The organism is Cruoricaptor ignavus, from assembly GCF_900141665.1.
In the GTDB taxonomy this organism is placed as follows: Bacteria; Bacteroidota; Bacteroidia; order Flavobacteriales; family Weeksellaceae; genus Cruoricaptor; species Cruoricaptor ignavus.
Genome location: NZ_FQYI01000004.1, coordinates 1 through 56729, shown reverse-complemented (window position 1 = coordinate 56729; position 56729 = coordinate 1). Strand labels below are relative to the sequence as shown.

The following is a 56729-nucleotide window of genomic DNA, read 5'->3' as shown; positions in this document are numbered from 1 at the left end:
AGCGGGCGCACGCGGACTTAACAATAAAAAAAACACCCCGGATGCCCTGAAGCTGGAGCTGGATGAAAAATTCATAAACCTGTACGAGGAACTCGGCATCTACACCAGAAAAGAATTCGAAGCGAGAAACGAAATCAAGCTGGAAAACTACAGTATGGAGGTGGATATAGAGGCCCGCGTCCTCAGCGATATTGCCCGCAACCACATCATCCCTGCAGCGTTGAATTACCAAACCAGACTGGTAGATAATGTGAAAGGCCTTAAGGAGATATTCCCGGAGGGTGAGTTTCAGGAAGTTGCCAAGGAGCAGCTGGATCTCATACGGAAACTTTCCGCGAATGTTCATCAGATCAAGGTGGGTGTAGATGAGCTGCTGGCAGCGCGTGCGGAGGCACTTGCCATAGCCGACCCGCAGGAAAAGGCAGATTTTTTCTGCAACAATGTCCGCACGCGTTTTGGTAAAATCCGCGATGCTGCCGATGCCGTGGAAATGATGGTGGATGATGAACTGTGGCCGATGGTGAAATACCGCGAGATGCTTTTCACGAGGTAAATTTACAGCTGTTAAAATCTCTTAATAAAATAACGCCAAAACCTGAGATGTCTCAGGTTTTGGCGTTTTAGTTTGCTAAAAATTTAAGCGAAAATGTTAAAAGATGTTAAAATTTGTTCTGTGAAAGATCATTTGCCCAACCTATCAGGGGCTTATTTATACTTTTGCCTTGCTGATGTGAATCACAAAACCTTTTTCAACTATAGAACAAAATATATGAAGAAAAGAGTTTTAATTTACCTGACCGCTTTTTTTTCCGCTTTAAGCCTGCAGTCTTGCGTTACAAATTATGTAGTGTCGGCTCCAGCTTCTCCTCAGAGTAACACTTACAAATCTGATGCCAAAGTTACTCCAATTGCGGCAGTAGATTTGACGGAGCCACAAAAACAGTACTCCCCATCCAAGCAGATTGATGCCGCCCTCGCCAATTTGGAGGCATCCAGGAAAAAGGCTGAGATAGAGAAAGCCATCCTCCACGAAAATAAAATAAACTCCCTAATTGCCGAAGCAGAATCTTACCTGGGGACGCCCTACCGATACGGGGGCACCACCCGAAGCGGGATAGATTGCTCGGCTTTTGTTTTGTCTGTTTTCGGCGCCGCCCTTGGCATAGACCTGCCGCGGGTATCCTCCTCGCAGGCTTCTCAGGGTGAGCGCATTTCCCGCTCAGAGCTGAAGGTGGGAGACCTTGTATTTTTCTCGCACGGCGGCGGCAGAATTGGCCATGTGGGCATCGTGCACGATGTAGATGAAAGCGGCGAGGTGCGGTTTATTCACGCAGCCACATCCCGCGGAGTGATGATTTCCGCTCTTTCCGACAAGTACTGGGGGCCAAGGTTTGTTCAGGCGAGACGGGTGATAAACGATATGCTCACGGAATCCAGCGGATTTGTCCGCAACTAATGCGAACGACTTATCTTCACAGCCGCTTTTTGGGCGGCATTTTTTTATTTTAAGCCCGAGGATGATTTGCTATCTTTGTAGCCCAACCGACAACTGTTTATAATGAACAACTCCCGGGCGCGAGAATCCACCGTAGCAATAGAGCGGCTATATGTGAGCATGCGGCACCTTTTTTATCGCGGCTTCTTCAAGCCGGGAGGAGTCTCCGGAGAGCAGCTAAGAAACCTGCTAATGACCATTTCTCCGGAAATCTACGGCTCTATGGGCATCGCCAACAAGGTGGAGCTGGATGGGCTCCTCTATGTGCTGGACAGGCTTCCGGAAGGCATCGAGGAAACGCCCTTTATATTCCTGACCTCTGACGAGGGTTTCGGCAAGGGCTCATTTGAAGTCATTGTCCCAAAAAAACGCCGGCGGAACTGCTTCCGAATCGATCAGCACCAGATGAACATCGAAGTTCTGCTGGGCAGGTCGGAAATTTACGACATCCTTACCCACCTCACCTTCCTCTACATTGAGGCGGATAAAATCCGCAATCTTGCCTTTTTGAAAGACGAAGACTACAGGCCGCGCCGCGCTTGGGCGATGATTGAGGAAATAGCGCTCGGTGCAAAAAAAAGCAGGCAGGAGAAAGAGGTGGCGCTCACGCAAGTCTCGGCACTGCTGGGGCGGACCTTTGAGGAAATTCTGCAATCCTACCATAGGTTTGGCTCGGATGAAAATCCAGACAGGCTGTTTAAAATCATCTATTGGCTTGGCAAAACGAGCCTGGACGATTTGCTGGAGATTAGAGAACGCGAAGTATTTTTCAGCGCGGTGCTGAGGGAGCGCGTAGGGCATCATTTTTTTGGTGAAAAATGGGCTGATGCCGTGAAGGAAACCCTGGCGAAAAACGGGCTGAACGGAAAGGCGCTGCACATAGTTTCCGCCAATATGCATTCCGTGAAGAATATGCTTTTCGCGAACGAGGCGCTCGGGAAATCGGCGAGTTCTTCCGTGGATTACAAGCTTTATGAAGACATCAGCAATGATAGGGCCTTGCAGGAAAAGGTGCTGCAAACCGCCACGCGGAACGGGATGATTTACATCAAGGATAATTCCGGCAGCAACATTGATGTGCAGATTATCGACCTGGCGAAAACCCGGCTGGAAAATACGCCGTTTGCAGACAGCGGCTACAGCGGTGATGATGTAATAGTGGTGTTCGATTATGCCTTTGGTGAGCAGGCTTTTGAGATTATGGATGAATTGCTGCGGCCTTATACAATCGGCGATGAGGTGCACACGATGCACATCAAATCCATTTCCATAATGGGAAAGGCCGGCATCCTGGAAGGGCAGAAGGGCGATATAATGATCCCTACCTCACACATTTTTGAAGGAACGGCGGACAATTACCCGTTTGAAAACGCGCTGAAAAAATCCGACTTCGAAGGAGAAGATTTGCAGGTTTTCGAAGGCAGTATGCTCACGGTTTTGGGCACATCCCTGCAGAATAGGGACATCCTATCCTACTTCCTGAACAGCTCCTGGAAAACGATAGGGCTGGAAATGGAGGGTGCCCACTACCAGAAAGCAATCCAGATAGCATCGCAAATCCGGCGGCACATCTCGAAGGATCTGTTCCTGTGCTACGCCTACTATGCATCGGATAATCCGCTGGAAACCGGCAGCACGCTTTCTTCGGGGGGCCTTGGTATTGCCGGCGTGAAGCCTACCTACCTGATCACTTACAAAATTCTCGAAAAGATTCTGGGCTGATTTTTTATTTTTCAAGTCCTGCCATCTTTTAATCCTTTAATCTTTCAAATTTTTTAATTCAGATGAAAAAAATCCCGAGCATCATTTTTCTCCTGCTGATGAGTTTCCTTTCCGCTCAGCAAAAGTCTTACTACCAGCAGTTTGCGAAATATAAAATGGAAATAGATGTAGATGCGGCGAACTTTACCTACAAGGGCAGCCAAAGCATTACCTACACCAATAATTCGCCGGACGAGCTGCACGAAGTGTACTTCCACCTTTACTGGAATGCCTTCCGCCCAAATTCCATGATGGACCAAAGGGCGCAGGCTCAGGGAAAAATGGGCGATAGCAGGCTTCAAACGAACGGCGTTTCGCGCTTGCAGAGCATCCCGAAAAATGAAGAAGGCGCTCAGAACATCCATTTTATAAAGCAGAACGGCAGGGATTTGAAATTTGAAATTCAAGAAACGGTGATGAAGGTGCAGCTTGCAGCGCCGCTGAAGCCAAACGCTACCACCACATTCACGATGGAATGGGATGCCGTGGTGCCGAAGCAAATCCGCAGGGCAGGCAGGAACAGCAGCGAGGGCATAGATATGACGATGACGCAATGGTACCCGAAGATTGCGGAATACGATTATGATGGCTGGGCGGCCTTCGATTATGTGGGCAGGGAATTTCACGCGCCATTTGCAGATTTTGAAGTGAGCATTAAAATCGATAAGGATTACATCATAGGTGCCGGCGGAACTCTGGAAAATCCAAGGGAAGTGAAGGGCTATGCAGAGAAATCTGAAATAACGCCGGATGAAAACGGAAAAGTAACCTGGAGGTGGACGGCAAAGAGCATCCTTGATTTCGCTTGGGCGGCAGACCGTGATTATTTTGTGGACTCCTTTACCATTCTTGACGGTCCGAAGGTTTATTTTGTTTACCAAAAAAATGAGCGCACGAAATTTTGGGAAGAAAGCAAGCCGTTTGTCACGAAGTTTTTCCAGCTGATGAATGCAACTTTCGGCAGGTATGTCTATCCGTCTTATGCCTTTATCCAGGGTGGTGATGGCGGTATGGAATACGGGATGTGTACGCTGATGCTGGGCGAACATTCTACGCTGGAAAGGCTTTGCGGCCTGATGTTCCACGAAGCGGCGCATTCCTGGTATCAGCATATGCTGGCAAGCAACGAGAGTATGTATCCCTGGCTGGATGAGGGCTTCACCAGCTATGCCGAAGATTATGCGATGTACAGGCTCTTCCCGCCGGAAAACCCTGTGCCGAATCCGTTTTTCGACACCGTTCAGCGCTACATTAATTTCACCAAAAGAGGAATGGAAACGCCGGCATCCTGGCTTGCCGATCATCACGATGGCGGCGCGGCGTATTCCCACGCATCGTATGTGAAAGGGCAGATGTTCCTGATAGAGCTAGGATACATCATCGGTGAGCCTGCGCTAAGCACCGTGATGAAGGAATTCTACAATGAATGGAAGATGAAGCACCCTGCGCCAAGGGATTTTATGCACATTGCGCAAAAAGTGAGCGGGATGGATCTAAAATGGTTCTACCACTACTGGATAAATACTACGAAAACGATAGACTACGCAATAAAGGATGTGAAATACGGTGCGGCGGAAACTACGGTAACGCTCATCAACAAAGGCGGCGTGCCGATGCCGATAGATTTCGGCGTGCTGACGAAGGATGGAAAAATTACAACCTATAACATCCCTACCAACCTTACCAGAAACCGGAAAAAGCAGGATGTTTACGGAGAATTTACCACGCTGAATTTCTGGCCTTGGACGCAGAAGGAATACAGCTTCACCCTGCCTTTCAGCAAAAGCGAAATTGCAGCCCTTGGCATCGATTTTTCGCAAAGGTTGGCGGATGTAAACCCGGAAGATAATTTCATAGATTTAACCAATTCAAAAAACGGAAAACGATGAAATCCATCATTGTAAACATCGGGAATTCCAACATTCGCTTCGGTCTTTTCGATGATGACAACTGCGATATTTCCTGGGTCATCAACACTAAGCCCTACCGAACAAGTGACGAGATGCAGGCGCAATTTATGATGCTGTACCAAACGCACCGCATAGAGCCGCAACTTATAGACCGCATCATCATCGGTTCCGTAGTGCCGCAGCTTACGCACGAAATTTCTCAGGCGCTGAAGAAAATTCACGGTAAAAAACCAATCGTGGTGGACAGGAATACGCCGAGCGAAGTGCCGATGAAATCTCAGCAAATGGGTACAGACATCTACGCCAACCTTGTGGCGGCGCACAAGCTTTACCCGGATAAAACGAAAATCATCATCGATTTCGGCACTGCACTTACCGTGAGCTGCATCAGGGCAGATGGCGATACGGTGGGCGTTATCATTGCGCCGGGCATCATCACCTCGCTGAAATCTTTGGTGGGCGAAACGGCGCAGCTTCCGGAAATCGAGCTCACGAAGCCGAAATCTGTGCTTGGCCTGGATACGGAAACCTGTATGCAGAGCGGTATGGTGTACGGCTATTTAGGGATGGTGGAAGGCTTCATACAGCGCATCAACGCCGAAGTTCAGGACGATTGTTTCGTGATAGCAACAGGAGGCGTTTCCCACATCTACAAGCCACTCACCGAGCAAATCCACATCGCCGACAGGCTGCACACGCTGAAGGGCTTGTATTTTTTGGGAATGAATTCTGACTAACTCACCGCCTTTCCCGAAAGAACTGCTTTACAATCTCTGAGCATTCCGCTTCCAGAATTCCGGTGCTCATTTCCGTTCTTGGGTGAAGCGAAAGATTCTTGCTGATGAAGCCTCTCTGCTCGTCCCTTGCACCGATGACAAGCCGCGAAATCTGCGCCCAGTTCAGCGCACCGCAGCACATTACGCAGGGCTCCAGCGTTACGAACATCGTGCAGTTCTTCAGGTATTTGCCACCAAGAAATTCCGCGGCAGAAGTTATCGCCTGCATTTCGGCGTGCGCCGTTACATCGTTCAGCGTTTCAGTCAGATTATGGCTTCTGGCGATGATTCGGTTTTGCGAGACCACAACGCAGCCCACAGGAATTTCGCCCTGATGATAGGCTTCCTCCGCTTCCTTCAAAGCCAGCCGCATAAAGTATTCGTCGCTAAACATACAAAGAAAAACGCCCGAAATTCTCGGGCGAAAAGTATTAAATTTTAAAAACTAATCTCGCTGCTTTCCCTGCCTTTCTGGAAACTCATCGTCTTCTGCTGCCCTTTGTACGCCACATTTACCACATTCGTTTGCTTCGGGTAGGCATCCATCAAAATCGAATTGCGGATTTTCAGCGACTTAATATCGCTCACGCTTCCAGCCTCAAAATACACCCATACCGATTCTCCGTTCACCTGGCTTCCAGTAAAGGTCAGCGGCTTATCGCTACCGTTAACCGCCACATTGAAATTCCGGTTCACATACTTTTTCACTTCCGCTTCAAAGCCCGCAGTATTTGGATTGATTTTTATGGCGTTGGAAATGTGCTCGGTGTTCATTTTCGTCGTGAATTTCAGCGACTTATTGCCCTCCACAAAGTCAGCCTTCGTCATTGATGAGTAAAACTGCGCATTGGCAAAACTCATTGCAAGCACAAGCCCGAGAAAAAATAACTGTTTGAAAAACTTCTTCATCATTAAATCGTTTGACAAACATTGCTCAAATTATATGCCAATCAGAAATTCACATTCACCGCATATTTGTCGTAAAACGCCTTGATGTGCGCCACAGCTTCATCCGCAGAATCTACCACCCTATAAAGATTGAGGTCCTGCTCGGAAATCAGGTTGTTGGCAAGCAGCGTATCTTTGAACCAGTCCAGAAGCGGTGCCCAGAAATCGCTGCCAACCAGCACGATTGGGAATCTCCCGATTTTTTTAGTTTGGATTAATGTCAGCGCCTCAGTCAGTTCGTCTAGCGTTCCGAAGCCTCCTGGCATCACGATGAAACCTTGCGAATATTTCACGAAAACCACCTTCCGCACGAAGAAATAATCGAAATTCATCGTATACTGCGGATTTAGGTACGGATTTAGGTGCTGCTCGAAGGGCAGGTCGATATTCAGCCCTACTGAAGTACCGTTGTTTTCAAAAGCGCCTTTGTTCCCAGCCTCCATAATTCCCGGGCCACCACCTGTAATCACGCCAAAACCAAGCTCCGTGATTTTATGCGCAATTTCTGTCGCCATTTTGTAATACTTATCCTCCGGGCTCAATCTTGCCGAACCGAAAATCGAAACGCACGGCCCAACTTTCGCCATTTTTTCGTAGCCTTCCACAAGCTCCGCCATCACCTTAAATACCATCCAGCTATCCTTCGTCACCTTCTCATTCCAGGTCTTCCTGCGGAAGCTCTCCTGCAGCCTGCCGTCCTCGTTTTCCACCGCAGGATTTATCAGGCTCTCGTCTTTTTTTACATCGTAATCTGGCTGTATCTTGTTGGTTTTCATTACTTAATCGCTTTACGCTATAGGCTTTATGCCGTAAGCTTACTTTTTACTTTGTCCTTGGTTCTTGTGTCTCGGTTCTTAAACTTTTTACTTAAATAGAAGTTCCGCCTCCTTCACCGATTCTGCTCTGCCTACATCGATTAGTTTGGCCTGATGCTCATAGCCGAAAATCTTTTCCGATTTCATCAAATCCAAATATTCTTCCATGATGGAAAATTTTCCGGTGCGCTTCATCAGGCTGAAAAATTTCGGGGTAATGCAGTGTATCCCACTGAAAGCCAGCTCTTTAAATCCAGAATTAATTTCCGCCAGCCTTTGCTCTCCGGTTTTATTGTTGATCCAGCCGCGCAAAATCATCTCATCGTTAAACAGAAGTTTACGCGAGCTTTCCCTTGCCGAAACGGCCAGCGTCACCAGGTTTTTGTTTTGAAGATGATTGCTGATGAACGGTCGTAAATCCAGGTCGGTGAGGATGTCGGCATTCATAACCAGGAAATCTTCATCCCCATTCAGAAAATTTTTGGCAAAAAGCAAGCCTCCGCCGGTTTCCAAAAGCTCTGCGCTTTCGTCGGAAAAGTGAATTATCGCGCCTAAATTTTTATTTTTTTCTAAAAAATCAACAATCTGTTCCGCGAAATGATGGATGTTAATCACGAATTCATTAATCCCGAAACTCTGCAGGTATCGAATGTTCCTCTCCAAAAGCGGAACACCGTTTACCGGGGCCAATGCCTTCGGATGCTCGTCAGTAAAGGGTTTCAGGCGGGTGCCCATGCCTGCTGCGAAAATCATCGCTTTCATTCTGCAGCGTGTTGGTTGAGTTGTGGCTGTTCGTCGTGCGTCAGTTTCACCGAAACCTGCGGATATTTTTCCCGGATAAATTCCGCGATGTGATTGGCGGCGTAAACCGAGCGGTGCTGCCCACCTGTACAGCCGAAATTGATTTGCAGATTTTCGAAGCCGCGCTCCAGATAATCATCGATGTTGATGGAAATAATCTGCTCCGCAGCGCTCAGGAAATCGTGGATTTTCGTTTTTTCTTTCAGGTAATTTTTCACGGCTTCGTCGCTGCCTGTTTGCGATTTATACTCATCAATTCTCCCGGGATTCAGGATGCCGCGGCAATCGAAAACGAAACCGCCGCCATTTCCCGATTCATCTTTCGGGATGCCGCCCTTCTTGTACGAAAAACTGTGGATGTCGATATTCAGCGCCATAAAATCAGACTTTCAGCCGTAAAACTAAGGAAAAATTTGTTAGCGGTAGGCTTGCATTTCGCTAAAATCTATCGTTATATCTTGGCTCTTATGTCTAAATTCTTTTCAGAATCCAGCTGAGCAATTACGGATTTGAGCTCCGGGAAACGATGCATTTCTTCCCAGTTTTCTGAAAATTCGGTAATGTTTTTTATGCCGAGATTCAGGCTCTGCAGAAAATGTGGCTTCCGCTGAACCAGCCCGCGAAAACCGTATGCCCCCAGAACCTGCAGGAAGCGCATCAGCATTACGGGCTTCAACGAATTTTTTAGTTTATCGCGTTGCGCTTGATTCTCCCAAAGTGAAAAGTAAAACTCCAGCATTTCATTTTTGAAATCTTCTGGAAAATTGGCCTTTGCCTGAAACAGAAACGAAACCGCATCGTAAATCGCCGGGCCTTCCATCGCAGATTGATAGTCGATAAAGAAAACTTCGTCCTGGTGATTCACCAAAATATTTCTAGCCTGAAAATCTCTGAGCATCAATACTTTAGGTTGCAAATTTTCCACAATCTCCGTCAGTTTCTGAAATTCTTTCAGCAGCGATGATTTGTGGTAATGCAGCTCCAAAACATCCGCAATGAAGTTTTTGAAATAATACAAATCGTGCATCACAGGCAGCGCATCGTAGCTTTCGTACTCGAAGGTTTTGGCAAAATCCGTTTTCCCTAAAGTTTTAGTTTGAAGGGTGTGAAGTTTGTTCAAGGTTTGCCTCACGAGATTTTTCACACGCTGCGAAACGCCTTCTTCCGTGATAATTTCCGACAGGGTTTTTGCGCCGAGAAATTCCTGCACATAGATTTTGCGGTCATCCGAAATTTTCAGGACTTCTGGCGTATTGAGATTCAGTTCAGAAAAAAGTTCCGAGAAATAAAAGAAGGCTTCATTTTCCCGAAGATTTTCGTTGAAAGTTACGATGAAATTTTTATCCCTGGAAATCGCCAGCCAGTTAATTCTTGCCGAACCGCTTTGCGCCAGCCTTTTAAAATCCCGCACATTTCCGGCGGAAAAATTTTCGAAAAACTCTAATGCCTGTTCGTCCGTCATCGCTTACAAATTTAAGATTTTTGCCAAATTTGCAGCCAAAACCTATCTTTGCAACGATGTCCGATTTCAAACCAGTACTGAAAATCCTTCTGCGCTTCGTGCTCATCTACATTGCGCTGTTGCTGCTTTACCAGCTGTATCTCAACACGCAGAGCGGTTTGGATTCAGTTTCAATGTGGGTGGGAAAACAAGTGGTTGCCGTGCAGAATTTTTTGGGATATGAATCAAAATTAATCCCGGACCACCGCTACGAAACGGCGTATTTTCAGGTGAACGGAAAAAAGCCGACCAGAATGGTGGAGGGCTGCAATGCGATTTCCGTGATGATTCTGTTTTTGGCGTTCGTTTTTGCTTTTTATAAAGGAAGGAAAACCTTCGTTTTCGCGCTGATTTCGCTCGTTATCTTACACATTATGAATGTGTTACGAATTGCTGGGCTGAACCTGATGTATTTTCAGGGCGAGAAATATTTTAAAATCGGCCACGATTATCTTTTTCCTGCGGTAATTTACGGCAGCGTTGTGATTTTGTGGCTGGTTTGGATTAAAGTTTTTGTGCTGAAAGATGAGAAGGCTTTTTGATTGGCTCTTGGTTTTGGCAGGAATTGCAGGCTTGGTAGCGGTGCGCTTTTTCGAAGACCAACTGTTTTACGACCCTTTTTTGCAGTATTTCCACGAAGCCGATAAGCACGGAAAATTCCCACAGTTCGAGTGGCTTCCGCTGATTCTCAGCCACTTATTCCGCTTCGTTCTCAACCTGGTTTTTTCGCTCGTCATCGTTCATTTTTTATTCCGGAATAAAAGGTGGACAGTTCAGGCAGCATTATTAATAGCCCTCGTCTTTGCGATTGCCTTTCCTATCTATCTCTACTGCCTGCACACCGAATTCAGCATTGGGAATTTGTTTTCATTTTATGTGCGCCGCTTTGTCATCCAGCCGATAGCTATCCTACTGATTGTCCCGATGTTTTATTACCGGAGGGAGATGCAGAAGAGAAATCTCGCTTAGTGGCCTTTCCCGTGTTTTTCGGGCTGTGTAATTGTCTTAAAATTCCAGGTGATTTTTTGGGATAATGGCTGTTTGCGCACCGGGCAGTTTTCCAGCGTGCAGATGTGGCAGCTGAAGGCCTGGCAGTCATCCATATGGAAATTAAATTCCACAGGCCGGTCAAGATGCTGCGCAATCTCCTTCACGATGTTTTCCATTTCGGCGTGCGCCGCACGAAGCTCCAGATACCACGGCAAAGTAAGGTGCGCATCGATGTGCAGGCTGCTGCCATACTGCTGAATTTTCATATTGTGCACATCAATCCACTGTGGCTGCCGTTTTTTTTCAAGAAATTCCGCAATGCCAGAGAGCAGCTCTACATCGGCTTCATCCATAATCCCGACCAAAGAACTGCGGATAATTTTATACCCAACGAAAATGATGTAGCCGCCGAAAAACAGGGCAACCAGCGCATCAATCCAGAAAATTTTCGTGAAGTAAACCAGCACCAAGCTCAGCACCACACCGGTTGTTGTGATGGTGTCGCTCTGCAAATGTTTCCCCGAGGCAATCAGCACGGCGGAATTTTCCCTGATGCCCTTCTGCACAGAGAGATAGCCCATAAGATAGTTGATGGCGGCGGTTGCCGCTACGATGAAAATTCCCCAATCCAGCTTATGAAGCTCGTTGCCTTTTGCCAGCGAAGTTCCCGCCTGAATGATAATCATAATTCCGGCGAAAATGATGAGCGCGCCTTCCACAGCGGAAGTGACGAACTCGATTTTTCCGTGGCCGTAAGGATGGTCGGAATCGCGCGGTTTTGATGCGATGTGCAACGAATAAAGACCCATAAAAGCAGCAATGATATTCACGGTGCTTTCCATCGCATCGGAAAAAATCGCATCAGAATCGGTGAGAAGCCACGCCAGAAGTTTTCCCGCAAAAAGCAAAATTCCCACCACAGCTACATTGCGCTGAAATGAGAATTTCGTTTTTTCGGACGGCCTCATTTTTTTAAATAATCAGCTGAATTTGTAGGAATTTTTGTTTTAAACCCAACCTTGCTGCACAAGGTATTCCGCGATTTGCACGGTGTTTGTGGCGGCACCTTTCCGAAGATTATCGGCAACTATCCAGAGATTCAGCGTGTTGGGCTGAGAAAAATCTCGGCGGATTCTTCCCACGAAAACTTCGTCCTTACCTTCGGCAAAAAGCGGCATAGGATACTGCAGATTTTCCAAATCGTCCAGAACTTTCACGCCGGGCATCTGGCTTAAAACTTCGCGGACTTCTTCCAGCTCAAAATCCTTCTGAAGCTCGATGTTTACGCTTTCGGAATGGCCGCCCTGCACCGGAACGCGAACCGCCGTAGCAGAAATTCCGAAACCTTCATCGCGAAGAATTTTCTTTGGTTCACGCATCAGTTTCAGCTCTTCTTTGGTGTAAAAATCATCCGAGAAAACATCGCACTGCGGCAGTGCATTTTTGAAAATCGGGTAAGGGTAAACTTTTTCCGCCGCCGAAGAATTTGGGCTGATATAATTTTCAATCTCACTTTCCAGCTGGTTTACAGCGTTTTTACCAGTTCCAGTTACGGATTGATATGTGGAAACTATGACGCGTTTCAGTCCGTATTTTTTGCGAAGCGGCTCCAGAACCATCACCAGCTGAATTGTGGAACAGTTGGGATTTGCAATGATTTTATCGTCTTTCGTGAGAACATCGGCATTGATTTCTGGCACCACGAGTTTTTTGCCGGCATCCATTCTCCACGCCGAAGAATTATCGACCACGGTACAGCCAGCCTCCGCAAATTTCGGCGCCCAATCCAGAGATGTTTGTCCGCCCGCAGAAAACAGCGCAATTTTCGGTTTTAGTTCGACAGCCTTCTCCAAAGAAACCACTTCGTAAGCATTTCCTTTAAAAGAAATTTTGGTGCCTACAGATTTTTCGGAAGCCACGGGAATCAGCTCAGATACTGGGAAATTCCGCTCTTCCAAAACTTTGAGCATCACCTGCCCAACCATTCCTGTAGCACCTACAACAGCAAGTTTCATAGCTTAATCTTCAATAAATTTCAGCAGTGCGGAAATTTCTTTTTCGGAAACGGTTTCCTTCTCGGATTTATCATAAATCGCCAAAAGATAAACCGAGTTTTTAGAAATTGCCACATAAGCAATTACCCTTCCACCGCCACTTTTACCTTTGTTTTTTGAAGAGATTTTCATTCTGAGTTTTCGGCACTGATTCCCAATGGCAACGCCAATTAGCGGATCAGTTTCCAATTCAGTAAGCAATTCATCGTAATCTTTTTTGATTGATGAATACTTTTTTGACAACGCCTTTAGCTGCTTGTCGAACGGTGGAATTGTAAATATTTCAAAGCTCATCCAGAAGCTCTCTTGCAGGTTTCGCCTCCATTTTTCCTTTCTTCACAAGGTTCAGATTGTGCACGGCTTCCCGTATGTCTTTCAGAAGTTCAGGCTCATCCTGCTCGGCAACTTCCGCTTTTTTCACAAACTTCAGGCTGCGCAGAACTTCCAGTGCGAAACTTTCTTTATTATCCGGGATTTCTACCAAAATCGTCATCGCCTCAAATTTTGAACATTAAACATTTAACCTTAAAGGCTTACCCAAACAGCCTTTGCCACTGAAACGCCCACAGCATCAGGGCTACAGCGATGAGGGCCATCACCACCCAAGGCATTCTCAGGTGGGTGTTGGTTTTGAATTTCTTGTTTACGATGGTCATCAGCGCTACGGCAATCACCATCGCTGTGGGATGCTCTACATAGGTGTGGCGAAGCACCGGGTCTTTCATCAGCATTCCGGATTCTCTTGCCGCTTTGAAGCCGTCTGAAAAGAAGAGCAGCAATACCAGGCCGATGAGCGCCTGAATGTGGAACAAAATCATCGTGGCAAGGGTAGATTTCTGCAGGAATTTGCTAATTCTGCCGCTGTAGCCAAACATTGCCATTGCAAGTGCTACGAGAAAAACCGCCGTTGCCAGCAGCACAAGGTAGGCGAAACCACGGTGGGCGTGAAGCATTAGATTAAAATCCATAATTGTTTGTTTTGAGCAAAGATAAAAAAATCCCGGCTGGGGGGCCGGGAAAATAAAAATAATAAGTGTGCTTTTAGAACATATACTTAATACCGAAGTTTGCACTCCAGGTGGTAAATCTTGAACTTACCGGCCTATAAGGTGTTGTCACTAAATCTTTCCCATCCATAAGCATTTGGAATGTTGGATCTGCGACGGCTCCTCTCTCAACTTTTTTCAGCACGCTGCGTCCGTTTGAGAGAACTCTGTCTTGTATTCCCCAATCAGAATTTAACATATTCCCAAAGTTTACAATATCAAGGGAAATCTGCAGTTTATGGCCTTTATCCAGCATATCCCGGAAAAGATCCTGAGATATTCTTAAGTCTACCCTATTTAGCCAAGGCAGAAGGCCTGCATTACGGGGCACAAAGGAACCTCTGTATTTGTCCAGCTTATTATCGACGATATATTTCTCGAAAGCATCTCTCTGCTGTTGAGCAGTATAAAGGACATTCCCTTTGTTATCAGTAATTGGCGCAAACTTCATATCCGCTGTATTCTGTGGTATATAAAGCAGGTCATATGCAATATTATCACCGTTTATATCTCCACTATAATAGTATGAGAAGCGTCCTTGGTTGGAGCCATTATAATATGCACCAATAGTAGTTCCCCAAGGCATATTGTAGCTGATGTTCGCAGTTACCCGGTGAGGGATAGCAAAATCTGAGGTGCTGAGAATCTGCTCATTAGGGTTGTTTATTGATGGGAGGCCTTGCCAAGCAGATCCAGCCGCGGAACCTGGGTTGCTAGTAACATCTTTTGCTTCAGAATAGGTGTAGGAAGCAGAGCCAGATAATCCATGCCAAGGGCGAATGTTGAAGCCGCCGGTCACTGAAAACGCATGCCCCTTCTCATTGGTATTGGTCAATACCGTTACATTATTGGCACCAATTGCCGGATTTACCTGATATACAGCAGTCTGTCCCTTAGGAGCTGCAGGATAAAACTCTCTCGGCAGATTGGTCATACTAACACCGGACGGCTTCCTGTTCGGATTGTACTGAAACACCGCATTTACATCTTTTGTGTAAAGAATATCAGTAGTGAATGTAACGGGAGTGTTTGGTATTTTGTAATCAATTCCTAAACTTGATCTCCATACAGCAGGCATTTTGAATTTATCATCCACGGTAGCAATTGTACCAGGAGCCCCGCCACTTGGCGAAGATATAAATGGCGTTACCTTTTCACCTTTAGGGTTGGTATAATACACAGGATTATTTACATAATAATAAATATCCTCCGGATGGAAGCGGATCTGGCCAATCCAAGGTGCGGCAGATTCATAGGACGGCTCTATGGTGTTCTGCAATACCCCTGCGTTGGTAGGCATATTCGTTAGCCATACGAACGGGATTCTTCCATAGAATATACCTGTTCCACCTCTGAAAATTAGCGAGCGGTCACCAAGCGCGTCAAAGTTAAATCCAAACCTCGGGGACAGCTGAACTTTCTGATCCGGCCATTTGGAAGAGTAGTAATTCCTCTGATTTCCATCCTGGTCTACGAACTGTAGCGCATCAATAGCAGGGTTGGCAGTTAAATCATTAAGATAAAACGGAAGTTCTGCGCGAAGACCAATTGTGAAATTAAACCGGTCAGTTACAGAAAATTTATCCTGCACATAGAGGGATCCCAATCCGAAATTTACTCTCGCATATGTTTCCTGACCAGCATATGGATAAGTTAAACCGAAATTAATTGGGGCAACTTCGTCCGGAGTACCGGTTTTTAGAAAATCTTCTACAGAATTATATCTGTAATAGCCCGTTCCCATACGGGTATAGGAATTACCAAATTTCTGGATTTCATAGGCTATACCCCCTGTAATGGCGTGCTTGCCTGCGTTATAAGTGATGTTGTTAATAAAGGAATAATTATCATTAACCACATCATTCAAATAAGAGAACAGCTCTGTCCCGAAAGAAATATAGTTACCCCCACCCTTCCAGATGTCAACAAACGGGAACAGCTGGCCACTCGGAGTACTTCTTGTGTCCTGAATTTTCGAGTAAGTGAATAAGAATTTATTCGAAAATCTGTTACTAAAAGTTGAATTCAGCTCCGCAGTTACCGATTGAACTTCGTTTGTAAAAGAGTAATTACCGTTCTCAAAAGTCATTGCATTTTCGCTTACCCTATTCCAGGAAGACCTCGGCTGAGGGCCGGAGCTGCCGTTAGCAACCTGCATGGATTCGCCTTTTAGATAATTGTACCGTACCGCAAGCTTATGCTGAGGGTTGATATTCCAATCAATTCTGGCTAAGAACTTGTTACCGTGCTGTTCCGCTTCATCAGCATACCCCTGATATCTACCCGGATCGTAGTTCCATCTGTTAATCAAGTGATTGCGTACAGCAATAAGGTCAGACTCAAGAACTCTCGTCGTATTCGTAGCAGTGTTAGCGACGCCATCCTGAGAAGCTTTCCAAAGATTTGCACCGCTAGCATTTGCTCCGGTGGATTTTTCCATCTCGCCGCTTACGAAGAAGAACAATTTGTTCTTTAAAATCGGCCCGCCAAATGTAAGACCGTTGATCGTTTTTGCCCCCCTTAATTTTGTGATCTCCTCACCGTTAATCTTCCAGCCGTTTAGGTCTTTACCGTTATAGTAGCCGTATAATGAGCCGTGAAACTTATTCGTTCCCGATTTCGTTACAGCATTAATACCGGCGCCGGTAAAACCGGACTGTGTAACATCAAATGGCGCGATGTTTACGGTAATTTCCTCTATGGCGTCCAAAGAAATTGGCTGGGAACCACCACCTGGCAGCGGATTGGTACTAAGACCGAAGCCGTTATTAAAGTTCGCCCCGTCGATCTGCAAATTGTTGTAGCGCGCATCCCGACCCGCAAATGATGTACCGTTAGCCTGTGGGGTCAGCTTTGTAAAATCTGTAATACTCCTATTAATTTGTGGAAGTTCCTGAATGGTTTTCTGCCCCACATTGGTTGCAGCACCGGTTCTGTTGATGTTTGTCTTGGACCGCGTCCCGGTGATTGCCACTTCCCTAAGGATAGTAGTTTTCACAGCACCATCATTGTTGGCGGCAGCGCTTGTATTTAGCACGAATGGAACGCCAAGTTCCAGATAAATATCATCATAAACTTCAGGCGCTTCACCTGCTTTTGTAATCTCCACGCGGTAAGGGCCGCCCACACGCATATTCGGGAGCGTAAAGCCACCGGCATTGTCCGCCGTACCGGTGTACACCGTTCCGGAAGGAAGGTGCGTAGCAGTTACCGACGCGCCCGAAGCCTGAGCCACCACACCCTGGATGCTGGATGTCGTTACCTGTGCCTGCACCGTGCCATAGCCAGCAAAGGCGATGGCAGCTATGAGCACTGATTTTTTCACTGTATTCATTCCTTTATATATTTTTGGTTCTTTACAGAAAATTTATGCAAAAATGTGAATTATTTAAATCTTGTTTATTAACTCAATGTTAACTTTTAGCAATCTAAAATTTAATAAATTTCATAAATTGCTGAAAATCAGCAGTTTAAAATTTATATGATAAAAATCATAATTTAGAATATCGCAAAAAAATGCGGAAATTGTAAGATTCCCGCATTTTCCTATTTCACAGCCTTCAGGCTAATGTCGATATTTCTCGCCGAATGTGTGAGGGCGCCCGCAGAAATATAATCCACCCCAGTTTCTGCCACGGCGTGCAGCACATCCCTCGTAATGCCGCCGCTTGCCTCGGTTTCCGTTCTGCCGTTCACTATTTCCACGGCTTCCCGCATCATCGGTATCGGCATATTATCCAGCATTATCCTGTCCACGCCGGTTTCCAGCGCTTCCCGCACTTCATCAAGGTTCCGCGTTTCTACTTCTATCTTCAGGTCTAAATTGTTTTTCGCCAGGTATTCCCTGCACATTTTCACGGCGTTCGTTATGCTGCCGTTGTAATCTATGTGGTTGTCCTTCAGCATCACCATATCATAAAGGCCAAACCTGTGGTTCGTGCCGCCGCCTATTGCTACCGCCCATTTTTCGCAAACGCGGAAGTTAGGCGTGGTTTTCCGCGTGTCCAGAAGTTTAGCCTTCGTGCCGAGAAGTCGCGAATTCCAGTCGTGCGTCAGCGTAGCTATGCCGCTCATCCGCTGCATACAGTTCAGCACCAGCCTTTCTGTTTGCAGGATGCCCCGTGCGCTGCCTTTCACGATGAAGCCAATATCACCGGCTTTCGCAGCATCGCCATCCTTCATCAGGATTTCCAGGCTAAGTTCAGGGTCGAAGGTTTTGAAGATGATCTCCGCCAGCTCAATTCCGGCAAGGATGCAATCTTCCTTGATGAGGAGTTTCGCGCTCTGCCCCATCCCTTCAGGAATCGTGGAAAGCGTGGAGAAATCTCCAGGCCCGAGATCTTCCTTCAGGGCATTTTGTACAAATTCCCGCAGCGCCTCTTCTGTCGCATACGGTGGTCGGGTACCTATCATTTTGTTTACTTTTTTTAAAGATTTACAACGATGCCAAGCGCCCCGTGGCTCCCAATCTCTGCAAAAGCACCGAATCTATCATTGAAAAAGTATCTTCCGCCAATATGCACGCCGAACCCTAAATCTCCTCCCACGATGCCTAGATCCACACCCGGGTATACATCCCACTGCTGCGGCAGGGATAGAACATCCTGCAGATGCGCATTCAGCCGCCCGAAGATAAAATATTGACGCTCTTTGCCATCGTGCTCGTTGTTATTAAAGTACAAATGCAAGCCCGCCCCGGCGCTGAGCGTGTTGGTGAATCCATATTCATAATTCGCCGCAATCCCGGAGCCGTATCCGAAGACATTGAACCCCCCGGAAACAGTCTGAGAATTTTGCCCGCCCCACGCCTGCGCGGACGCAAAGTTTGCTATAAATGCGGCGGCAGCCGCCAAAATTAACTTCTTCATTAAACTGATTTTGTGTAAATTTCCAAAAAATATGGCAAACCGCCAACTTTGAATTGTTTTAAAAACTGAAAACTTTGGGAAATATTGTGAAAATTACCGGGCTGAATCTTGATATTGTTTGGAAAAACCCAAGGGCGAATTTTGAAATTATCGAAAAAGAATTCGCTGAGGTTCAAACGGATGTAATTCTTCTGCCAGAAATGTTTTCCACCGGTTTCTGTATGGATGCCGGCGAAACTTTAGCCTGGATGAAAGCTTTGGCGAAGGCGAAAGATGCGGCAGTTGCAGGAAGCATTTCCGTGAAGGAAAACGGGAAGTTTTTCAACCGCTTCTACTTCGTAAAGCCCGATGGATGCGCGGATTTTTATGATAAACGCCATCTGTTTTCCTATTCCGGCGAAGATAAAATTTACCAAGCGGGAACCCAGCGGAAAGTTGTGGAATTTCGCGGCATACGCTTTCTGCTGCAGGTATGCTACGATTTGCGCTTTCCCGTTTTTTCCAGAAACCGCGATGATTATGAGGCGATTCTATTCGTTGCCAATTGGCCGCAAAGCAGAATTGATGCGTGGCGTAGTTTGCTGAAAGCCAGGGCGATAGAAAATTTAGCCTTCGTTTTTGGCCTGAACAGAATTGGGACGGATGGCAACCAGCTTTTCTACGAAGAAAGTTCGCACGCGTTTTTTGCCGACGGCTCGGAAATTTCCGAAAAATCCGGAAACCTCATCACCGCCGATTTCGATTTAGCTGAATTGCAGAAATTCCGTGAGAAATTCCACTTCCTTCAAGACCGCGACGATTTTGAACTTATATTATAAGGACAGAATTCTTAATTCCTAAATCCCTTAATCAGCGAAACGGTTCAGCAGCTCAGTCAGCGTATTCACATCGTGCACGCCGCTTGCCTTCCAAAGTTGCTCGCCGTTTTTGAAAATCGCTAAAGTTGGCACACCTCTCACACCGTTTTGCGCGGCAATCGAAGGATATTGGTCGATGTCGATTTTCACGATTCGCGCTTTTTCGCCCACATTTTCTTTCACGCTGTTCAAAACGCTCGACTGCACTTTGCACGGCTGGCACCAGGTAGCAAAAAAATCAATAAGGACGGGACGCCCCGAGTGGATAAGTTCCTGAAATTTCTGTGACATAAAAAATTGGATTAAAGCTCCTGAATAATGAGAAATAGATTCTTTTCCTGAATGCCAACCACCTCGTGCTGCACATTTACAGGAATTTCGTAGACATCCGCCTCGCCGAAGCGTAGCTCCTGCCCTTCGATCAAGAAATTAATCTCACCCTTCAGTACAATGAGCGTTGCCGGCACTGGGGTTTGATGCTTTTTCATCACCGCACCCTCACCTAAAGCCACAACAAACTGACGGCTTTTCGGGGAATTTTTGATTTTGAAAATATTTGCTTTTTCAGCGCTGAACTCTATATTCTCTAAAATATTCATAATCAAACAGTTTTGAGTTTAGTTTCTTTAATTTTGTTAAAACCTCCGTCAATTTCCGTGAAATTCCGGATGCCTTTCGCGTTCAGTATGCTTGCCGCCACCATACTTCTGTAGCCGCCCGCACAATGCAGGTAGAAGTGCTCATCATCTGAAATCTGCGGAGACCATTCCGCAATTTCCGCCAAAGGGAAGCTTTGCGCATTCACCAAGTGGCCGGCAGAAAATTCCGCGCATTTCCGCACATCCACAATTTTCGAATCCGGCGAGATTTCCTGCGCCATTTCATCGGCAGAAATTCTGCGCACCGCATCGGTTTCTTTCCCAGAATTTTTCCACGATTCAAAACCGCCGTCCAAATAGCCCACCACATTATCAAAGCCCACCCTTGCAAGCCTTGTAATCGCTTCTTCTTCGGTGCCCGGTTCGCAAACCAACAGCAAAGGCTGCTGCACATCCACAATCATCGCGCCAACCCACGGTGCAAAATCGCCCTTCAGCCCGATGTTTACCGAATTGGGAATGAAGGCTTTGTGGAATTCCGCTGCACTTCTTGTGTCCAGAATTACGGCGCCGGTTTGCTCAGCCGCCATTTCAAAATCTTCTACAGAAAGCGGCTTCAAGCCTTGCTGCATCACGCTTTCGAAACTTTCGTAGCCGCCTTTGTTCATCGCCACATTCATCCCGAAATATTTCGGCGGCGCACTCAGCCCATCCAACACAGCCTTCACGAAGGAATCTTTATCCGGCTGGTTCAGCGCGTAATTCGTGCGTTTCTGATTGCCCAGGGTATCCACCGTTTCTTTCTGCATATTTTTTCCGCAGGCAGAGCCAGCGCCATGAGCTGGATAAACCGTGATATCATCTGGGAGTGGCTGGATTTTCTCCGTCAAGCTTTCGTACAGCATTCCGGCAAGTTCTTCCTGGGTCATATTCGCTGATTTCTGCGCTAAATCAGGGCGACCTACATCACCTAGAAACAAAGTATCGCCGGAGAAAATTGCGATTTCCTTTCCGCTTTCATCCAGCAGAAGATAGGTGGTGCTTTCCAGCGTGTGTCCCGGTGTGTGAAGCGCCTTTATCTTCACTTCGCCAATTTCAAAGAGCTGCCCATCTTCAGCGATGGTGGCTTCAAAGCTTGGCTCGGCAGTTGGCCCATACACAATGGGTGCGCCGGTTTTCTGGCTTAAATCCAAATGGCCGGACACAAAATCTGCATGGAAGTGCGTTTCAAAAATGTACTTTAGCTTCACGCCGTCATTTTCCAGCCGCTGAAGGTAAGGCGCTATTTCGCGCAGAGGATCTATGATGGCTGCTTCGTTTCCGGAGACGATATAATAGGCACCATGCGCCAAACACCCGGTGTAGATTTGTTCGATTTTCACTTTAGTTGTCATTAACAAATTAAGAAATTACCAGATTAAGAAATTAGGAAATTCAGCGAGAAAATTTCATAATGGCTCAATTTCTCAATGCCTTAATTTTATTAGAAAATATTTAATATCTCAACATTTTTCTCGCCGAGCTTTACTTTTTCGCCCACGGTTTTTCCCTGAACGCCTGCGAAAAGTGGTGCGTCCGAAGAAATGCCGATGAGTTTCTTCCCGTTAAAATCCACCGCTGGAATTGCTGCGCCTATGAACACTATCATCTCGTCCAAATTCACGATGCTGCCTTCTTCAACCGATGTAAATTCCTGGTTTTCAAAAGATTTTAGGATTGCCAGATTTTCATTTGCCTTCGCTAGCACATCCTCCATCCCGAACTGCTGCTGCTTTAGCTCATCCTGGTGAGAGAGGTCTTCCGGGTCTATCGTATCATCTTCATCCAGATCCGCAGCGTTGTCCAGCTCGTCCGTTCGTTTCGCCAGGCGCTCTACAATCTGCTGCTGCTCGTCCATCAGTGCCTGCATTATGTCCATTCTCGTCATCACAAAAATATTTTACTCAAAATTAACAAAAAATAAACCAATGTTTGAAATGTGCAGGTTTCGCCAAAAAAAATTAACTTTAGCCCTTAATTCTGAACGGAAAAAAGATGGCGGACAAACAGAAATTTATCAGCGAACTTAGCGCAAGATACACGGCAAAAGGCGACAGCATAGTGCTGGGAAAGGGCATCCTGAACGGAGAGGTGGTGCCGGAAGTTTCGGTGGAAATCCCGCTTAAAACCATCAACCGCCACGGCTTGATAGCCGGTGCTACGGGAACTGGAAAAACCAAAACGCTGCAGGTTTTTGTGGAGCAGCTTTCCAAAGCAGGCGTGCCAAGTTTGGTGCTGGATATTAAGGGTGATTTCTCGGGAATTGCCGTGCAAGGCTCTGAAAATGAAATAATTAAGGAAAGATATACTAAAACCGGGCTGCAGTTTTCGCCGCAAAGTTTCCCTGTGGAACTGATGACGATTTCCGGTGAAAAGGGCGTAAAACTTCGGGCTACGGTTACAGAATTCGGGCCTTTGCTTTTGTCCAAGATTTTAGGGCTGAACGAAACGCAGACCAGCATTATGTCCATCGTTTTCAAATATGCTGATGATTACGGCTTGCCACTGATTGATCTGGAAGATTTGAAAAAAGTGCTTCAGTTCGTCACGGAAAATAAGGAAGGCAAGGCAGAGTTTACCAATGATTACGGCGCGATTTCGCCAGCTTCTCTCGGTGCCATTCGCAGAAATATTGTGGCTTTGGAGCAGCAGGGCGCCACGAAATTTTTCGGCGAGCCAAGCTTTGATGTGCAGGATCTTCTTCGCCAAAAAAACGGAAAAGGCGTGGTAAACATCCTTCGTGTAGCCAACATACAGAACCAGCCACAGCTGTTCTCCACCTTTATGCTGTCGCTGTTTGCGGAAATTTTTATGACATTCCCTGAAGAAGGAGATTCCGGGAAACCGAAGCTCGTGCTCTTCATCGATGAAGCGCACCTCATCTTCAAAGAAGCATCGAAATCTTTGCTAGCGCAGATTGAAACGATGGTGAAGCTCATCCGCTCAAAAGGTGTGGGCATCTACTTCATCACGCAGATTCCGGGCGATGTTCCGGAAAATGTGCTTTCGCAGCTTGGGCTGAAAATTCAGCACGCTTTGCGCGGCTTCACAGCGAAGGACAAAAAGGAAATCACGAAGGCTGTGGAAAATTATCCGATTACGGAATATTACGATGCAGCGCAGCTCATCCAGAATTTGGGAATTGGCGAAGCCTTCGTCACCGCTCTGGATGAAAAGGGCATCCCGACACCTTTGGTGGATACCTACCTGCTTTCGCCGGAATCCAGGATGGATGTGCTTACAGATGAGGAGGTTACGGCGCTTACATCTCAATCCGAACTCGTGAAAAAATACGAAAACCCGGTGGATAAAGTTTCGGCCTACGAAATGCTGACGCACAGAATGGAAGAGGCCGCACAGCAACAAATACCAACCTACAATACGTCTTCGCAACGCGCTGGAAATCAGCGTACAAGCTCAAAACAGGAAGCATCAGTTTTCGAGCAAATTCTCAATTCCAGGCAGGGCAGAACCTTCACGAATACTTTGGCGAGAGAAGGTGCGAAAAGCATTTTGGGAATGCTTGGCTTAGGCGGAAGAAAACGGCGCTAAACGATGTATGCCATCATCGATATCGAAAGCAACGGCGGAAAATTTCGGGAGGAGAGCATCATCGAAATTGCCATCTATCGCTTTGACGGTCACGAAGTTACGGACCAGTTCATTTCGCTCGTCAATCCGGAAGACGAGATTTCAAAGTATGTGCAGAAGTTGACCGGCATTACGCCAAAAATGGTGAAAACCGCGCCGAAATTTCACGAATTGGCAAGGCGCGTTCTCGAAATTACGGAAGGTGCCACGCTTGTTGGCCACAACATTGAATTCGATTATAGGATGCTTCGCCAAAGTTTCAAGCGGCTCGGTTTTGAATTCAGAATCAATACTTTAGATACGATTGAACTTTCGCGGAAACTCATCCCCAACGCTGAAAGTTATTCGCTTGGAAAACTTGTGAAATCGCTGGGAATTCCGCTGACTTCGCAGCACAGAGCTTCCGGCGATGCAAGGGCAACTTTGGAATTGTTTAAACTGCTGATTACCAAAGATATAGACCGAAAAATCATAGAGCAGCAATTTGAGGAAACCAATGCGAAAACTTATACGAACAAAGTAAAAGAGCTGACGCAGGATTTGCCTGCGGACAAGGGAATTATTTTTTTTCAAAACGCATCTGGCGAGATACTCCGCTGCGACTATTCTGAAAATATAAACCGCTCGGCTAAACGGATGTTCAACTCAAAATCTGCAAGGGTGCGCGCTCTGCAAGAAAATACTCAGCAGGTTAATTACGAGCTTACCGGTACGCCGGTAATTGCGGGGCTGATGATAAAAAATTTGGGCATCTCACGAAGGAACCGATATTCTCACGGTCTCTTTTTTACTGAAAATCAGTTTATTATATCAGATCTTAATACTGAAAACCGAAGAGATGCTATTCTTAAATTTAAAACTTACAGCCAGGCGAAAAAGGTAATACAATACCTATCTTCAGAGCTGCAACTTTCTGATTTAGAGTCTTTAAACCAAAAAATTAATTTACCAGAAAAAAATTTTCTTCTCATATCTTCGGGCAGGAAGATTGGCGAAAAATCTTTTCTCTTTATTGAGAAAGGCAGGCTGCGAGGCTATGGTTTCTTTGAAATCAACACCCAAATCAACACTTTAGAAAAAATTCACCAGAGTATGGTAAATGCCAAACCAGATACCGACACCCTTAACGAACTAAAAATCAGCCTGTTACGCGGAAACTATAGAGTCCAGGAATTTACTCAAGATTAGCGGCGTTTGTTTTTTAGCCGTGCTGATCTTATTAGCCGCTTGTTGCGTTCAACCTTTCTTCTGATTATTTCCTGCGGATCTTTATTCTTCACTGTCTGGGTATTGAATACAAGGATGGGAAAGATGATTCCTATGGCGAGGGCGAGCATTATAAGCGAAGCGCGGAGGCCATCGCTCAAAATTTCGAGATAGGTCTGAATCTGCGCAGAATTCACATCCTCGCTTACAAATTTCAGCAGGCCGATGATGAACTGATAACCAAGCTTGCCGGGAATCATATTGGTAATTGCCGGCACCGTAAAAACTATCGGCGGGGTGTGCACACGATGTGCGAAATACAACCCTGATATCCCAACCACTGAGGCGCCGGCAAGCGATGCTGCGATGATGTTGTCCGATACGAATTGTAAAAAAAAATTCCTAACCGTAAAGCCTACTGCTCCCAGGACTGCGACCGCCCAAAGCGCGCGCTTCGGAGTGCTGAAAAGTACCGCAAAGCCTACCGCCACGCAGATTGCCAAAAATATTTCCTTAAAGAATTCCTGTCCCATTTCCAAATAATAAAAGTGCCACGCTGAACCCCAGTGCTACGGCTGCCACCATCATCATCGCCATCGCGAGCTTTGCCCAGCCGGAAACCACCTGACCGGAGATGAGATCCAGGCAGCCGTTGGTGAGAGGCACGCCGGGTATCAGCCACAGTACGCTGGCGGTAAGCGCACCGTCGAACCGGGATGAAAATATCAGGGAGAACAGCTCCACGAGGCCCGCCGAAACTGCCGCGCCGATGAACCAAGCCACATGCATATTAAACTTTTTCCTAAGGACTATGCCGCGCACCGCATACCCGAGTGCCGCGGCAATAAAGCCTGCAGCCATCTGCCCGATGCCGCCGCCGAAGAGCCCCGTAAGCCCCGCCGTGGCAAGCGCGACGCCTGTTAGTTTCGCCCACTCTGGGTATCCGTTCAGCCCGGAGATATGCGTAAGTTTTTCCTGAATTTCTGCAGGAGTCATTTTTTTTTGAGCCACATCCCAGCTAAGAATACTGATTTCCGAAACGATGCCGTAATTTACATGGTAGCCCTTTATGCTTTTTACTACCGTCTGTCTCCTGCCACTTTTTTTGTGCAAGATGCTGAAAATCAATGCGGAATGAGAAAAGAAAAATTCCGCCTCACAGCCCATACCACCCGCCATCCGGTGCAGGTTTCTTGCCGTCCTTGTGGCATTGGCACCGTTGGTAACGAGCAGATTACCAGTCTCCGAAAGGATTTCGCAAATTTGGGATAATTGATTATGTTCCGGCATATCGGCAAATTTAAGAAAGAGTACTCATCTATTCAAATCTGCCATTTTGTCTTATTTCTTTATCTTTGCAGCCCAGTTCTTGAGAATTTTTGTTTAATAAAAATGCATCAACAACTAGCAAACAGAACTTTTTACCAAATTAACTTTAAACCTTGACCCTTAAACTTTGAACCAAAGTAGTGGAACAGAAATATATAGACGAAACCAAGCAGGGCGAAGCCTTTGCGATTGCGGAAAGGCCTGAGAATACGAAGAAGCTCTTCCTGGAAAGCTACGGCTGCCAGATGAATTTTTCGGATTCGGAAATCGTGGCTTCCATCCTAAATGAGCAGGGCTACAACACAACGCTTGTGCCGGAGGAAGCAGATTTAATTTTGCTGAACACCTGCTCAATCCGCGAAAAAGCGGAGCAAACCGTACGCAAAAGACTGTCGCAGTTTAAGAACCAGAAACAGCAAAACCCACGGCTGAAGGTTGGCGTTTTAGGCTGTATGGCAGAGCGCCTGAAAACGAAGTTTTTGGAGGAAGAACAACTGGTGGACATCGTGGTAGGCCCCGATGCTTACAGGGATTTGCCCAATCTTCTGAAGGAAACGGAGGACGGCAGAGATGCGATAAATGTGATACTTTCCAAGGAGGAAACCTATGCGGACATTAATCCCGTTCGCTTGGGTGGAAACGGCGTGACGGCTTTTGTCACGATTACCAGAGGCTGCGATAATATGTGCACATTCTGCGTGGTGCCCTTCACCAGAGGCCGCGAAAGAAGCAGGGATCCGCACTCCATCATCAAGGAATGCCGCGAACTTTGGGAGAATGGCTACAAGGAGGTGACGCTGCTTGGCCAGAATGTGGACTCGTATCTTTGGTATGGCGGCGGACCGAAGAAGGATTTTGCCAAGGCATCCGAAATGCAGAAGGCTACAGCGGTAGATTTCGCGCAACTGCTTGATATGGTGGCAGTTGCCGTGCCAGAAATGCGGATAAGATTTTCCACATCCAATCCGCAGGATATGTGCCTGAGCGTTTTCCGGACGATGGCGAAGCACAAGAACATCTGCCGCTATGTACACCTACCGGTGCAGAGCGGCAGCGACAGAATTCTGCAGCTGATGAACCGGCAACACACAAGGCAGGAGTATATAGACCTGATAAAAGCGGCGCGCGAAATAGTGCCGGATGTTGCGTTTTCGCAGGATATGATTGTGGGCTTCTGCACGGAAACAGAAGCAGACCACCAGGATACACTTTCGCTGATGCGCGAAGTGGAGTACGATTACGGCTATATGTTCGCATATTCGGAGCGTCCTGGAACGCCAGCACACAAAAAGATGGCGGACGATGTTCCGCCAGAAACCAAAAAACGCCGGCTGCAGGAAGTAATAGATTTGCAGGGGGAGCTTTCGCGGAAGCGGATGCAGAGCTATGTGGGCAGGGTGCACGAAATTTTGATAGAAGGCACTTCCAAAAGAGATGAAAATCAATGGAAGGGCAGGAATTCCCAAAATGCGGTTTGCGTTTTCGACAAACTTCCCGGCCAAAACATCGGCGATATGGTGCGGGTTTTCGTGTACGACAATACCCAGGGAACGCTGAAAGGCAGAACGGTGGAGGAATGATTGGCTTCAGAGAAATTTACGATAAACTTTTCCCGCAATATATTACTGAAACACAAGGTGTTGCGGAAGATTTTTCATTGCTGAAGGATGCGGAGGTTTCGGCGGAGAATTTCAGTTTTTATACTTCGGTGTCGTCTGTTTTTTCGTCAAAAATTGAGGGTGAGGAAGTGGAGCTGGATTCTTTCCTGAAACATAAAAATCAGCTGGCGGAGTTTCAGCCCGATTTCACCAAAAAAGTGGACGACCTGTTTGATGCGTATCTTTTTGCGCAGCAGAATTCATTAACCAAAGAGAATATTTTCGAAGCGCATAAAATTTTGTCAAGGAATATTCTGGCGAAAAATCAGCAGGGAAAAATTCGCACCGGCAATATGTTCGTGATGACGGAGGATGGGAAAATAGAGTATGTGGCGGCAAATCCTGAGGCTTTGGAAAATGAAATGAAATCGTTTGTTGATGAGGTTAAAGATTTGATTTGTGAAGAGTTAACGATTAATGAAACTTTATTTTTCGCATCGCTAATTCATCTGACCTTTGTGAAAATCCACCCGATGAACGATGGCAACGGAAGGCTTGCACGGCTTCTGGAAAAGTGGTTTCTTGCGGAGAAACTTGGTGAAAAAGCCTGGCTCATCCAAAGTGAAAAATTTTATTACCAACATCATAATTTATATTACCAAAACCTTCGGAAGCTTGGGCTGGAATTCGATTTTCTGGATTTCGGGAAGGCATTGGATTTTCTACTGATGCTTCCTAACAGTTTGAAAATCAATCAATAAAACAAAATTTAACACAAAAAATCTATGGCAGATTTACAACCAATAAAAAACCGCTTCGGCATCATCGGAAATTATCCTGCGCTTAACAGAGCGCTGGAAAAGGCAATCCAGGTGGCGCCTACAGACATCACCGTGCTGGTCATCGGTGAATCGGGAACCGGGAAGGAGTTCATCCCGAAAATCATCCATTCCGAATCGCGAAGAAAACATCAGCCGTACATCGTGGTAAACTGTGGCGCAATCCCGGAAGGCACGATAGATTCGGAGCTTTTCGGTCACGAAAAAGGTGCGTTTACCGGTGCCACTTCCACAAGGAAAGGCTATTTCGAAGTGGCTGACGGCGGCACGATTTTCCTCGATGAGGTGGGCGAACTGCCTTTGCAGACGCAGGTTCGCTTGCTTCGCGTTTTGGAAAGTGGCGAGTTTATGAAGGTGGGCTCTTCTCAGGTTCAGAAAACGGATGTGCGCATCGTGGCGGCTACGAATGTGAATATGCTGAGGGCTATTCAGGATGGTAGATTCCGCGAAGACCTTTACTACAGGCTGAATACGGTGCAGATTGATATGCCGCCGCTTCGCGAAAGAAAGGGCGACATCCACCTGCTGTTCCGGAAATTTGCGATAGATTTTGCCGAGAAATACCGGATGCCGGAGCTCAGCCTGTCTCAAGATGCGGTGCAGTATCTTGAGGGCTACGCTTTCCCGGGAAATGTGCGCCAGCTGAGAAACCTGGTGGAGCAGATGACCGTAGTGGAGCAGAACCGCGAAATCAGCGGGCAGAAACTGGCGGAGTACATACCGATGCAGGAGAATCTGCCGGCAGTTGTGCAGAAAAATTCTTCGGCTGGCAGCGATTTCAGCAGCGAAAGGGAGCTGATGTACAAAATCCTTTTCGATATGCGGAACGACATTAATGATTTAAAAACCTTAACTTCGGAGCTGATAAAAAACCGCGGTAACGCAGCGCTTACAAACCACGAGCAAAGCCTGATAAACCGCATCTACACACAGGAAACGAATCCTGGTTCGCTACTGTATTTTGAAAATCAGGCGGTGACGAACCCTGTGATTTCGGCGGATGCACCGGAATATCAAGATGTGGAAGATGTGGAAATTGAGGAGGAAAAGCCGGAAACGCTGTCGCTGCAAAACAATGAAAAAGAGCTGATAATGAAGGCTTTAGAAAAGCACAAAGGCCGAAGAAACCGTGCAGCGGACGAGCTTGGAATTTCGCAGCGCACGCTGTACCGGAAGATAAAGCAGTATGATTTAGAAAAGTAAATGCTGATGGCTATAAAATTCAGGCTGAAAAGTTGCTTTTCACAAATTGCATTATTCGCAATATTTTTGCTGAATTCTTGCTATAGTTTCACTGGCTCTTCGCTGAGTCCGGAAGTGAAAACAATTTTAGTTCGGGACTTTGTAAACACGGCTTCTTTGGTCAATCCAAATTTGGCGCAGCAGTTTTCTACCGACATCCAAAACCGCTTTTATCAGCGCACAACTTTGAAGGGTGCAACGGTTCAGCCAGACCTTTTAATCGAAGGTGAGATTACGGATTATGTGATTTCGCCGACAACGATTTCAAGCGGAATTGAAACGCAGGGTGGTATAATTCAAGCGGCGCAAAACAAGCTAACTATCACAGTTAAAGTGCATTACGAGAATAAAATTAATCCGGAAAAAGGCTTCGACAGAACTTATTCCGATGAAGCGGTTTTCAGTTCAGACCTGGACATCAATCAGATTGAAGCATCCCAGGTGAAGATTGTGAACGAGCGGATTATCAATAAAATTTTTAACGACATCATCGCAGATTGGTAATGATAAATTCAAGAATTTTGGAATTGGCGAAAAATCCGGAAAGCATCACATTGGATGATTTGCCAATTTTAGAAAATGCCATTGAAAAGTTTCCATATACACAAAGTTTTAGGGCTTTGTATTTGATTGGTATTCAGAGTTTTAACTCAGTATATTATACTGAAGAACTTTCTAAAACTGCGGCTTTTACCACGGATAAAAAACTGCTTTACCGCCTCATAAGAAAACACAGACAAACTGAGGAGCGCCCATCAGTACCGGAAACCATTTCTGACAACCGGGATGTAGAAAGCTTCCGCCTGGTGCCGGCAAAGGAAGCTGCTGGAACAACTCCGGATTTTAGTTTTAATGAAATACCGGAACTTATTCAGGAAGAAAAGCTGAAGCCCGTGTATGTGAATGGTGAGCTGAACAGGATTTTGTTTGAAGGCGAGGAAGATTTCATGAATCAGCCGGCGGTGGAAATCGATTTGGAATCTACCAAGGAGTCCGGGGTGATTGTTTTGGCGAATAGCGATACTGGAGAATTTGCCCAACCGCAAAATCAGGAAAAAATCTTGGAGCAAAAACTTTTAAAAAATGAATCCGCTGAAAACGGTTTAAACACTGAAATTCAGCAATTTGAAGGAGCAAAAGGAGATCAGGAAATTATGGATGAAGAAAATCTTCATAGCCGGAAAACTCTGGAGGAAACTTCAGCAAATACTCGGGAGACTAAACAGGCCAGGCATTCTGCGCAGACAAGTTTTAAAAGCGAGGAGAATTTTTTCCCTGAAATAAACCTGAAAGCCGGCGGAAATCATATACAGATGCCACCTCCGCAGCAACTTAGCAGGCACGATGCAGAGATGCGCGCACTGATCGCTTCTGTAGAAGCAAAAATGCAGGCAAAAAAACTTGAAAAGCAAGCTGGCAGCTCACACAAAATCGAAACGAATGCAGCCAGTGAGGAGCCTGATGCGAATATCAGCCAGGAGACAAACTTCAGCGAAAGCAGCCGGACACAGCACGAAAACGAACAAGCGGGGGAAAGAGTTGAAAACACAAACGAAAGCAATGTCCCTATTTTCATAGACACCTGGAAAAACTGGCTCAAACTGGGAATAGCAGCTGCGAAAGAAAACTCCGCCGAGCCCGCAGAAAACCTTTCAAAAACAGGCCCTATAGCTGATGCAAAAGCTTCCGCGATTGACCGCTTCATCGAAACTGAGCCAAAAATCTCACGCCTGAATGAGGATAGCAGCTTCGTAGCGAGGGAAAGGGGCAGCGATATTTCCCACCTGATGACGGAAACCCTTGCCAATCTCTACGCTGAACAGAAGCTGTATGCAAAGGCCATAAAGGCATTTACGCTGCTAAAGGACAAATATCCTGCAAGGGAGGATTATTTTGAGGCTAAGATCAACGAAATCAAGGAATTGCGGGGGCGTGTTTAGGCATTGGTTTCATCTTCCTCCGCAGCCTTCTGTCTTTTAATTTTTTCGCAAAGTTTTATAAAATCCACTTCTACCTCCGCCTGGTTTTTGGGTAATTTTCTCGAAACCCAGAAAAGCATCGAGGAAGATACTCCAAATGCCTCAAGAAACAATGCCTTGTTCAGCCGGTAAGTTTCGCGCAGGAGCCGTTTTGCACGGTTGCGGTCTACTGCCTTTTTCAGAAATTTTTTCGATACGGAAACCCCTACTTTCGGCATCTTACCTCCTTCATCGGGCAGGACAATCACGCGGAGGCTGCCGCCCGTATGCCATTTTCCCTCGCGGAACAGCCTGTCTATTCCGCTTTTCCCCTTCAGTTTCTCACTACGTTTGTAGCCGCGGTCTGTCATTTCCTTAAGTGGTTAATGACTTCAGCAGCGGCGTACAGCCCGAAGATGGCAGGAATAAAGCTGATGGTGCCATAGTACGATTTTTTGAAATTTTCGCCGTCCGTCATTTTCAGCGCATCTTCCTGCTGAAGTTCGGTGGAAAATACGCAGCGAAAGCCTTTATTAATCCCATCTCTCCGCAGCCTCTTTCGTACCTGCTTCGCGAGGTAGCAGTCTCTGGTTTTGGATATATCGCGCACCATCACCTTGCTCGGGTCGCTCTTCCCGCCGGCGCCCATCGCACTTACGATCTTCAGTTTGCGATGCCTTGCCGCCTTTATCAGCGCGATTTTCGGCGAGAGGCTGTCGATGCAATCTAATATATAATCGAAATTCTCCGAATCCAGAAGCTCGTGCATTTTTTCTGGAATAAGGAACTCATTGATTGTCTGCAGCTTAAGTTCCGGATTGATGTCCATTAGCCGTTCTGCTACTACTTCCGCTTTCGGTTTTCCCACGGTGCTTTGCAGCGCAGGAAGTTGCCGGTTAATGTTTGTAATATCCACAGAATCTCCGTCTGCAATCGTCATTTTTCCGATGCCTGCTCTCGCTAAAAATTCCGCGGCGAAAGAACCCACGCCGCCAAGGCCAACCACTAAAACATTGGCAGCATTCAGCTTCTGCAAGCCATCCTGCTTCACGAGAAGTTCCGTTCTTTCCTGCCAATTTTTACTCATCTTTTAGTTTTGCTAAATTCTCAAAAATTTGCTTGTTTATTTGAGACATCGTCACTTGCTTAATTTCCGCTGCTTTGCTGTAAATTTCTTCAATTTCAATTTCGGTATCATCGGTTTCCAGGAAAAAACTGTCGGGAGAAATTTCGCGGAAAATTTCCTGCAAAGATACGCTGCGCAAAAGCTCCGCGCCAAAGGAAAGATAAAATCCGGCGCCTAGCAGCGCGCGTGCGGTTTCAGATTTTTTATTAAAACCGTGTACGATGAGCGGCACCTGCGCGTTTCCGCAGAGCCTTATAAGGTCCTGATGCCGCCGCACACAGTGGATTATGAGCGGTTTGCGGAGGCTTTCTGCGAGCTCAAGATGCTTTAAAAATACTTCGTCCTGAAGGCTATGGGGCGCGGCGGCGCGGGAATCCAGGCCGCATTCTCCAATCGCTATACAGCGGCTGCTGAGGACTTTACGGTTGATTTCCTCAAATTTTTGCTGCCAATTTTCCGTAATCTCCATCGGGTGAATTCCGGCGGAAAACCATCTTTGCGCGGGAGGCTCATCCATAACGAGATTGTAAATACCGCCGGAGAGTTCTTTTTTATGATGGTGAAAATTGAAGTATTGCACATTCAAAAGTATGGAAAATATTGATCGGCTTGTTAAACATTTGTTTATTAGTTAAAAAAAGTTAAATTTACCGCAGAAAATTTTGCGGTTTAATGAGTAAGAAATTTACTGACAAGCAGATACACATCCTGGATGTGGCAGAGGAGCTCATCGCAAAAAAGGGTTTTAAAGGCACCTCCGTTCGGGAAATTTCCTCTAAGGCAAATGTGAATGTAGCGATGATCTCCTATTACTTTGGCTCCAAGGAGAAGATGCTCGCCTACCTGTACCAGTACCGCGTGCAGCGCGCCCGTGCGAACCTCTCTGAGTTTGCGCAGACCATCATCGATGGGAAGCCGGAGATGCAGATGAAGGAAATTATAAAGTTCGTGGTGAACCAGATGTTCCACTACAGCTATTTCCACGGCTTCGTTCGGCAGGAATTCCAGCACGACGAGGTGATAAAGGATGACTTGCTGGAATTCTACCACAGGGTGACGACCTACATAGATGCCATCGTGAAAAAGGGCGTGGCTACAGGCGTTTTCCACTATGCGCCAAAGTCTGAGGATATACTGGTGACCATTATCGGGGCGGCGCTGTTTGCCATCCGCAATGAAAATTTCTATAAAAAATACATCCCCGATAACGATAGCGAGACCTACCTGCAAAAGGCTCAGGCGAAGGTGCTGAGCAGCTCTTACCAGAATATCTTCTCTCTGCTTGGCTATCAGCCGGAAGCCGATCCTCGTTAAAAAATCATAAAAGCGCATGCCGGGAAACCATCAATTGAAAAATTGGTATTTTTGCCGACTGAATGGCCGCGTTGGTCAAAATTCTATGAAAAAGATTCTCTATATCCTCAGCATAGCGGCATTGCTGGCTTCCTGCAAAAACCAGTACGACGCCGCGATGAAAAGCACAGACAAAGATGTAATCCTCTCTGCGGCGAATGATATGTACTCCAAGAAAAAATGGAAGGAGGCACTGGCGCTCTACGAGCGTGCGGCAAAGCTGGTAGCCGGTACTGATGAGCTGCAGGAGGTGCTTCTTAAAACTGCCTATGCCGAGTATTACGATAAAAATTACAAGCTCGCGGCCAGCCATTTTAAAAGATATGCCGCCACCTTCCCCAATGACGAGCGGGCGGAGGAAGCCGCGTATATGGCAGCGCTGAACTACTACCAGGGCTCCCTGCAGTACAACCTGGACCAAACAAGCACGGAATCTGCCATCAATGAAATGCAGAGTTTTCTAAACAGCTATCCCGACTCGGAGAAGGCCAAAAACATCAACGAGCTGATAGAGGAACTTAGCTACAAACTGGAATACAAGGCATACGAAAACGCACGCCAGTTCTTCAAAATGGGAGAATATAAGGCTGCGAACGCCTCTTTTGAAAATGTTTTGGACGACTTCCCCGCCACCACCCTGCGCCCAAAAATCTATGATTATATAATGAAGTCCCGCTACGAGCTGGCGATGAACTCCATATACAGCCTTAAGGAGGAACGGATAGAAAACGCGCTCTCCTACGCAAGATTTCTGGAAAAAAATGCTCAAGGCACCGATGCCGCAAAAACCGCAGCCGAGCAGCAGCCGAAACTGCTTGCGGAGAAGGAACGCTTTGCCAAAGTAAAAGCCGATACTGAAAAACACAAAGAAAAACTCGCAGAAAAGCAAAAGGCAGAAGAGGCAAGGGCAAGCGCCAAAAGGCGGAAAAAACTAGCTGAGGAAGAAGAAAACGACCTTCAAAAAAGCCTGCAGCAGACAGACAAAGCAAGGATCGACAGCGCAGAGGCATCCACCCCTGCTCCGGCAATCACGCTACCGGTAAAAAATTAATTCGTAAATTTGCAGACTTTAAATATTCGCTTTAATGAGCACTAAAGTACAGCCAGAAATCAACACGATTACTTACGACAGAGAACGAATTGAGGACAAAGTAGGCTCAATTTATGACGCCATCGTAATTATGGGAAAAAGAGCGGAGCAGATCAACGCTGAAATCCGCAGCGAACTGCACGAAAAACTCGAGGAATTCTCCGTCCAGAATGCTACCCTTGAGGAAGTTTTCGAAAACCGGGAACAGATTGAGATATCCCGCCATTATGAGAAAATGGCAAAACCGACATCCATAGCCATCGCAGAGTGGATGAATGATGAAATCTATTTCCGCAGGACGGATGAGAGAAATTAACAAGACTTTTCTATGTCAATTTACTGCCGCACTTATCGCGGCTTTTTTTGTTTTTAAGGAAATGCTTATTTTCGTTTCCACAAAGTTTGAATTTTGAAAGGAAAAAAAATCCTGCTGATAGTCACAGGGGGCATCGCCGCCTATAAATCTGCGCTCATTGTGCGTCTGCTCGTCAAGGCTGGCGCAGAGGTCCGCGTGGTAATGACGGCCGATGCGGCTAATTTCGTCACGCCGCTTACCCTCTCCACACTTTCAAAAAACGATGTCTATCAGGATTTTTTTGGCAGTAATGGCTCTTGGAACAACCATGTGGAACTGGCACTTTGGGCAGATGCCGTCTTGGTAGCGCCATGCACAGCAAACACGCTCGGGAAGATGGTTCACGGCATTTGCGACAACCTCGCAGTCGCAGTATATCTTTCCGCAAAATGCCCGGTATTCATCGCCCCCGCTATGGATCTGGATATGTACGCGCACCCCTCCACACGGCAGAATCTTGCAGCGGCGGAAGATTTCGGAAACATCATCATCCCTGCTGAGAGCGGCGAACTTGCGAGCGGGCTCACCGGCGAGGGCAGGCTTGCGGAGCCTGAGAATATAATTGGCATTCTGCGGGGGTACTTTGGCAGGACAGCAACATCATTAGGCGGAAAAAAATTTCTGGTGACGGCCGGCCCCACCTACGAGGCTATCGACCCCGTGCGCTTCATCGGGAATCATTCCTCAGGGAAAATGGGATTCGCCCTGGCAGAAGCGGCGGCAGAAAGAGGCGCAGAAGTAGTGCTGATATCCGGACCAACAGCACTTTCCACATCGCACAGGAATATTATCCTGCACCGGGTGACCACTGCTCGAGAAATGTTCGACAAGGTTTTCCAGTTTTTTGATGATGTAGATGTTGCCATCGCAAGCGCGGCCGTTGCGGATTACCGGCCGAAAGAAACAGCAACCCAAAAAATTAAAAAAAAGGAGGATGAAATGACCATAGAGCTTGTGAAAAACCCAGACATCCTCCGCACAATGGGCGAGCGCAAGGCGGCGCAGAAACTCGTAGGCTTCGCGCTGGAAACGCAAAACGAGGAAGAGAACGCGATGGGCAAGCTCCGGTCCAAAAACCTGGATATGATAGTCCTGAACTCCCTGCGAAGCGAAGGCGCGGGCTTTCGAAACGATACCAATCACATTAAAATTTTAACGGAAAAAACCACCCGGGAATATTCTTTGAAACCAAAAAAGGAAGTGGCGGCAGACATCCTGGATTTTTTGGAAAACGAAATACTGAATTCATGAGAAAATTAATATTTATCCTGATGGTAATGCTCTCGCAGGCGGCAGGGGCGCAGGAATTGCTTGCCAATGTACAGGTAAACTACAGCCAGCTCGGCAGCACGAATCCTCAGGTCTTTAAAACAATGGAGAAAACGCTCCGCGACTTTGTGAACAACACGAGCTGGACGGGGCGAAAACTCCAGAATTTCGAAAAAATAAAATGCAACTTCGCGATACTGCTCACCGGCAGAAACGGCAACCAGTACTCCGGCAGTATCGTGGTGCAGGCCTCCCGCCCGGTGTTCAACACTACTTATGAGAGCCCGCTGCTGAACATTAACGACCAGAAATTTGAATTTGAGTACAACGAAAATGAGAACCTGGCGTTCAACGAGCGTGCCTTTTCTGGGAAGAATATGATAGATGTGATCGCCTTCTACACCTACCTCATCCTTGGCTACGATGCCGACAGTTTCGCGCAGATGGGTGGCCAGCCCTGGTTTGAGAAGGCGCTAAAGATTTCACAAAATTCTCAGAATCAGCGCTTTTCCGGATGGTCGCAGTCCGAGGGGCCGCGCACACGGGCGAGGCTCATAGAAACCCTGCTGAACCCGGACAGCAACACGATGCGCAATTCCTTCTACTCCTACCACAGAAACGGGATGGACCAGCTCTACCAGCAGGATCAGAACCAGGCAAAGCGCGGCATTTTCAGCTCGCTGATGATGCTGAAACAATACGAGACCAACTTCCAGATGAACTATCCTTTCAACATTTATATGGATACGAAAAAGGATGAGATTTACAATGTTTTCTCAGGGAGAAACACTTCCGGGGTGAATATTTCGGAGCTGCAGGCGCTGCTGAACACGCTCTCCCCGAAAGATTCTGAGAAGTGGAACAAACTGAAGTAGCCGATGCTGGAGCGGATTTTTATACAGAATTTTGCCCTGATCGAAAGGCTGGAGCTCAGCCTGAGCCCCGGCCTGCAGGTGATTACGGGGGAGACTGGTGCCGGGAAATCCATCATCCTCGGGGCGCTGCGCCTTATTCTGGGCGAAAGGGCAGACGCCAAAGCGGTGAGCGAATCGGGAGAGAAAAGCATCGTGGAGGCGGAGTTCCGTATCAGCGAGAAGGTGAAGGCTTTTTTTGAGGAAAACGACCTGGATTACGATTCCCAGACGCTCATCCGAAGGGAAATTTTGCCGAGCGGGAAGTCGCGCGCTTTTATAAACGATGTACCCGTGACGCTGGAAGTGCTGCGAAGCCTCTCCTCAAAGCTTATCGACATCCACTCTCAGTTTGAAACTTCAGAGCTTTTTTCTCAGGAATATCAGTTTAAGATTCTGGACGGGCTCGCCGGGAATTATCCTTTACTTTCTGATTATCAGGCGGAATTCACTGAATATCAAAAATTAAAGCAAGAACTAAAGAGGCTGAAAACCCAGCTTGCGGAAGGAAACAAAACCACGGATTACAACAGGTTTCTGCTGAATGAACTGGAAGAAATGCAGCTGGACGAGCTGGACTATGAGGACCTTCAGCAGCAGCTTGCCACTCTGGAGAATGCGGAATTAATCTCGGAGCAGCTTTTTTCAGTAATTTCAAAATTCAATGCTGAGGAGGTCGGGGTGATTTCTTCGCTGAACGACGCGAGGATGAAATTAACCAGAATTTCAGAACTTTCCCCGCGGTTTGATGATCTTAAGCAAAGGCTGGAAGAAACTTATTTCGAAATAAAAGATATCCTCGGCGAACTGGAAAGCGGCGCGGAAAACCTGGAAATCAACCCCGAATTGCTGGCGTCCCTCACCAGTGTAAACAACCGCCTGAACGCGCTCTTCCTGAAGCACGGAGCTCAATCCATTGATGAATTGGTAGAAATCCGCGAAGAACTGGCAGCACAGGAAAGCAGTTTCGAGGATATGGAAGGCAAGATTGCTGATGCGGAAAAAAGCCTTACAGAATCGTATGAAAAACTGATGCACTTATCAGGGCAGCTTTCTGAAAACAGAACCTCCGCAGCACCCGTTTTCTCGGAAAAAACAGAATCGGTGCTGAAGAGACTTGGATTGGGGAAGGCAAAAATCACCGCGGAGCTCGCCCCTGCGGCAGAGCCCGGGCCATTTGGCGGCGAGGAAATCGGTATATTTTTCAGGGCAAATTCAGGATTCCCTCTGAGGCCCATACAGTCGGCGATATCGGGTGGTGAAAGGTCCCGCGTAATGCTGGCTATAAAGAAAATTATGGCTGAAAACTCCGCCCTGCCCACCTTGATTTTGGATGAAATCGACACCGGAGTTTCCGGAAAGGTGGCGGAGGAAATCGGATCCCTGATGAAAGAGATGTCCCGGGATCTCCAGCTGGTCGTGATCACGCATCTGGCTCAGGTTGCCGCCAAGGGCGATGCCAACTATAAAGTAGTAAAATCCGATATGGAAGGAAAAACCCGCACCACTGTAATCCCGCTTTCTGCGGATGAAAAATTAACGGAGATTGCCCAGTTGCTGTCCGGCGCCAAAATCACAGATGCCGCCCTGGAACAGGCTAAGGAGCTTATGAAATGATGGCGTTTCAGCGCTCTTTCGCCATAGGATTCCCCTTCTGCAATAAAATATACCCCATGATAAAAACCCCGATAAGGAATGGGTAAAAGAGGTACTGAATAACCTCCCAGGGAGAAACCGAAAAGGAAACTATGGACAGCGCCGTGAGGATCTGCGCACCATAGGGCAGCACACCCTGCACGAAACACGAGATGGTATCCATTATGCTCGCCATACTCCTGGGCTGCGCGCCTGTGGCATCGCTCATTTCTTTCGCTATAGGCCCTACGATGATGATGGCGATGGTGTTATTCGCGGTGCAGGCATTCACAGCTGCGGTAAGTGCCGCTACAGTAAGCTGCGCCGATTTGGCAGAATTCGTCCTCCGTTTCAGGTGGGCAAGGATATAGCTAATGCCGCCATTGTGCCGTATTATCCCGACCATGCCCCCAATCAAAAGGCAAATAATGCTGATTTCGAACATCGAGGACATCCCCTTCCCCATCATCTGCAAAGCCTCGAGCGCGCTGAAATCCTGATAGAAAAAACCGATAACCAGCGAAGAAATTATCCCGGTAAGCAGCGTCCAGATTACATTCAGCCCGAGGAGGGCTAATACAAAAACCAGCAGATAAGGCAGAATCTTCGGCAAAGTGTAGCTTCCCCGTACCCCGCCGGGAACTCCGCTAAGATCGGTGCTTAGAAAGATAAAAGCCAGAACGGACAGCAAGGCGGGAATCCATACAATTTTAATATTTGTACGGAATTTTTCCCTCATACCTATCCCCTGAGTGCGCGTCGCTGCGATGGTGGTATCAGAAATGAAGGAAAGATTATCCCCAAACATAGATCCGCCCACCACCGCGCCCAGCAGAATCCCCAGGTGCCCGGGCGCACTTTGCTCTATACCGAGAGCGAACGGGGCGAGTACGGCAATCGTTCCTACCGAAGTGCCCAGCGAAAGCGAGATAAATGCCGCAATGGCAAACAGCGCGGCAGGCATAAAACGCGGCGCAATGTATTGCAGCCCGAAATTGACGGCCGATTCTACCGCGCCCATTCCCCTGCTGATCTCTCCAAAGATCCCCGCGAGGAGAAATATGATAATCATTATCATAATGTTGGGATCGCCGGCGCCCTGCGCGAAAGCGTTCAGCTTCTTCTCAAAAGAATCTTTCGGGAACTGGAGGAGCGCAATAATAACTGCAGCCAAAAATATAAGCGGCGCAGGCAGCGCATAAAAATCTCCGGCATAAACGGAACCCCCGAAATAAAGTATTACAAACACCAAAAAAGGCAGGAGTGCAAAAGCGCTATCTTTTTTCACCGAAAATTTTTCAGCAAATTTAGAATTTTGAGTAATACCGCACTTAAAAAAACAGGGGATTCGTCCAATACAAACTTCTGTTGTATGAAGCGGGCCTGCGCCTAAGTAAGCACCCGACCAATACTGGAAGTGCTTTCGCAGAAGCGCTTTTTTATTTATTAGAATGCAAAAAGTTACTGAAAGCAGGCGCTGAAATAGTTGTTAATTATCAGGCTCCTGCTTTCTTTTGTTAATAATTTTGTTTTATTTAAATTTGAATAAAGCAAAAATTAATGAGATTTCTAGTCAGGCTGCAGACGAAGGACCGCATCATTCCTATCAATTATCAGTATCCGATGAGTGCGGCGATTTATAAAATCATTTCGCAGGGCGACGCTGAGTATGCCGAGTTTCTGCATAATACAGGCTACGGCAAGGGCTTCAAGTTTTTCACATTTTCTCAGCTGAACTGCAAGTTTGAAATCGATGGTGACAGGATGAATTTGCTTACCGATGAGGTGAGTTTTCAGATTGCGTTTCATTTGCCGCAAGCAATGGAGAATTTCGTGAAAGGGCTGTTTCAGTCGCAGAAAATCGAGATTGCCGACAAGAAATCCCGCGCAGTTTTTTCCGTGAAATCTGTAGAGAGTTTACCAAATCCTTTGCAGAAAGTAAAGGAGAACGAAATCATTAAAATGGAGCTGGAACCGCTATCGCCAATTGTAGCGGCAGTGAAAAATGAGAATGGTAATTACACCTTTCTTTCGCCGGAAGATGCAAGGTTTGCAGAAAGCTTATTATTTAACTGGCGCAGCAAAATTGCGGCGTGCTATGATGATGAAACAGCGCAAAATGCAATGCTTTTATTGAAGCCGATTTTATTGCAAAAGCCGCCAAAATCCCGACTGATAACCATAAAAGAGGGCACAGCACAACAAACCAAAATCAGAGGTTGGATGAACTTAAAAATTGAGGTGACGGCGGAAAGGAAATTTGTGGAAATGTTGATGAACGCCGGCGCAGGCCCTTACAATAGTCTTGGCTGTGGCATTCTTTCAGCAAAAGAAATTCCTAATTAAGATTCAGATAATATTTATTTCAATTCTCAAGAGCTCGATTAAAACAAGAGCTCGATTAAAAAACGAATTTACATAAAGAATTATTAAGATGATTTTTGCATATAATTTTTTTATCTTTGTACGATTGGTTGAGTTATGAGTCTTGATGCGGTAATAAAAGTTGGTAAGCATTATAGAAATTCTGAAAATTCCTGGAAGTATCACGATCAGGTAAATTCGGCTATGAAAGATGTTGAAAACCTGTCGAAAAAGAAAGATATTAATGGCAATACTATCGAAACCACCTTTATTAATATTCCTGTGGAGCAGGGCGACACTCTTGTTTTTGATTTGGAAAATACCGCAGAAATAACCGATGAAGATAAAAAATCCAATATATACTATCTCAACTTTAAAACATCTAAAAAAGATGCTGAAAAAAGATTTTTGATAGGTGACATTGTTTATTCATCTTTTGTAAATAAAAAAGGTGAGATCGAAGAGAATGGCAATTACAGGATGCCAAAAGGTAAGAAGCCAAGTTCATTTTTCAAGTGTGAAGAAGTAGCTAAAACTATGGATGATCCTTTCATTCAAAAGTTTAGAGCTGCGTTTCGCGAAAAAGCTGATGAAATTGAAAAGCTGTTAAAAAGCTACCCTTCCGTAGTTTTACATTTTGATTTCGGAGGAAAAAGATGGATTGATTTTGAAGGAACTATTGATAACATTGATAGTATTCTCACGGATTCGCTCGTTATCAACACTTCTTTCGAAAACAAAGTGGCTCTCGATAAATATCTGTATAAAACATTAGGTGGCGCCACACCTGGCTTTTCCGAAGAGAGCAGATATAAAAACCGACTTTTCAGCAGGGATGAAATCATCAGCCTTATGTATGCAGGTAAAGCAGCTGAAAGCCCGACGATACGGATTAATCCCACAAACATAGGGATTATTGCAATTCCACACTCTGATAATCTAAATTCTTCAGAAGTTGTCAGATTTTTCGAACGAAACAACTCGTATCTCAATGATGAAGAGGTTGATATAGAGCAAGGGAAAGAAGGAGAGATGAGTTCCAGGGCGGATGGTGACAATGAATCTTTATTTGCAGAATTGGTAGAGAATAATTTTGATGCCAAGGTAAAGTACGACCTTGTGTTTACAAACATACCAAAATCGCCTGCCGGAGTTTTTTGGGATTTAACGGAAATAGCCAATTTGGAGAAAAGTTTGCTGGTCAACATCAATGAAAAGATTCGCAATATAAAGCACGAAGTAAATTCTTGGGCCTATTCTGAAATTCCAAATCTAAAGAGTAAACCAGTTTTTGATACTAAAATTAGCTTTTTGAAAATTTTGGGAGATGTAACAAAAGATAAAAAGAAGTTTCAGAACCATCTATTAAGCGTACTTCCCAAAATATATACGGACACTTACTATCACGACCCTATAATTTTGCCTGCATTTATTGAAAGGGTCGAATACAACATCAGAAATAGCGGGCAAGGTTTCTCAACTTTGAAGTATGATTTTTATTTTTTGATAAGACTACAAAAAACAGATATAATGGCGGAAATTACTAACTCCAAAAGCTATACGATCGGTCAGGCTTTAGGAACTATGGCACGGCCTTTTGCAGCTTGGCGAGATGATTGTCCTATAAAATCATTCGAAAAATCTTATGTTGGAAATCTTACCCGTAGAATATCATCTTTGGATGATGTGACCAAATTTTCCGATTTCCTTAATCAAAAGCTCACGATTCACGAAAGAGCATTCAAGGCCGAAAAAGAAGCCTTCCTTTCTCTAGCAGAAACTTTGAAAAATTTTGAAGGAGAAAAATATAACAAGCACTACTGCTCTTTAGGTTTTTTTGAGAGCTACTATGCACCATATAAAAAACCTGAAAAAGATACTGAAACCATTGCAGAAAATGATTAATATGAAAACGACAGTTGAAAAATCGGAGATTCTCTTTCTCTACGAAAGTAAATATTCTATACCAAATGGTGATCCATTTACAGGCGAGCAAAGATATGATGAAGAAACCAAGCAAGTTTTGGTAAGTGATGTAAGGATTAAGCGGTTTGTACGCGATTATTTTATTGAAAAAAATAATTTGGCAATTGCAAACGGAGAAGAGCCTAAGTACGAAGTTTATGTTTTTAACGATAAATCTCAAATTTCCGAAGGCAGTAAAGAATCCGGAGCATCGGCAAGAATGCAGTCTTTGTGGAAGAAATATTATCCGCAAAAACCTGGCAAAAAAGAGATGGAGGCCGCTGCACTTTCCTTGCTGAAAAAATGTATTGATGTGAGATTGTTTGGTGGGATTTCTACAGAAAAGGATGCTGCAGTAAATCTTACCGGTCCTGTTCAGTTCGCATTGCTAAACCCTTCGCTAAACAAAACGGATTTGCGCATTCATCAGAATACTTCTGTATTTTCATCAAGCGCTGATAAAACCCGTGGGGCCATAGGTACAACTTCCGTGGTACCCTATGCTTTAAATAAAATTCACGGCTGGATAAATCCTTATTCTGCTTTGCAAACTGAATTGAATCAGGGCGATATTGAGGAGCTTTTTACTGCTTTGTGGGCTAGTGTCAATAATGCTAACACTCGCACAAAATCCAATCAGAATGCGTTGTTACTTCTTCAGATTGTTTATGCTAACCCAACTGATAAAATTTATGGTGTGGATAAAGCCATCAGCATTACAACTGAAAAACAGGAAGAGCAAATAAGAGATTCTGAAGATTATAATTTTGATTTTTCCGGTCTTGCTGAAATTGCTAAGAATGAAAAAGTAAAAGAAATAAGATTTTATACGGAAGATGAAAATCTGAAAGAACAAATTATTAATAATGTTGGGGAAAAAGCAAAATATAACTCATACTAAGTTATAATGAAAGCTGTCCTTTTAGAAATTTCTGGTAATTGGGCTCAATTCCGAAGAGCAGAAACTAATAGTAATCCTTTATCACACGATATAATTACTAAAACTGCCTTCATCGGCATGGTGGGTGCTGTTCTTGGTATCCGCAGAACTGAAATGAAGAATCATTTTCCAAAGTGGTGCAGGGACTTTCTTTACGGTGTTCAAATTCTGAATGATGTCAATAAACAATCTTGGGGATTCACTTTCCGATATACCTCAGAATATTGGCGGAAATCACCGGGGCAGATGGAGTTTATTCGCAATCCTAAGTATAGGGTTTTGTTCGCACTTCTAAATCAAGAATCAGAAAACTATTTTGACGATTTCGCAAACTACTGCAAAAATGGGGAATCTCACTACGAACCTGTTTTAGGGCTGCACAATTGCCCTGCGGAAATTACTTTCATTAAGGAAGGAGAAGTAAGTATGATCGACAATGCTGAGTTTGAGACACTGGGGTTTGTTACCAATCAACATACATTATCAGATAACGCACAAATTCCAATGCGTTTAGGCTTTGATAATATCCCAGTTCATCAGAATGATGATTTCTGGAATAATGAATTTCAATCGGTAATTTATCCATCAGCAGGAAATAAAATTTCAGTTGTAGGAAAGCATTTCGAATTTAATGACAATAGCAAATGGTGCCTGATATAATATGGTCTCATCCAAGTAAAACTTTAGAAGCCCATACTTTAGGAGTTCTTGAAAAATATTTAAAAAACAGCAGCCTGCCTATTGGTAAGGTTGCTGTTCTGTTTCACGATTTAGGAAAATTCAACCCTAATTTCCAAAAAAAGGTTTTCGGAAATCCGGCTTATGGATATAGCCATCATTCCTACTTATCTGCGCTAGCATTTATGAATTTTCTGATGAAAAATGAAGCTTTGACAAGAGACATTCTAGGAAGCAATGATAAAATCGATTTTAAGAATAAGGTGCAGCAGATATTAGCAATCATTGCGCATCACCACGGAAATCTGCCCGATTTTGATAGTTTGCTGAGTCTTGATGAAATGGATTCTGCTCTTCGTTTTCTTAATGAAAATCACTTTGAATGGTCCAATTTTTTAGCAGAAAAACTAAATTTAGAGCATAGCAGCTTTTGTTTAGATTTTAATAAAACTTGTCTACTTACAAAATTTGAAGATAAAAACTGGAAGCCGAATGCTTTGGTAAATTTTATGGATACCCAATTTGTATTTTCATCAGTAATTGAAGCGGATAAAAGAGATGCAGCAAATAATGATGCTTATGACTTCTGGACAAATCTATGTAGTTTTCAGAAAAATTTTTGGGAAAAATTAAATAGTAAGTTTATTGAAATTGATGGATTTTCAGAAGCGTCAGCTCTAAACAAATGCAGGACGGAAATTCGAAAGGAAGCCACGGCAAAAGTAGAAGAGAATTATGAATTGGGAAAAAGAGTTTTTTCGTTGCCTGCACCTACAGGAGCCGGAAAAACTTTCACCCTTCTATCAGTAGCAAAAAAATTACAGGAGCTGGATGGTAATTTGGGCATAATTTACGCTTTACCGTTTCTTTCCATCACAGATCAAGTACAGGAAATTTTGGAAGGTTTAGGAATCGAATGCCTACCCATCTCATCAAAATCTGAAAATGAAAAACTACAAAAAGCACAGGAAGATTATGAAAACAACCCAACGCCCGAAAACCTTGATACCCTGCTAAAACAAAGCTTCTCAGAAGATACTTTTGATCACCCTTTTATTCTGACAACTTTCGTTCAGTTTTTTGAAAGTTTGGTAAGTAATAAAAATTCAACGCTGCTGAAACTTCCAAACTTCAAAAACAGAATTTTCCTGATTGATGAGATTCAGGCTTTGCCGCCTAGGTTGTACACCTTCTTTGCCGCCTGGCTCGATGAATTTTGCAGGAGACATAATTCCTATGCGGTGCTTTCTACAGGAACAATGCCAAAATTTACGCTTCCAGATAAAATATATCCGCCCGAAAAATCGGATAAAAATCCTAGGCTGCTTTTTAAAAATTACAACAGCGAATGCATTACGGAAATTATAAGCCCTGAGAAATATTTCAATCAGGAAGTTTTCAATCGGTATTGGGTAAAATGGCTCAATGAAGAAAGAACCAGTTTTGAAGAACTTATTACTCACATCTGTTCTCAGCAGTCTTCCTGCCTAATTATTCTAAATACCATTGCCGATACAAAGTTTTTATACAATGAGTTGAAACACAAATTTCCAAATGTGATATTGCTGAATACGCATTTTGTGGTACAGGACAGGATCGAAAAAATAGATTTAGTAAAACGCTTTCTGAAAAATAATGAACAGGTAATGGTGATTTCCACTCAATTGATTGAAGCCGGTGTAGATGTGGATTTCCCTGTGGTTTACAGGGATTTATGTCCGCTTCCAAGCCTGATACAAAGTGCTGGACGATGTAACAGAAACAAAAAACAGCAATACGGCGCTGTATTCTTTTTTCATTTGATTAATCGGGAAGGAAAGAGCAGCGCTGAAATGATTTATAGAAAAGAAGCTAAAGATTTCCTTCGATTTTGCAAAGATGAGATAAATGGCAAGGTTTTCGAAAAAGAATTATTTTATATTCAGAGTAAATTTTTCGAGCAAATAAAAAATGATTTGACAGTAGGAGAATTTACCTACCAAATCGATCGATACGGAAATGAAAGCACCTATAATTTCATTGAGTGTATTAATAAAGCCGAATTTGCAAAGGCAGGTAAATTTAAACTAATTGTAGAGAGTAGGTTTGGAGAAAGCTATCAATATTTCATTCCAGAAAATGACATGGATAAACGCTATGAGGAGTTAGTACTGCTGATGAAAGAAAGCCTGAAGGCAGAAAGCATCCAACAAAGATTATATTATAAATCCCGGATTGAAAGCGCACTAAAGAAAATAAGCGGAAGGCTACTCACTGTACGTATCAGAAAAGAACAGACTGCTCCACAATACAGCAATCCGGAAGAGTATTTCGGCATAAGGGTTCTCAGCGATTTATCAAGATACTCAAAAGAAACTGGCATTGAGCTGGGCTATGAAAACTGTATTCTATAATGGTTATAAATGCTACCCTTGTTTCCTACTACATTTATTGCAAGAGAAGGATGTGGCTTCACGCCAATAACATTCGTATGGAACAAAATTCTGACCTCGTAGCTGAAGGTAAATTAATCGGAGAAAATACCTATCAGCAAAGGCCGGCTAAATATTCGCAGGTTGAACTTTCCTATCAATATTCGAAGGAAATCCTACTATCTTCAAAAATAGATTTTTATGATGCGAAAAATAAAATCGTACACGAGGTTAAAAAATCAAGTAGCAAAGAAGCTTCTCATGAATGGCAGGTAAGATTTTATTTATGGATGTTGAAACTGAATAATATTCCTGCCGCTTCAGGGATAATAGAATACCCAAAATTCAGAGACACCACGGAAGTGCAGTTATCGGAAGAATACGAGTGTGAATTGAGGAAAATGACAGATGAAATATCGAAAATATTAAATTCTGAAACCGTTCCTGGCAAAATTGAGTTTCAATATTGTAAGAAATGCTCTTATTTCGAATTCTGTTATTCCTCTGAATTATGAAGAAATCCTACTACCTGTTCAATCCCGGAAGGCTTTCGCGCAAAGATAATACGCTGAAATTCGTACCCACGGATGAACACGGGAAAGAAGGTGCGCCAAAATTTCTGCCCATAGAAGGCATCAAAAATCTTTACTGCTTCGGCGCGCTGGATGCCAACTCCGCTATGTACAATTTTCTCGGCAAGAGCCAGATTCCCGTGCATTTCTTCGATTATTACGAGCATTACACCGGCAGCTTTATGCCGAAGGAATATCTGCTCAGCGGAAAAGTGCTGGTGCACCAGGTAGAGCATTACACGGCGAAGAAAAAGCGGATGGCCATAGCCCAAAAATTTGTGGAAGGCGGCGCCTACAATATGCTGCGCAACCTGAAATACTATGCCAACCGTGGCAGGGAAACCGGCGAGAGAATTCCGCAGATTGAGCACCTTATTTCCCGAATTGGCGAGACCGCGGAAATTGACGAACTGATGGGCATAGAAGGCAATGTGCGCATTTTGTATTACGAATGCTTTGGCGAAATCATCAACGGTTTTGAAATGAACAGCCGCACAAAGCAGCCACCCAATAATGAGGTGAATGCATTGATATCATTTCTCAATATGGTGTGCTACACGGCCTGCCTCGATCAGATTTACCATACACAGCTAAACCCTACCATCAGCTATCTTCACGAGCCGGGATTTCGGCGCTATTCGCTCGCTCTCGATTTGGCGGAAATCTTCAAGCCCATTCTGGTGGACAGGTTAATATTTTCGCTGCTGAACAAAAGGCAAATCAGCGCATCGGATTTCGATACCAATCTCAACAGCTGCCTGCTGAAGCCATCTTCCACACAAAAAGTAATTCGTGCCTGGGAGGAAAGGCTGGGCGAAACCATAAAGCACAGAACGCTGGGCAAAAGCGTGAGCTACCGACACCTCATCCGGCTGGAATGCTACAAGCTCGTGAAGCACATTATGAAAATGGACAGCTACGAACCTTTTAAAATCTGGTGGTAATGTACTGCATACTCGTTTACGATATAGAGCAAAGGCGCGTGGCAAAGATGCTTAAGCTGTGCAGGCGCTACCTGAACTGGATACAGAACAGCGTTTTTGAAGGCGAAATAAGCGAGGTGAAGCTGAAAGAGCTGATAGCCAATGCCAAAAAAATAATGGATGATGAAACGGATAGCTTGATTATCTTTACATCGCGCGACGAAAAATGGCTTGAGAAGCAGGTGATAGGCCTGGAAAAGAATAATTTGGATAATTTTCTTTAAAGCTTTATTTTTTGGCGAATTTTTTTAAATTTATAGACTATAAATCTATATGGCAAAGTTTTTACTAAAGGTTGATATTTCCGGTATACAGGATTATATCTTCAGCATACCTTCAGACGGCGCAGCAAAGCAACTGAAGAAGAGGTCTTTCGAGGTTTATACTTTAACGCACATCGCCGAAGCCTTTTTTAAGGAGCATTTTCCGAACGGTTTTGAAAGGGTGTATAACGGTGGCGGAAATTTAATTGTTTTTCTAAACGGCGAAGAGGAAGCGCTAAGCCAAGCGGCGAAAGAGTTTCAGAATACATATATTAATGATTCGGTTTTTCCATTCGTAGCTTTCGTTGCAGTGCCGGAAAATTATAATGATGAGGTAGATTTTCCCAAGCTGATGGAAGATTTAGCGGATAAAATGCAGCGGCAGAAATATCGCAGGCCTCTGGATAATTGGGAAAAATTAAAGGTACAGGACACGAATAAAGATGATGAGAAAACGGATAATTTCATTAGAGATTTTCTCAATGCCAAAGGCTTTTCAGTTGAGAAAAGTGCGAACGGGGAAGATGTCTCTATGGCATATAAAGCTGTTTTAAAAAGTACGAATCCTGAATTTTCATTCGAAGGTAACATTCTTAACAAACTGCCCAAAGGGTCTAAAGACACCATTTCGTCATTTGATGAGATTGCTGAAAAATGTAAAGCCAGAGGAGCCGACGACAAACTTGCGGCACTGAAAATGGATGTGGATAATTTGGGACTGCTTTTCCGCAACAGAAGCAGGAAGCAGTACGAGGAGGTTTCCCAGCTGATGGAGAATTTTTTCTCAAAGGAATTATTTACGCTGTTAAAAAGTGATATTGAAAGCGGCGATGTTTATCCTGTGTTCGCAGGAGGTGATGACTGTTTCTTCATTGGAGGTTGGGATGTGATTTTGGAGGTTGCTCCGAAGATTCAGGCTGCTTTCGATGAATTTGTAAGAGCTGATATACTGAGAATTCTTACTGATGAAGAAATTCAAAAAAATCCGCCTACAATTTCTGCGGGCGTTGTAATCGTCCACCGGAAATTCCCGATGATAAGGCTGGCAGAAGAAGCGGAAGAAGCCTTGGGGATTTCAAAATCTCACGGGAAAAATAAAATCACAATTTTCGGCGAGCCTTTGAAATGGAGTGATTTTAAAGAATCAGCTCAATGGGCTGTGAAATTGAAAAAACTCATCACGGAAAATAATGAATCCCGGGCTTTACTGCATCGTGTGAAATCTTCAGACCTTGGCTTCGTGAGCCTGCAGGAGAAAATCCACAAGACAAATAAAATCGAAATTCCGAAAGTTTATAGGCTGAAGTATTATTTGCGCAACGCAAAGTCTGCGGAAGGCAGGGCGGAGCTAGAAAAACTTTTCGTTTTTTATGCAGAGGCATTAATAGATGATTTTATGAGAAAAGATGAAGATGCAACAAAAAAGCCTAATGCTGCTGCACCTTTTGTAGTGGCAGCAAGATGGGCAGAACTATCACTTAAAAATTATAAACCAAAAAATACAGAATATGCCAACAATGACTGAAATGGCAAATGATGTGAAGACTAAGTATTTTTCGCAAACATTTGACAATCTACTAAAATTAGGAGATTCGGAGAAAGCCAAGGATATGGATATTGATAAAACTTTCAAAGATATTGAAGGCTTTATCGAATATACTTACGCAACAAACAATCCAAACAGAAAGCAAGAGAGCATTACCACTCATCAGCTTCGAAATGTTTTTAGTAAAATAGTGGGTGTAAAAGAAGTTTCAGAATTAAAAATGATAAGGCCAAACCTAGCTTACATTTCTGCACGCCAAAGCAACAAAAAAGCAAAAGAGTTTATGTCCTTTGTAGATTTACTTATTCAAAATGTAAACAGCAAAGAGCAATTAGAATCTTTCAAAAAGACAATGGAAGCCTTCGTAGCTTATCACAAATTTCATAAATAATTAAATTAAAAAAATGAAACTGCTCGATAAAAAAATCATCACCGGCACTATCACCTTGGAAACTGGTCTTCATATCGGTGGCTCTAAAAGCAGTATGGATATTGGCGGTTTGGATAGCCCTGTGATTAAGACACCGCTTGGCGTGCCTTATATCCCGGGAAGTTCCTTCAAAGGAAAAATCCGTTCACTTTTAGCAAAGAAGGAAGGCTCGGACGATGTGAAAAATGATTCCGAAATTTTAAAGAAATTGTTCGGAAGCTCAACTGATGAAAGATCAGGTAATACAAGGCTGATTTTCCGTGATGCTTATCTGGACACTAAAAAATTCAAAGAAAATTTTGCTGGCGCACAAATGGACGAAGAATTTTCCGAAGGAAAATTTGAAAATGTAATTGACAGAAAAAGCGGCAAAGCGCAGCATCCACGCCAGATAGAGCGTGTGCCTGCCGGTGCGGTTTTCGATTTTGAAATCGTGATGGATGTGTATGAGGGCGATGATGCAAGTGAGTTTGAAAACAAATTGAAAGAAGGTTTCGACCTGTTGCAGAACGATTATCTTGGCGGAAGCGGAACAAGAGGCTACGGAAAAGTCAACATTTTACACACCATAAATGAGGCAAAAATCAATGCAGGCAGTCATTCTTAAATGTAAACCTGGCTACCGATTTCATCTGGGCGAGTATGCAGAGCATTCAGCCACCACGCTTGGCCAATGCTCGGACATTCTGCATTCCGATGTAATCTTCGGCGCCTTCATTTCCATCCTTGCGAAAAATTATCCTGAAAAGCTGGAAGATTTCAGAGGGTATTTCGAGGAAGGAAAAATAAAATTTTCTTCCGGGTTTTTCTGCGTGGAAAAAGATGAGAAATTCACTTATCTTCTACCAAAACCAATTATTGCTAATTTGGTAAAATTCAACAATAACGATAAAGAGCCCAAAGTTGATTTCAAGAAATTCAAGAAAATAAAATTCATTTCTCAGGGCGTTTATAATGCCGGAACTTCGGTGGAAGAATGGCTGCAAAGCGAAGGGAAATTCTCTCAGCCAAGCAGCGAAACGCTTTTTCTCTCATCAGAAATTCCTGAGAGTGTTAATTTTAAACTCGCCGAAAAAACGGACAGCCTGAAAGTGAAAGTGCGCACAACTGAAGATGACGGCAAGCTCTATTCTCAAACCGATCTGATGATTTTGGGCGATGAAAATCACAAGGTGCACTGGTATTTTCTTTTAGAGGAAACGCTTGATGAAGCGGATAAAGATATTTTAACCAAATGTATCGGACAATTGCCATTCACAGGAATTGGCGGCGAACGCTCCACAGGATGCGGAAAAATTGACGAAGTGATTTTCAAAGATTTTGAAACCAAAGAAAATACCGGCAGAAAGATGCTGCTATCGCTGGCTTATCCTGATGCAAATTCCGCAGAAAAACTGGAATTTTACCAAACCAAAAAACGCGGCGGAATGCCTTACGGAAATGCTAAGAGGTTGCCTGTACGGCTTGCCGTTTTGGAAGGGGCAGTTTTGAATGAAGATTTGCCGCAAAGAATTGATGACAAAGAATGGAAAGCCGAAAGAGATTACTGGAAATACAGCGGTGCGCTAAGCATTGCACTTCCCGATTATTTGGATAAAAACAATTAAAAAAATGCCCAATCCTTACAATATAAAGCTCACCACGCTTAGTCCTGTCTGCATTGGCAGCGGCGAAAAGCTGTCGCCTTATGCTGATTTTATAATTGACCAGGCGAACGAAGGAATTCACTACATCAACAAGGCTGCTGTAGAAAAAATACTTGGTGAATATCCTGAATTGATGGATGATTATGTAAGTGGTATTACATCTGGAAATCAGAATTTTAGCCTTAAAAGCTTTCTTGAAGAAGAATTAAATCTTGATGAGGAGGAGTACATCTTAAAATCGTACCAGTGCAGCGGCACTGAGATAAAAGAGCTAAACACCATCGTAAAAAACGCAGGCCAAAAACCATACATCCCTGGAAGCACGATAAAAGGCGCTATAAAAACAGCATTACTATATGATTGGACAAAAAGTAATGAGGGAATGCGTTGGGCAAATGATTATCTGAATAGTTTAGAAAATGATTTTGTAAGAAAAAATCTAGAAAAAAAACTTGATAGCGAGCTTGCAAAAATTGAATTGCAGATTAGCGATACAGATGAATTTGGATATGATGCGCTAAGTATTGTAAATGTCAATAAAATTAAAATCACTACAGGAGTAGATAGGGTAAAAACTTTGTGGGAAGCAGTATTAGAGAATAAGTCCACGCATTTTACTGCGAATTTCGGCAATCAAAACTGGGAGCAGATATTTCCAAAAATCAACCTTTATTCAAAGGAATGCAATGAAATGGAAATGTTTCTACTTGATAACGCAGGTCAAACTTTCAGCCAGGATTATAAGGTTGATTATGACGATTTATTACAATTTTATAGAGAAAAATCAAATCAAATCGATAGAGCCAACCGTGAAAATGCAGCCTGCTTGAGAATTGGTAACGGCAAAGGATTCTATTACAATACCGTTGCTCTTGCACTTTATAACGCTGATAATTCTAATAACAAACAGAATTTTACAAAATTTTTAAGGAATAATGGTTTTAAGAACCCGCCTCTTATTGATGCGAAGAAATTTCCTTTGACGAGGGCAATAGAATTGGGAGAATTTTTGCCGGTGGGCTGGGTAAAACTTGAATTGGAAAATTAGAAGCTATGAGCAGAACAGTATTCTTATCGTTTTTGGGAACCACTGATTATGCATTGTGCTGCTATTTGCTTAATGGAAAAAAATCACGCGTAGTAAAATTTGTACAGAACGCATTCATTGAATTGCTAAATATTGATTTCGATAATCACTATATATTCTGTACAGACGCTGCCGAAGAAAATTACGGTAAACTTACACAAGAGGGTGAGCAGGAATTCACAAAGGTTAAAATTCCTGACGGTAATTCGGAACAGCAGATTTGGGAAATCTTTGATGTAGTCTTTAAGCAGCTAAAAGATGACGACGAAATTGTTCTGGATATTACGCACGGCTTCCGTTCTTTACCGATGCTTGGTATAGTACTGATGCAGTACGCTAAGTTTCTGAAAAACATAAAAGTTACCGGCATTTATTATGGTGCATTTGAGGTCTTGGGGCCTAAATATCTGGTTGAGAAAAACATACCAAATCCAGAAGATCGTGAAGCACCAATTTTTGACCTTACACCATTTTCAGCATTGCAGGATTGGACAGTTGCTGCGAATAATTTTATAAAACTTGGAAATGCGGATAAATTTGCAGAATTAGCGAACGAAAGCGTAAAAGGTATTGGAAGTTCAGAGGCTGCCCTCATAGGTAACATTGCCACAAATCTTTCAATAGTTTCACAAAATTTCCTCACAAATAGAGGTAGTTCAATATATAGATTTTCTGAAGGAGTAGAGATTGTTAATGATATTTACAAACTTGAAAAATCCAATATATTACCGCCATTCGTTCCGATAGTTCATAATATTAAAACAGCCATAGCAGATTTTAAATCTCAAAGCAGCAAGAATATAATGCTGGGTGTTCAATGGTGTGTAGATAAGGGACTTACGCAACAAGGTATAACCCAACTTCAGGAGGGTATTATCACAATGCTTTGTGAAGAAGTTGACAGGGATTTCAAAGAAGAAGAAAATAGGAATTTAATAAGTCAATATCTACAATTTGGCCGAAAGCCTAAGGAGAAATGGAAATTTGAATTGGCAAAAGCTGAAAATGAAGACTCCATTGAAATTTTAAATCAAATAGAAGATATTAAAACTATATCTGGGATTTTTTCGAAACTTACAAAAGCCAGAAATGATATAAACCATGGCGGATTTAGACCAAATGATGATGATTTCCAAATCCTCTTGAATGAATCATTTATGAAAATAAAGGATATTTTTAATGCTCCTCAACCTCTCTAACCATCCATCGGCTAACTGGCCTGAAGAGCAGATAAGCGCAGCGGTAGAAATGTTCGGCAGCGTCAAAGACTTGCCCTTTCCCGCTATACCACCCGAAGCATCCACAGAAGAAGTGGTGAAGCTCGCAGAAAGCTACGCAGAGAAAATCAGGAAAATGCTGCAAACCAAGGAAGATGCCGTGCATATTATGGGAGAGCTTACATTCGTGGTGGCAATGCTAAGATTGCTGCAGGATAATGCGATAAGGTGCGTAGCTTCCACCACGGTACGCAGCGTAGAAGAAACCGAGCAGGGCGTGAAGCAGAGCAGGTTTCAGTTTGTGAAATTTCGAGAATATCCTTTAGCTCTAAGCTGAAAGGAGAGCATGCCGGCAAAAGGAAAAGTCGTCGGTCTTGCTGGAAATTAGTTCTTTGACATCTTCGAACATAATTTATTTTTATATTTGCCTTATAATGAGCGGGTTACAAAGTCGTCGAACCCCCAATGAAATCTTATGATTGGGGGTTGACGATTTTTTTAGCGAAAAACTCGGGAAACATTTGGCTTCATAGCCTAAGTTTATTAGATTTGTTCCGCCGAAAGCAACGGCTTTTAATCGCACCACACTGGAATTGAAATACATCTACACCGACAGCCGCTATGTAGCCGATGCCATCAACAAGAAATGGATTTTCGGATGGGTG

General features: G+C 44.5%; 60 protein-coding genes (1 of these 60 running past the window's edge). 36 read left to right on the top strand and 24 right to left on the bottom strand.

All coding sequences use genetic code 11. The features are described from left to right. The 5 genes from BUB43_RS05455 to BUB43_RS05435 all read left to right on the top strand — a co-directional run. Positions 1 to 553 carry the 3' end of a glutamine synthetase III family protein gene (locus BUB43_RS05455; protein WP_073179075.1) on the top strand. 1649 nt of this gene lie to the left of the window's left edge, so 553 of the gene's 2202 nt are visible here — the last part of the coding sequence; the start codon falls outside the window, past its left edge; it ends in the stop codon at positions 551 to 553. 216 nt (positions 554 to 769) lie between these two features. Then, positions 770 to 1456, top strand: a complete 687-nt coding sequence (locus BUB43_RS05450) for a C40 family peptidase (RefSeq protein WP_073179073.1) — start codon at positions 770 to 772, stop codon at positions 1454 to 1456. 102 nt (positions 1457 to 1558) lie between these two features. Continuing rightward, positions 1559 to 3217: a DUF6909 family protein gene (locus BUB43_RS05445; protein WP_073179071.1), complete on the top strand. Its 1659-nt coding sequence runs from the start codon at positions 1559 to 1561 to the stop codon at positions 3215 to 3217. 62 nt (positions 3218 to 3279) lie between these two features. Further along, positions 3280 to 5145 (top strand): M1 family metallopeptidase, encoded by a 1866-nt coding sequence (locus BUB43_RS05440; RefSeq protein ID WP_073179069.1) that lies wholly within the window; start codon positions 3280 to 3282, stop codon positions 5143 to 5145. After that, entirely contained in the window at positions 5142 to 5903 is a 762-nt protein-coding gene (locus BUB43_RS05435) for a type III pantothenate kinase (RefSeq protein WP_073179067.1), read from the top strand. Before BUB43_RS05440 ends, BUB43_RS05435 begins: the two co-directional genes overlap by 4 nt. A 1-nt stretch (position 5904) precedes the next feature. On the opposite strand, the gene BUB43_RS05430 is transcribed toward BUB43_RS05435, so the two are convergent. The 6 genes from BUB43_RS05430 to BUB43_RS05405 all read right to left on the bottom strand — a co-directional run bounded on the left by BUB43_RS05430 (position 5905) and on the right by BUB43_RS05405 (position 9968). Continuing rightward, entirely contained in the window at positions 5905 to 6336 is a 432-nt protein-coding gene (locus BUB43_RS05430; protein ID WP_073179065.1) for a nucleoside deaminase, read from the bottom strand. A gap of 44 nt (positions 6337 to 6380) precedes the next feature. Further along, complete coding sequence (locus BUB43_RS05425; RefSeq protein ID WP_317615158.1) at positions 6381 to 6869, bottom strand: DUF6702 family protein; 489 nt, start codon at positions 6867 to 6869, stop codon at positions 6381 to 6383. Between the two features lie 23 nt (positions 6870 to 6892). After that, positions 6893 to 7600 carry an LOG family protein gene (locus BUB43_RS05420; RefSeq protein ID WP_073179257.1) on the bottom strand — a complete coding sequence of 236 codons (708 nt, stop codon included), beginning with the start codon at positions 7598 to 7600 and terminating at the stop codon, positions 6893 to 6895. A 153-nt stretch (positions 7601 to 7753) separates the two neighbouring features. Then, positions 7754 to 8467, bottom strand: a complete 714-nt coding sequence (locus tag BUB43_RS05415; RefSeq protein WP_073179064.1) for a nucleotidyltransferase family protein — start codon at positions 8465 to 8467, stop codon at positions 7754 to 7756. Continuing rightward, on the bottom strand, positions 8464 to 8883 hold the full coding sequence (locus BUB43_RS05410; RefSeq protein WP_073179062.1) for a RapZ C-terminal domain-containing protein: 420 nt from the start codon (positions 8881 to 8883) through the stop codon (positions 8464 to 8466). Before BUB43_RS05410 ends, BUB43_RS05415 begins: the two co-directional genes overlap by 4 nt. A 74-nt stretch (positions 8884 to 8957) precedes the next feature. Next, positions 8958 to 9968, bottom strand: coding sequence for an aminoglycoside phosphotransferase family protein (locus BUB43_RS05405; protein WP_073179060.1), 1011 nt, complete (start codon positions 9966 to 9968; stop codon positions 8958 to 8960). Between the two features lie 56 nt (positions 9969 to 10024). Here BUB43_RS05405 and xrtF point away from each other — a divergent pair, with 56 nt between their 5' ends. Then, positions 10025 to 10549: an exosortase family protein XrtF gene (xrtF, locus tag BUB43_RS05400; RefSeq protein WP_073179058.1), complete on the top strand. Its 525-nt coding sequence runs from the start codon at positions 10025 to 10027 to the stop codon at positions 10547 to 10549. Beyond that, positions 10533 to 10976 carry an exosortase F system-associated membrane protein gene (locus BUB43_RS05395; protein ID WP_073179057.1) on the top strand — a complete coding sequence of 148 codons (444 nt, stop codon included), beginning with the start codon at positions 10533 to 10535 and terminating at the stop codon, positions 10974 to 10976. The genes xrtF and BUB43_RS05395 overlap by 17 nt, the downstream gene beginning before the upstream one ends. Here BUB43_RS05395 and BUB43_RS05390 read toward each other — a convergent pair. From BUB43_RS05390 to BUB43_RS05355, 8 genes are all read right to left on the bottom strand, one after another. After that, positions 10973 to 11965, bottom strand: coding sequence for a cation diffusion facilitator family transporter (locus BUB43_RS05390; protein WP_073179055.1), 993 nt, complete (start codon positions 11963 to 11965; stop codon positions 10973 to 10975). The two genes, BUB43_RS05395 and BUB43_RS05390, sit on opposite strands and share 4 nt — an antisense overlap. Positions 11966 to 12004: 39 nt before the next feature. Beyond that, entirely contained in the window at positions 12005 to 13012 is a 1008-nt protein-coding gene (locus BUB43_RS05385) for an aspartate-semialdehyde dehydrogenase (RefSeq protein ID WP_073179053.1), read from the bottom strand. A gap of 3 nt (positions 13013 to 13015) precedes the next feature. After that, positions 13016 to 13345, bottom strand: a complete 330-nt coding sequence (locus tag BUB43_RS05380) for a hypothetical protein (protein ID WP_073179051.1) — start codon at positions 13343 to 13345, stop codon at positions 13016 to 13018. Beyond that, complete coding sequence (locus tag BUB43_RS05375) at positions 13335 to 13544, bottom strand: hypothetical protein (RefSeq protein ID WP_073179049.1); 210 nt, start codon at positions 13542 to 13544, stop codon at positions 13335 to 13337. The genes BUB43_RS05380 and BUB43_RS05375 overlap by 11 nt, the downstream gene beginning before the upstream one ends. A 40-nt stretch (positions 13545 to 13584) precedes the next feature. Next, positions 13585 to 14019 (bottom strand): hypothetical protein, encoded by a 435-nt coding sequence (locus tag BUB43_RS05370; RefSeq protein ID WP_073179047.1) that lies wholly within the window; start codon positions 14017 to 14019, stop codon positions 13585 to 13587. Between the two features lie 73 nt (positions 14020 to 14092). Further along, entirely contained in the window at positions 14093 to 17431 is a 3339-nt protein-coding gene (locus BUB43_RS05365) for a TonB-dependent receptor (protein ID WP_185113763.1), read from the bottom strand. Between the two features lie 212 nt (positions 17432 to 17643). Continuing rightward, positions 17644 to 18510, bottom strand: coding sequence for a carboxylating nicotinate-nucleotide diphosphorylase (gene nadC, locus BUB43_RS05360; protein WP_073179044.1), 867 nt, complete (start codon positions 18508 to 18510; stop codon positions 17644 to 17646). 14 nt (positions 18511 to 18524) lie between these two features. Continuing rightward, positions 18525 to 18965 carry a DUF6646 family protein gene (locus BUB43_RS05355; RefSeq protein ID WP_073179042.1) on the bottom strand — a complete coding sequence of 147 codons (441 nt, stop codon included), beginning with the start codon at positions 18963 to 18965 and terminating at the stop codon, positions 18525 to 18527. A gap of 86 nt (positions 18966 to 19051) precedes the next feature. Here BUB43_RS05355 and BUB43_RS05350 point away from each other — a divergent pair, with 86 nt between their 5' ends. Next, a complete protein-coding gene (locus tag BUB43_RS05350) occupies positions 19052 to 19783 on the top strand; it encodes a nitrilase-related carbon-nitrogen hydrolase (protein WP_073179256.1) in 732 nt (243 codons plus the stop codon). A 27-nt stretch (positions 19784 to 19810) separates the two neighbouring features. Here BUB43_RS05350 and BUB43_RS05345 read toward each other — a convergent pair whose 3' ends face one another. From BUB43_RS05345 to BUB43_RS05330, 4 genes are all read right to left on the bottom strand, one after another. Then, positions 19811 to 20113, bottom strand: coding sequence for a thioredoxin family protein (locus BUB43_RS05345; protein WP_073179040.1), 303 nt, complete (start codon positions 20111 to 20113; stop codon positions 19811 to 19813). A gap of 11 nt (positions 20114 to 20124) precedes the next feature. Beyond that, positions 20125 to 20421, bottom strand: a complete 297-nt coding sequence (locus tag BUB43_RS05340) for a cupin domain-containing protein (protein WP_073179038.1) — start codon at positions 20419 to 20421, stop codon at positions 20125 to 20127. Between the two features lie 2 nt (positions 20422 to 20423). Then, entirely contained in the window at positions 20424 to 21803 is a 1380-nt protein-coding gene (locus BUB43_RS05335) for an MBL fold metallo-hydrolase (protein WP_073179254.1), read from the bottom strand. Between the two features lie 101 nt (positions 21804 to 21904). Beyond that, positions 21905 to 22348 carry a hypothetical protein gene (locus BUB43_RS05330; RefSeq protein ID WP_073179036.1) on the bottom strand — a complete coding sequence of 148 codons (444 nt, stop codon included), beginning with the start codon at positions 22346 to 22348 and terminating at the stop codon, positions 21905 to 21907. 107 nt (positions 22349 to 22455) lie between these two features. Between BUB43_RS05330 and BUB43_RS05325 the strand changes: the two genes are divergently transcribed. Together BUB43_RS05325 and BUB43_RS05320 are read left to right on the top strand one after the other, a co-directional pair. Further along, complete coding sequence (locus BUB43_RS05325; protein ID WP_073179034.1) at positions 22456 to 24012, top strand: helicase HerA-like domain-containing protein; 1557 nt, start codon at positions 22456 to 22458, stop codon at positions 24010 to 24012. Between the two features lie 3 nt (positions 24013 to 24015). Further along, positions 24016 to 25239: a 3'-5' exonuclease gene (locus BUB43_RS05320; protein ID WP_073179032.1), complete on the top strand. Its 1224-nt coding sequence runs from the start codon at positions 24016 to 24018 to the stop codon at positions 25237 to 25239. Here BUB43_RS05320 and BUB43_RS05315 read toward each other — a convergent pair. Together BUB43_RS05315 and BUB43_RS05310 are read right to left on the bottom strand one after the other, a co-directional pair. Then, on the bottom strand, positions 25236 to 25790 hold the full coding sequence (locus tag BUB43_RS05315) for a threonine/serine exporter family protein (protein ID WP_073179030.1): 555 nt from the start codon (positions 25788 to 25790) through the stop codon (positions 25236 to 25238). The two genes, BUB43_RS05320 and BUB43_RS05315, sit on opposite strands and share 4 nt — an antisense overlap. Next, positions 25771 to 26547: a threonine/serine exporter family protein gene (locus tag BUB43_RS05310; RefSeq protein WP_073179029.1), complete on the bottom strand. Its 777-nt coding sequence runs from the start codon at positions 26545 to 26547 to the stop codon at positions 25771 to 25773. The genes BUB43_RS05315 and BUB43_RS05310 overlap by 20 nt, the downstream gene beginning before the upstream one ends. A gap of 179 nt (positions 26548 to 26726) precedes the next feature. On the opposite strand from BUB43_RS05310, the gene miaB reads away from it, so the two are divergent. Genes miaB through BUB43_RS05285 form a run of 5 tightly spaced genes read left to right on the top strand, consistent with a single transcriptional unit; the run spans position 26727 to position 32205 of the window. After that, positions 26727 to 28166, top strand: a complete 1440-nt coding sequence (gene miaB / locus BUB43_RS05305; protein ID WP_073179027.1) for a tRNA (N6-isopentenyl adenosine(37)-C2)-methylthiotransferase MiaB — start codon at positions 26727 to 26729, stop codon at positions 28164 to 28166. Further along, entirely contained in the window at positions 28163 to 28945 is a 783-nt protein-coding gene (locus tag BUB43_RS05300) for a Fic family protein (RefSeq protein ID WP_073179026.1), read from the top strand. Before miaB ends, BUB43_RS05300 begins: the two co-directional genes overlap by 4 nt. Before the next feature lie 24 nt (positions 28946 to 28969). Then, positions 28970 to 30226: a sigma-54 interaction domain-containing protein gene (locus BUB43_RS05295; protein WP_073179024.1), complete on the top strand. Its 1257-nt coding sequence runs from the start codon at positions 28970 to 28972 to the stop codon at positions 30224 to 30226. Then, complete coding sequence (gene lptE / locus BUB43_RS05290) at positions 30227 to 30769, top strand: LPS assembly lipoprotein LptE (protein WP_083541160.1); 543 nt, start codon at positions 30227 to 30229, stop codon at positions 30767 to 30769. It begins immediately after the preceding gene. Further along, the gene (locus BUB43_RS05285) at positions 30769 to 32205 is read left to right on the top strand and encodes a hypothetical protein (protein ID WP_073179022.1); all 1437 of its coding nucleotides are present in this window, start codon (positions 30769 to 30771) and stop codon (positions 32203 to 32205) included. The genes lptE and BUB43_RS05285 overlap by 1 nt, the downstream gene beginning before the upstream one ends. On the opposite strand, the gene rnpA is transcribed toward BUB43_RS05285, so the two are convergent. The 3 genes from rnpA to BUB43_RS05270 are packed head-to-tail and all read right to left on the bottom strand — an operon-like array spanning position 32202 to position 33929. Then, entirely contained in the window at positions 32202 to 32594 is a 393-nt protein-coding gene (rnpA, locus tag BUB43_RS05280) for a ribonuclease P protein component (protein ID WP_073179020.1), read from the bottom strand. The genes BUB43_RS05285 and rnpA overlap by 4 nt on opposite strands. Further along, entirely contained in the window at positions 32591 to 33310 is a 720-nt protein-coding gene (locus BUB43_RS05275) for a tRNA threonylcarbamoyladenosine dehydratase (RefSeq protein ID WP_073179018.1), read from the bottom strand. The genes rnpA and BUB43_RS05275 overlap by 4 nt, the downstream gene beginning before the upstream one ends. Further along, positions 33303 to 33929: a TatD family hydrolase gene (locus BUB43_RS05270; RefSeq protein ID WP_073179250.1), complete on the bottom strand. Its 627-nt coding sequence runs from the start codon at positions 33927 to 33929 to the stop codon at positions 33303 to 33305. Before BUB43_RS05270 ends, BUB43_RS05275 begins: the two co-directional genes overlap by 8 nt. Positions 33930 to 34021: 92 nt before the next feature. On the opposite strand from BUB43_RS05270, the gene BUB43_RS05265 reads away from it, so the two are divergent. From BUB43_RS05265 to recN, 6 genes are all read left to right on the top strand, one after another. After that, complete coding sequence (locus tag BUB43_RS05265; protein ID WP_073179017.1) at positions 34022 to 34663, top strand: TetR/AcrR family transcriptional regulator; 642 nt, start codon at positions 34022 to 34024, stop codon at positions 34661 to 34663. An 85-nt stretch (positions 34664 to 34748) separates the two neighbouring features. Continuing rightward, complete coding sequence (locus tag BUB43_RS05260; RefSeq protein ID WP_073179015.1) at positions 34749 to 35753, top strand: outer membrane protein assembly factor BamD; 1005 nt, start codon at positions 34749 to 34751, stop codon at positions 35751 to 35753. A gap of 34 nt (positions 35754 to 35787) precedes the next feature. Further along, positions 35788 to 36108 carry a DNA-directed RNA polymerase subunit omega gene (locus BUB43_RS05255; RefSeq protein ID WP_073179013.1) on the top strand — a complete coding sequence of 107 codons (321 nt, stop codon included), beginning with the start codon at positions 35788 to 35790 and terminating at the stop codon, positions 36106 to 36108. A 90-nt stretch (positions 36109 to 36198) separates the two neighbouring features. After that, positions 36199 to 37398, top strand: coding sequence for a bifunctional phosphopantothenoylcysteine decarboxylase/phosphopantothenate--cysteine ligase CoaBC (coaBC, locus tag BUB43_RS05250; RefSeq protein ID WP_073179011.1), 1200 nt, complete (start codon positions 36199 to 36201; stop codon positions 37396 to 37398). Continuing rightward, positions 37395 to 38291: a type IX secretion system protein PorD gene (porD, locus tag BUB43_RS05245; protein ID WP_073179009.1), complete on the top strand. Its 897-nt coding sequence runs from the start codon at positions 37395 to 37397 to the stop codon at positions 38289 to 38291. The genes coaBC and porD overlap by 4 nt, the downstream gene beginning before the upstream one ends. Before the next feature lie 3 nt (positions 38292 to 38294). Beyond that, positions 38295 to 39944, top strand: a complete 1650-nt coding sequence (recN, locus tag BUB43_RS05240) for a DNA repair protein RecN (RefSeq protein WP_073179007.1) — start codon at positions 38295 to 38297, stop codon at positions 39942 to 39944. A gap of 7 nt (positions 39945 to 39951) precedes the next feature. Here recN and BUB43_RS05235 read toward each other — a convergent pair whose 3' ends face one another. Further along, positions 39952 to 41250: a Na+/H+ antiporter NhaC family protein gene (locus BUB43_RS05235; RefSeq protein WP_083541156.1), complete on the bottom strand. Its 1299-nt coding sequence runs from the start codon at positions 41248 to 41250 to the stop codon at positions 39952 to 39954. A gap of 272 nt (positions 41251 to 41522) precedes the next feature. Here BUB43_RS05235 and cas6 point away from each other — a divergent pair, with 272 nt between their 5' ends. From cas6 to BUB43_RS05160, 15 genes are all read left to right on the top strand, one after another. Next, complete coding sequence (gene cas6 / locus BUB43_RS05230) at positions 41523 to 42308, top strand: CRISPR-associated endoribonuclease Cas6 (RefSeq protein WP_073179003.1); 786 nt, start codon at positions 41523 to 41525, stop codon at positions 42306 to 42308. A 222-nt stretch (positions 42309 to 42530) separates the two neighbouring features. Further along, positions 42531 to 44231, top strand: a complete 1701-nt coding sequence (locus tag BUB43_RS05225; protein ID WP_143154043.1) for a hypothetical protein — start codon at positions 42531 to 42533, stop codon at positions 44229 to 44231. A 1-nt stretch (position 44232) separates the two neighbouring features. Continuing rightward, positions 44233 to 45192, top strand: coding sequence for a type I-B CRISPR-associated protein Cas7/Csh2 (gene cas7b / locus BUB43_RS05220; RefSeq protein ID WP_073179239.1), 960 nt, complete (start codon positions 44233 to 44235; stop codon positions 45190 to 45192). A gap of 6 nt (positions 45193 to 45198) precedes the next feature. Then, positions 45199 to 45891, top strand: coding sequence for a CRISPR-associated protein Cas5 (gene cas5 / locus BUB43_RS05215; protein WP_073178999.1), 693 nt, complete (start codon positions 45199 to 45201; stop codon positions 45889 to 45891). Further along, the gene (locus tag BUB43_RS05210) at positions 45876 to 48302 is read left to right on the top strand and encodes a CRISPR-associated helicase/endonuclease Cas3 (RefSeq protein WP_073178998.1); all 2427 of its coding nucleotides are present in this window, start codon (positions 45876 to 45878) and stop codon (positions 48300 to 48302) included. The genes cas5 and BUB43_RS05210 overlap by 16 nt, the downstream gene beginning before the upstream one ends. Next, positions 48302 to 48835: a CRISPR-associated protein Cas4 gene (cas4, locus tag BUB43_RS05205; RefSeq protein WP_073178996.1), complete on the top strand. Its 534-nt coding sequence runs from the start codon at positions 48302 to 48304 to the stop codon at positions 48833 to 48835. The genes BUB43_RS05210 and cas4 overlap by 1 nt, the downstream gene beginning before the upstream one ends. Continuing rightward, positions 48832 to 49836, top strand: coding sequence for a type I-B CRISPR-associated endonuclease Cas1b (gene cas1b, locus BUB43_RS05200; protein WP_073178994.1), 1005 nt, complete (start codon positions 48832 to 48834; stop codon positions 49834 to 49836). Before cas4 ends, cas1b begins: the two co-directional genes overlap by 4 nt. Then, positions 49836 to 50099, top strand: coding sequence for a CRISPR-associated endonuclease Cas2 (cas2, locus tag BUB43_RS05195; RefSeq protein WP_073178992.1), 264 nt, complete (start codon positions 49836 to 49838; stop codon positions 50097 to 50099). The genes cas1b and cas2 overlap by 1 nt, the downstream gene beginning before the upstream one ends. Positions 50100 to 50148: 49 nt before the next feature. Then, a complete protein-coding gene (gene cas10, locus BUB43_RS05190; protein ID WP_073178991.1) occupies positions 50149 to 51663 on the top strand; it encodes a type III-A CRISPR-associated protein Cas10/Csm1 in 1515 nt (504 codons plus the stop codon). Continuing rightward, a complete protein-coding gene (gene csm2, locus BUB43_RS05185; protein ID WP_073178989.1) occupies positions 51656 to 52075 on the top strand; it encodes a type III-A CRISPR-associated protein Csm2 in 420 nt (139 codons plus the stop codon). Before cas10 ends, csm2 begins: the two co-directional genes overlap by 8 nt. Positions 52076 to 52088: 13 nt before the next feature. After that, positions 52089 to 52721, top strand: a complete 633-nt coding sequence (csm3, locus tag BUB43_RS05180) for a type III-A CRISPR-associated RAMP protein Csm3 (protein ID WP_073178987.1) — start codon at positions 52089 to 52091, stop codon at positions 52719 to 52721. After that, positions 52687 to 53721, top strand: a complete 1035-nt coding sequence (gene csm4, locus BUB43_RS05175; protein WP_083541152.1) for a type III-A CRISPR-associated RAMP protein Csm4 — start codon at positions 52687 to 52689, stop codon at positions 53719 to 53721. Before csm3 ends, csm4 begins: the two co-directional genes overlap by 35 nt. Positions 53722 to 53725: 4 nt before the next feature. Next, on the top strand, positions 53726 to 54808 hold the full coding sequence (gene csm5, locus BUB43_RS05170; RefSeq protein WP_073178984.1) for a type III-A CRISPR-associated RAMP protein Csm5: 1083 nt from the start codon (positions 53726 to 53728) through the stop codon (positions 54806 to 54808). Positions 54809 to 54813: 5 nt separating this feature from the next. Beyond that, positions 54814 to 56046 carry a TIGR02221 family CRISPR-associated protein gene (gene csx2 / locus BUB43_RS05165; RefSeq protein WP_073178982.1) on the top strand — a complete coding sequence of 411 codons (1233 nt, stop codon included), beginning with the start codon at positions 54814 to 54816 and terminating at the stop codon, positions 56044 to 56046. Beyond that, on the top strand, positions 56027 to 56401 hold the full coding sequence (locus BUB43_RS05160; protein ID WP_073178981.1) for a hypothetical protein: 375 nt from the start codon (positions 56027 to 56029) through the stop codon (positions 56399 to 56401). Before csx2 ends, BUB43_RS05160 begins: the two co-directional genes overlap by 20 nt. Positions 56402 to 56729: the final 328 nt, after the last annotated feature.

Excerpts from the sequence above, each read along its gene's own strand:
- cas6 (WP_073179003.1), top strand. The coding sequence starts at position 41,523 with ATGAGATTTCTAGTCAGGCTGCAGACGAAGGACCGCATCATTCCTATC.
- csx2 (WP_073178982.1), top strand. The coding sequence starts at position 54,814 with ATGAGCAGAACAGTATTCTTATCGTTTTTGGGAACCACTGATTATGCA.
- csm2 (WP_073178989.1), top strand. The coding sequence starts at position 51,656 with ATGACTGAAATGGCAAATGATGTGAAGACTAAGTATTTTTCGCAAACA.
- lptE (WP_083541160.1), top strand. The coding sequence starts at position 30,227 with ATGCTGATGGCTATAAAATTCAGGCTGAAAAGTTGCTTTTCACAAATT.
- BUB43_RS05435 (WP_073179067.1), top strand. The coding sequence starts at position 5,142 with ATGAAATCCATCATTGTAAACATCGGGAATTCCAACATTCGCTTCGGT.
- BUB43_RS05385 (WP_073179053.1), bottom strand. The coding sequence starts at position 13,012 with ATGAAACTTGCTGTTGTAGGTGCTACAGGAATGGTTGGGCAGGTGATG.
- BUB43_RS05160 (WP_073178981.1), top strand. The coding sequence starts at position 56,027 with ATGCTCCTCAACCTCTCTAACCATCCATCGGCTAACTGGCCTGAAGAG.
- BUB43_RS05300 (WP_073179026.1), top strand. The coding sequence starts at position 28,163 with ATGATTGGCTTCAGAGAAATTTACGATAAACTTTTCCCGCAATATATT.
- BUB43_RS05375 (WP_073179049.1), bottom strand. The coding sequence starts at position 13,544 with ATGACGATTTTGGTAGAAATCCCGGATAATAAAGAAAGTTTCGCACTG.
- cas4 (WP_073178996.1), top strand. The coding sequence starts at position 48,302 with ATGGTTATAAATGCTACCCTTGTTTCCTACTACATTTATTGCAAGAGA.
- BUB43_RS05260 (WP_073179015.1), top strand. The coding sequence starts at position 34,749 with ATGAAAAAGATTCTCTATATCCTCAGCATAGCGGCATTGCTGGCTTCC.
- BUB43_RS05445 (WP_073179071.1), top strand. The coding sequence starts at position 1,559 with ATGAACAACTCCCGGGCGCGAGAATCCACCGTAGCAATAGAGCGGCTA.
- BUB43_RS05330 (WP_073179036.1), bottom strand. The coding sequence starts at position 22,348 with ATGACGAGAATGGACATAATGCAGGCACTGATGGACGAGCAGCAGCAG.
- csm3 (WP_073178987.1), top strand. The coding sequence starts at position 52,089 with ATGAAACTGCTCGATAAAAAAATCATCACCGGCACTATCACCTTGGAA.
- BUB43_RS05225 (WP_143154043.1), top strand. The coding sequence starts at position 42,531 with ATGAAAGATGTTGAAAACCTGTCGAAAAAGAAAGATATTAATGGCAAT.
- xrtF (WP_073179058.1), top strand. The coding sequence starts at position 10,025 with ATGTCCGATTTCAAACCAGTACTGAAAATCCTTCTGCGCTTCGTGCTC.
- BUB43_RS05410 (WP_073179062.1), bottom strand. The coding sequence starts at position 8,883 with ATGGCGCTGAATATCGACATCCACAGTTTTTCGTACAAGAAGGGCGGC.
- BUB43_RS05340 (WP_073179038.1), bottom strand. The coding sequence starts at position 20,421 with ATGAATATTTTAGAGAATATAGAGTTCAGCGCTGAAAAAGCAAATATT.
- BUB43_RS05405 (WP_073179060.1), bottom strand. The coding sequence starts at position 9,968 with ATGACGGACGAACAGGCATTAGAGTTTTTCGAAAATTTTTCCGCCGGA.
- rnpA (WP_073179020.1), bottom strand. The coding sequence starts at position 32,594 with ATGACAGACCGCGGCTACAAACGTAGTGAGAAACTGAAGGGGAAAAGC.
- csm4 (WP_083541152.1), top strand. The coding sequence starts at position 52,687 with ATGAGGCAAAAATCAATGCAGGCAGTCATTCTTAAATGTAAACCTGGC.
- BUB43_RS05390 (WP_073179055.1), bottom strand. The coding sequence starts at position 11,965 with ATGAGGCCGTCCGAAAAAACGAAATTCTCATTTCAGCGCAATGTAGCT.
- BUB43_RS05315 (WP_073179030.1), bottom strand. The coding sequence starts at position 25,790 with ATGGGACAGGAATTCTTTAAGGAAATATTTTTGGCAATCTGCGTGGCG.
- BUB43_RS05440 (WP_073179069.1), top strand. The coding sequence starts at position 3,280 with ATGAAAAAAATCCCGAGCATCATTTTTCTCCTGCTGATGAGTTTCCTT.
- cas5 (WP_073178999.1), top strand. The coding sequence starts at position 45,199 with ATGAAAGCTGTCCTTTTAGAAATTTCTGGTAATTGGGCTCAATTCCGA.
- cas2 (WP_073178992.1), top strand. The coding sequence starts at position 49,836 with ATGTACTGCATACTCGTTTACGATATAGAGCAAAGGCGCGTGGCAAAG.
- BUB43_RS05345 (WP_073179040.1), bottom strand. The coding sequence starts at position 20,113 with ATGTCACAGAAATTTCAGGAACTTATCCACTCGGGGCGTCCCGTCCTT.
- BUB43_RS05295 (WP_073179024.1), top strand. The coding sequence starts at position 28,970 with ATGGCAGATTTACAACCAATAAAAAACCGCTTCGGCATCATCGGAAAT.
- BUB43_RS05255 (WP_073179013.1), top strand. The coding sequence starts at position 35,788 with ATGAGCACTAAAGTACAGCCAGAAATCAACACGATTACTTACGACAGA.
- BUB43_RS05415 (WP_073179064.1), bottom strand. The coding sequence starts at position 8,467 with ATGAAAGCGATGATTTTCGCAGCAGGCATGGGCACCCGCCTGAAACCC.
- porD (WP_073179009.1), top strand. The coding sequence starts at position 37,395 with ATGAGAAAATTAATATTTATCCTGATGGTAATGCTCTCGCAGGCGGCA.
- BUB43_RS05450 (WP_073179073.1), top strand. The coding sequence starts at position 770 with ATGAAGAAAAGAGTTTTAATTTACCTGACCGCTTTTTTTTCCGCTTTA.
- cas10 (WP_073178991.1), top strand. The coding sequence starts at position 50,149 with ATGGCAAAGTTTTTACTAAAGGTTGATATTTCCGGTATACAGGATTAT.
- BUB43_RS05285 (WP_073179022.1), top strand. The coding sequence starts at position 30,769 with ATGATAAATTCAAGAATTTTGGAATTGGCGAAAAATCCGGAAAGCATC.
- BUB43_RS05210 (WP_073178998.1), top strand. The coding sequence starts at position 45,876 with ATGGTGCCTGATATAATATGGTCTCATCCAAGTAAAACTTTAGAAGCC.
- BUB43_RS05320 (WP_073179032.1), top strand. The coding sequence starts at position 24,016 with ATGTATGCCATCATCGATATCGAAAGCAACGGCGGAAAATTTCGGGAG.
- recN (WP_073179007.1), top strand. The coding sequence starts at position 38,295 with ATGCTGGAGCGGATTTTTATACAGAATTTTGCCCTGATCGAAAGGCTG.
- BUB43_RS05365 (WP_185113763.1), bottom strand. The coding sequence starts at position 17,431 with ATGAATACAGTGAAAAAATCAGTGCTCATAGCTGCCATCGCCTTTGCT.
- BUB43_RS05430 (WP_073179065.1), bottom strand. The coding sequence starts at position 6,336 with ATGTTTAGCGACGAATACTTTATGCGGCTGGCTTTGAAGGAAGCGGAG.
- cas7b (WP_073179239.1), top strand. The coding sequence starts at position 44,233 with ATGAAAACGACAGTTGAAAAATCGGAGATTCTCTTTCTCTACGAAAGT.
- nadC (WP_073179044.1), bottom strand. The coding sequence starts at position 18,510 with ATGATAGGTACCCGACCACCGTATGCGACAGAAGAGGCGCTGCGGGAA.
- BUB43_RS05370 (WP_073179047.1), bottom strand. The coding sequence starts at position 14,019 with ATGGATTTTAATCTAATGCTTCACGCCCACCGTGGTTTCGCCTACCTT.
- BUB43_RS05380 (WP_073179051.1), bottom strand. The coding sequence starts at position 13,345 with ATGAGCTTTGAAATATTTACAATTCCACCGTTCGACAAGCAGCTAAAG.
- cas1b (WP_073178994.1), top strand. The coding sequence starts at position 48,832 with ATGAAGAAATCCTACTACCTGTTCAATCCCGGAAGGCTTTCGCGCAAA.
- BUB43_RS05395 (WP_073179057.1), top strand. The coding sequence starts at position 10,533 with ATGAGAAGGCTTTTTGATTGGCTCTTGGTTTTGGCAGGAATTGCAGGC.
- BUB43_RS05325 (WP_073179034.1), top strand. The coding sequence starts at position 22,456 with ATGGCGGACAAACAGAAATTTATCAGCGAACTTAGCGCAAGATACACG.
- BUB43_RS05275 (WP_073179018.1), bottom strand. The coding sequence starts at position 33,310 with ATGAGTAAAAATTGGCAGGAAAGAACGGAACTTCTCGTGAAGCAGGAT.
- BUB43_RS05355 (WP_073179042.1), bottom strand. The coding sequence starts at position 18,965 with ATGAAGAAGTTAATTTTGGCGGCTGCCGCCGCATTTATAGCAAACTTT.
- csm5 (WP_073178984.1), top strand. The coding sequence starts at position 53,726 with ATGCCCAATCCTTACAATATAAAGCTCACCACGCTTAGTCCTGTCTGC.
- BUB43_RS05310 (WP_073179029.1), bottom strand. The coding sequence starts at position 26,547 with ATGCCGGAACATAATCAATTATCCCAAATTTGCGAAATCCTTTCGGAG.
- BUB43_RS05265 (WP_073179017.1), top strand. The coding sequence starts at position 34,022 with ATGAGTAAGAAATTTACTGACAAGCAGATACACATCCTGGATGTGGCA.